This window comes from Flavobacterium algicola, from assembly GCF_022399565.1.
Classification (GTDB): domain Bacteria; phylum Bacteroidota; class Bacteroidia; order Flavobacteriales; family Flavobacteriaceae; genus Flavobacterium; species Flavobacterium algicola.
In genome coordinates this window covers 1,607,063-1,651,492 of record NZ_JAJTUT010000001.1, presented here as the reverse complement: position 1 = coordinate 1,651,492, position 44,430 = coordinate 1,607,063, and the positions used below count along the sequence as shown (strand labels likewise).

General features: G+C 34.8%; 34 protein-coding genes (1 of these 34 running past the window's edge). 10 read left to right on the top strand and 24 right to left on the bottom strand.

The features are described from left to right. The coding region (locus LXH21_RS07040; RefSeq protein ID WP_239863608.1) for a beta strand repeat-containing protein at positions 1-5,073 on the bottom strand (5,073 nt) is incomplete at its 3' end. A gap of 1,072 nt (positions 5,074-6,145) precedes the next feature. Between LXH21_RS07040 and LXH21_RS07035 the strand changes: the two genes are divergently transcribed. Beyond that, a complete protein-coding gene (locus LXH21_RS07035) occupies positions 6,146-7,219 on the top strand; it encodes a glycosyltransferase (protein ID WP_239863599.1) in 1,074 nt (357 codons plus the stop codon). Between the two features lie 96 nt (positions 7,220-7,315). Here LXH21_RS07035 and phoU read toward each other — a convergent pair whose 3' ends face one another. The 8 genes from phoU to LXH21_RS06995 form a co-directional block, all read right to left on the bottom strand. Beyond that, positions 7,316-7,984, bottom strand: a complete 669-nt coding sequence (phoU, locus tag LXH21_RS07030) for a phosphate signaling complex protein PhoU (protein ID WP_239863597.1) — start codon at positions 7,982-7,984, stop codon at positions 7,316-7,318. A gap of 43 nt (positions 7,985-8,027) precedes the next feature. Further along, positions 8,028-8,780, bottom strand: coding sequence for a phosphate ABC transporter ATP-binding protein PstB (pstB, locus tag LXH21_RS07025; protein ID WP_239863595.1), 753 nt, complete (start codon positions 8,778-8,780; stop codon positions 8,028-8,030). A 108-nt stretch (positions 8,781-8,888) separates the two neighbouring features. After that, entirely contained in the window at positions 8,889-9,767 is an 879-nt protein-coding gene (gene pstA / locus LXH21_RS07020) for a phosphate ABC transporter permease PstA (protein WP_239863593.1), read from the bottom strand. A gap of 1 nt (position 9,768) precedes the next feature. After that, a complete protein-coding gene (gene pstC, locus LXH21_RS07015; protein ID WP_239863591.1) occupies positions 9,769-10,977 on the bottom strand; it encodes a phosphate ABC transporter permease subunit PstC in 1,209 nt (402 codons plus the stop codon). Between the two features lie 298 nt (positions 10,978-11,275). Continuing rightward, entirely contained in the window at positions 11,276-12,139 is an 864-nt protein-coding gene (locus LXH21_RS07010) for a phosphate ABC transporter substrate-binding protein (RefSeq protein ID WP_239863588.1), read from the bottom strand. A 107-nt stretch (positions 12,140-12,246) separates the two neighbouring features. Beyond that, positions 12,247-13,455: a porin family protein gene (locus LXH21_RS07005; protein ID WP_239863586.1), complete on the bottom strand. Its 1,209-nt coding sequence runs from the start codon at positions 13,453-13,455 to the stop codon at positions 12,247-12,249. A 375-nt stretch (positions 13,456-13,830) separates the two neighbouring features. After that, a complete protein-coding gene (locus LXH21_RS07000) occupies positions 13,831-15,126 on the bottom strand; it encodes a porin (RefSeq protein WP_239863584.1) in 1,296 nt (431 codons plus the stop codon). A 214-nt stretch (positions 15,127-15,340) separates the two neighbouring features. Then, the gene (locus tag LXH21_RS06995) at positions 15,341-16,273 is read right to left on the bottom strand and encodes a LysR substrate-binding domain-containing protein (RefSeq protein WP_239863582.1); all 933 of its coding nucleotides are present in this window, start codon (positions 16,271-16,273) and stop codon (positions 15,341-15,343) included. 228 nt (positions 16,274-16,501) lie between these two features. Here LXH21_RS06995 and LXH21_RS06990 point away from each other — a divergent pair, with 228 nt between their 5' ends. Continuing rightward, a complete protein-coding gene (locus tag LXH21_RS06990; protein ID WP_239863569.1) occupies positions 16,502-17,464 on the top strand; it encodes a sodium-dependent bicarbonate transport family permease in 963 nt (320 codons plus the stop codon). Positions 17,465-17,475: 11 nt separating this feature from the next. On the opposite strand, the gene LXH21_RS06985 is transcribed toward LXH21_RS06990, so the two are convergent. Beyond that, entirely contained in the window at positions 17,476-18,543 is a 1,068-nt protein-coding gene (locus LXH21_RS06985) for a sensor histidine kinase (protein WP_239863567.1), read from the bottom strand. Between the two features lie 92 nt (positions 18,544-18,635). Beyond that, on the bottom strand, positions 18,636-19,319 hold the full coding sequence (locus LXH21_RS06980) for a response regulator transcription factor (protein WP_239863565.1): 684 nt from the start codon (positions 19,317-19,319) through the stop codon (positions 18,636-18,638). 226 nt (positions 19,320-19,545) lie between these two features. Here LXH21_RS06980 and LXH21_RS06975 point away from each other — a divergent pair, with 226 nt between their 5' ends. The 3 genes from LXH21_RS06975 (at position 19,546) to LXH21_RS06965 (ending at position 24,105) form a co-directional block, all read left to right on the top strand. Then, on the top strand, positions 19,546-22,308 hold the full coding sequence (locus LXH21_RS06975; protein WP_239863563.1) for a TonB-dependent receptor: 2,763 nt from the start codon (positions 19,546-19,548) through the stop codon (positions 22,306-22,308). Between the two features lie 211 nt (positions 22,309-22,519). Next, on the top strand, positions 22,520-23,650 hold the full coding sequence (locus LXH21_RS06970) for a hypothetical protein (RefSeq protein ID WP_239863548.1): 1,131 nt from the start codon (positions 22,520-22,522) through the stop codon (positions 23,648-23,650). Positions 23,651-23,766: 116 nt separating this feature from the next. Beyond that, positions 23,767-24,105, top strand: a complete 339-nt coding sequence (locus tag LXH21_RS06965) for a T9SS type A sorting domain-containing protein (protein WP_239863546.1) — start codon at positions 23,767-23,769, stop codon at positions 24,103-24,105. Between the two features lie 29 nt (positions 24,106-24,134). Here the strand turns inward: LXH21_RS06965 and LXH21_RS06960 are convergent, their stop codons facing one another. The 7 genes from LXH21_RS06960 to LXH21_RS06930 form a co-directional block, all read right to left on the bottom strand. Then, positions 24,135-24,491 carry a hypothetical protein gene (locus tag LXH21_RS06960; RefSeq protein ID WP_239863538.1) on the bottom strand — a complete coding sequence of 119 codons (357 nt, stop codon included), beginning with the start codon at positions 24,489-24,491 and terminating at the stop codon, positions 24,135-24,137. Positions 24,492-24,763: 272 nt separating this feature from the next. After that, positions 24,764-26,035, bottom strand: a complete 1,272-nt coding sequence (locus tag LXH21_RS06955; RefSeq protein ID WP_239863536.1) for an MFS transporter — start codon at positions 26,033-26,035, stop codon at positions 24,764-24,766. Continuing rightward, positions 26,032-27,723 (bottom strand): single-stranded-DNA-specific exonuclease RecJ, encoded by a 1,692-nt coding sequence (gene recJ, locus LXH21_RS06950; protein ID WP_239863534.1) that lies wholly within the window; start codon positions 27,721-27,723, stop codon positions 26,032-26,034. The genes LXH21_RS06955 and recJ overlap by 4 nt, the downstream gene beginning before the upstream one ends. A gap of 78 nt (positions 27,724-27,801) precedes the next feature. After that, entirely contained in the window at positions 27,802-28,146 is a 345-nt protein-coding gene (locus tag LXH21_RS06945; protein ID WP_239863533.1) for a HopJ type III effector protein, read from the bottom strand. 13 nt (positions 28,147-28,159) lie between these two features. Next, a complete protein-coding gene (locus LXH21_RS06940; RefSeq protein ID WP_239863530.1) occupies positions 28,160-29,215 on the bottom strand; it encodes a flavin monoamine oxidase family protein in 1,056 nt (351 codons plus the stop codon). Between the two features lie 2 nt (positions 29,216-29,217). Continuing rightward, the gene (gene rsmI, locus LXH21_RS06935) at positions 29,218-29,931 is read right to left on the bottom strand and encodes a 16S rRNA (cytidine(1402)-2'-O)-methyltransferase (protein WP_239863527.1); all 714 of its coding nucleotides are present in this window, start codon (positions 29,929-29,931) and stop codon (positions 29,218-29,220) included. Between the two features lie 95 nt (positions 29,932-30,026). Then, positions 30,027-31,181: a hypothetical protein gene (locus tag LXH21_RS06930; RefSeq protein ID WP_239863526.1), complete on the bottom strand. Its 1,155-nt coding sequence runs from the start codon at positions 31,179-31,181 to the stop codon at positions 30,027-30,029. A 200-nt stretch (positions 31,182-31,381) separates the two neighbouring features. Here LXH21_RS06930 and LXH21_RS06925 point away from each other — a divergent pair, with 200 nt between their 5' ends. Together LXH21_RS06925 and LXH21_RS06920 are read left to right on the top strand one after the other, a co-directional pair. Then, positions 31,382-31,972, top strand: a complete 591-nt coding sequence (locus tag LXH21_RS06925; protein WP_239863525.1) for a thymidine kinase — start codon at positions 31,382-31,384, stop codon at positions 31,970-31,972. Between the two features lie 121 nt (positions 31,973-32,093). Further along, positions 32,094-32,519 carry a glycine zipper family protein gene (locus LXH21_RS06920; protein ID WP_239863524.1) on the top strand — a complete coding sequence of 142 codons (426 nt, stop codon included), beginning with the start codon at positions 32,094-32,096 and terminating at the stop codon, positions 32,517-32,519. A gap of 74 nt (positions 32,520-32,593) precedes the next feature. Here the strand turns inward: LXH21_RS06920 and rpoN are convergent, their stop codons facing one another. After that, positions 32,594-34,063 (bottom strand): RNA polymerase factor sigma-54, encoded by a 1,470-nt coding sequence (rpoN, locus tag LXH21_RS06915; RefSeq protein ID WP_239863523.1) that lies wholly within the window; start codon positions 34,061-34,063, stop codon positions 32,594-32,596. A 116-nt stretch (positions 34,064-34,179) separates the two neighbouring features. Next, positions 34,180-35,625, bottom strand: a complete 1,446-nt coding sequence (gene asnS / locus LXH21_RS06910) for an asparagine--tRNA ligase (protein WP_239863522.1) — start codon at positions 35,623-35,625, stop codon at positions 34,180-34,182. A gap of 367 nt (positions 35,626-35,992) precedes the next feature. Between asnS and LXH21_RS06905 the strand changes: the two genes are divergently transcribed. The 3 genes from LXH21_RS06905 (at position 35,993) to LXH21_RS06895 (ending at position 37,823) form a co-directional block, all read left to right on the top strand. Continuing rightward, a complete protein-coding gene (locus LXH21_RS06905) occupies positions 35,993-36,571 on the top strand; it encodes a BON domain-containing protein (protein WP_239863521.1) in 579 nt (192 codons plus the stop codon). Between the two features lie 40 nt (positions 36,572-36,611). Next, a complete protein-coding gene (locus LXH21_RS06900; RefSeq protein ID WP_239863520.1) occupies positions 36,612-37,130 on the top strand; it encodes a hypothetical protein in 519 nt (172 codons plus the stop codon). Between the two features lie 192 nt (positions 37,131-37,322). Further along, the gene (locus tag LXH21_RS06895; RefSeq protein WP_239863519.1) at positions 37,323-37,823 is read left to right on the top strand and encodes a pyridoxamine 5'-phosphate oxidase family protein; all 501 of its coding nucleotides are present in this window, start codon (positions 37,323-37,325) and stop codon (positions 37,821-37,823) included. Positions 37,824-37,868: 45 nt separating this feature from the next. Here the strand turns inward: LXH21_RS06895 and LXH21_RS06890 are convergent, their stop codons facing one another. The 4 genes from LXH21_RS06890 to LXH21_RS06875 form a co-directional block, all read right to left on the bottom strand. Continuing rightward, entirely contained in the window at positions 37,869-38,576 is a 708-nt protein-coding gene (locus LXH21_RS06890; RefSeq protein WP_239863518.1) for a DUF72 domain-containing protein, read from the bottom strand. 94 nt (positions 38,577-38,670) lie between these two features. Then, on the bottom strand, positions 38,671-39,246 hold the full coding sequence (locus LXH21_RS06885; protein ID WP_239863517.1) for a YciE/YciF ferroxidase family protein: 576 nt from the start codon (positions 39,244-39,246) through the stop codon (positions 38,671-38,673). Between the two features lie 244 nt (positions 39,247-39,490). Beyond that, on the bottom strand, positions 39,491-42,115 hold the full coding sequence (locus LXH21_RS06880) for an MGH1-like glycoside hydrolase domain-containing protein (RefSeq protein WP_239863516.1): 2,625 nt from the start codon (positions 42,113-42,115) through the stop codon (positions 39,491-39,493). Between the two features lie 215 nt (positions 42,116-42,330). Continuing rightward, positions 42,331-44,430 carry the 3' portion of an efflux RND transporter permease subunit gene (locus tag LXH21_RS06875; RefSeq protein ID WP_239863515.1) on the bottom strand. 288 nt of this gene lie beyond the right edge of the window, so the window shows 2,100 of its 2,388 coding nt (coding positions 289-2,388); its start codon lies beyond the right edge, outside the window; its stop codon occupies positions 42,331-42,333.

The window sequence follows — 44,430 nt, the reverse complement described above, 5'->3', positions numbered from 1 at the left end:
ATCTACTAATCCTCCGTTGTCTTTGGCCGCAACTTTGAAACTTGTCGTTTCCCCTGTAAAGTCCGCTTTTGGTGCGAATGTTAATCCTGCTGCTTGCGCTACCGTCAACTCTTGGTTTAAAGTAACCGCTGTTGTTCCGTCAGCTAGATATAAAATACCCGATGATGCCGGTGGTAAGGTTGTAACAATATAAGCAACTACGGCACCATCGGTGTCCGCTCCTGTTAATGCAGGTAGATCTTGTGGCGTATCGTTTTTTACTAATGCTGTAAGTAGTGTTTTATTATCTGTCGTTGGTGGTGCATTGGTCACTGGAATTGTAACTTCTGATGGTGTGGCATCAACTGCTCCATCATTATCCGTAGCCGTGTATGAAAAGGTCGCGTTACCAGTAAAACCTTGTGCTGGGATGAATGTTAATCCCGCCGCCTGCGTTGGTGTTAATACAGTAGCTGTTGTAACCGGTGTTATACCGTCTGCTAAGTATAAAACTCCTTGAGTTGCTACTGGCAAAGTTGTTATTCTATAACTTGCGATTGTTCCATCTGCATCAGTAGCGGTTAATGCTGCTACTGCCTTGGCAGATCCGTCATTAACAATACTTGGTGAGCTATTTAATGTAGCAATTGGCGGTGTATTTGCCAATAATATACTAACTGTTCCCCCTACTGTATCTACTAATCCTCCATTGTCTTTAGCAGCAACTTTGAAACTTGTCGTTTCGCCTGTAAAGTCCGCTTTTGGTGCGAATTTTAATCCTGCTGCTTGCGCTACCGTCAACTCTTGGTTTAAAGTAACCACCGTTGTTCCGTCTGCTAGGTATAAAATACCCGATGCTGCTGGTGGTAAGGTTGTAACAACATAAGCAACTACGGCACCATCTGAATCTGCTCCTGTTAATGCAGGTAGATTTTGAGCGGTACCATTTTTTGTCAACGTATCAGAGCTTTTATTATCTGTCGTTGGTGGTGCGTTGGTCACCGGAATTGTAACTTCTGATGGTGTGGCATCAACTGCGCCATCATTATCCGTTGCCGTGTATGAAAAGGTAGCATTGCCCGTGAAGCCTGGTGCTGGAATGAATTTCAATCCCGCAGCTTGCGTTGGTGTTAATACAGTAGCTGTTGTAACCGGTGTTGTACCGTCTGCTAAGTATAAAACTCCTTGAGTTGCTACTGGCAAAGTTGTTATTCTATAACTTGCGATTGTACCATCTGCATCAGTAGCGGTTAATGCTGCTACTGCTTTGGCAGATCCGTCGTTAACAATACTTGGTGAGCTAGTCAATGTCGCAACTGGTGGTGTATTAATGGTTATTAAAATAGAAGATGAAACTTCACTTGGGCATACACCGTTTTGGACTACTGCTCTGAAATAAGTATTAGTAGTCAAAGTTCCAATAGTAGCACTTGTTAATGTCGTACTAGTAGATGTAATGTCTGCCGGACTCGTAAAAGCTGCATCAGATGACTTTTGCCATTTTACTACTATTCCCGTATTTCCTGTTAAACTAAGATCTGCCGGTGTAGATCCTGAATTAATGGTCTGATTTGAACTAACTGTTCCACCAACTGTTGTAGAATTTACTGTAATTAATACTGATCCTGAATTTGCCGCTGGACAACTACCACTTTGAACGACTGCTCTAAAATAAGTGTTTGCTGTCAAAGCTCCGATTGTAGCGCTCGCTAAGGTTGTACTTGTTGAAACAATATCTGTTGGAGTTGTAAAGGCTGCATCAGATGATTTTTGCCATTTTACTACGGTTCCTGTATTTCCTGTTAAGCTAATACTTGCCGGTGTTGAACCTGAACAAATCGTTTGCGCAGAAGCAACTGATCCTCCTACTGAGGTAGGATCTATCGTAATTAAGACTGATCCTGAATTTGCCGCTGGACAACTACCACTTTGAACGACTGCTCTAAAATAAGTGTTTGCTGTCAACGCTCCGATTGTAGCGCTCGCTAAGGTTGTGCTTGTTGAAGTAATATCGGTTGGAGTTGTAAAGGCTGCATCAGATGATTTTTGCCATTTTACTACGGTTCCTGTATTTCCTGTTAAGCTAATACTTGCCGGTGTTGAACCTGAACAAATCGTTTGCGCAGAAGCAACTGATCCACCTACTGAGGTAGGATCTATCGTAATTAAGACTGATCCTGAATTTGCCGCTGGACAACTACCACTTTGAACGACTGCTCTAAAGTAGGTAGTAGATGTCAACGCTCCGATTGTAGCGCTCGCTAAGGTTGTGCTAGTTGAAGTAATATCGGTTGGAGTTGTAAAGGCTGCATCAGATGATTTTTGCCATTTTACTACGGTTCCTGTATTTCCTGTTAAGCTAATACTTGCCGGTGTTGATCCTGAACAAATCGTTTGCGCAGAAGCAACTGATCCACCTACTGAGGTAGCATCTATAGTAATTAAGACTGATCCTGAATTTGCCGCTGGACAACTACCACTTTGAACGACTGCTCTAAAATAAGTGTTTGCTGTCAACGCTCCGATTGTAGCGCTCGCTAAGGTTGTGCTTGTTGAAGCAATATCGGTTGGAGTTGTAAAGGCTGCATCAGTTGATTTTTGCCATTTTACTACCGATCCTGTATTTCCTGTTAAACTAAGATCTGCCGGTGTTGATCCTGAACAAATCGTTTGCGAAGAAGCAACTGATCCTCCCACTGTTGTAGGACTTATTGTCACTGTCACAGCTGTTGTTGCTGCTGATTCACATGCAACACCATTTATGGTGGAAACGGTATACCTTCTATATTGTGTAGTTGCTGTTAATCCAGTAGGTGCATCATAAGTAGCTGCTGTAGCGCCACTAATAGTAGTCCAGGTGGCAAAAGTACCCGTTGCACTCTCCCATCTATAAGTTATTACACCTGGCGCTGTCCCAGAAGTTGTGTTGGTAAATGTAACTGGATCTCCACCATAACAAATGGTTTGATTACCCGCTATCGCACCTGCAGTTGGAGGGCAACATTCGTTAACAATAGCATTTCTGCTAGTTCCTATAGTTTGAGGAGAACCCGTAATTGTAGGAACACCGGTAGCATTTACTGTATTTCCTAAATTTACCGTAATAGGCGCAGAAGAAATACCGGTATAACTAGAACCAGAATTACCACCCGCCAATGACGAAGTAACTAAATTACTATTATCAAAAGAAGCACCTCCTTCAATAGCATCTGGACAACCGTCACCATCAGAATCTAAATCTAAATAATCTGGAATACCATCGCCATCTGTATCCAAATAAGGTCCCGAATTGCAAAATACAAAGGAAGTTAAACTTGCAGTAACATTACCGCTTCCACTATTTTTGTATGAACGAATCTCAATTTTTGTAACAGCGCTGTTTATTGTAGTCGTAAAATTGTTTGCAGTAACACTAGTGCCGCCACTACTTCCACTTCCTACAACTTTAACTGCATTTCCAACTGTAGATACAGTCCATGAATTTCCGCTATCAAAGTTAGATAAATTAGCAGAAGTTAATGGGATTGCTGTCGCACCATTATACGCATATATCTCAAAAGTATCATTATTATTTAACCCAGCTGAATTGAAACTAAAAGAACTAACCGAACTTAAAAGATCAACGGTATATAACGCGTAATGTGCAGTACCATTTGTAGTATTTGTAGGCTGGAAATAAATATAATCTCCAACAAGTGTAGTTGAATTGTTTTTTACTTGCACCCCACCATCATTATTTGGTGACGTCCCAATTGCTGCAGCCCATGTTGCATTTCCAACTAATGAGGCTGAAAAATTAAACAATCCATTAGAAAGGCCGTTGATATTAACAGGAGATGTTGTATTAGAATTTAAAATAGTATTATAACTAGCAACGGCTGGACTATTGATACTTTCGCTTACTGAACTTGTACAATAGTACCCTCCTTCATCACGATTTAGGATACCGTCATTGTCTGAATCTAAATCAACGTTCTCACCAACGCCATCACCATCAGTGTCTTCCTGTGCATAAACTAATGCAGTAGAACTATTATTTGTAATGTTCAAATCAGCTTGGTCGCCTGTAATACCTGCAACATTTTGGTAATTTCCAGATGAATTTACTTTAGCCGTAATTGTTATTGTTGCTGTCTCGTTTGAAGTAAGCGAGCCAATAGTCCAAATAGATCCATTAAAAGTACCTTTGGTAGGAGTTGTGTTAGTTACAGAGGTGTATCCAGTAGGTAAAGCATCTGCAACTGAAACATTTGTTGCAGAATCAGGTCCTAAATTTTTAGCCGTTAAAGTAAAGGTTACATTAGTTCCAATTAACGGCTTAATAGTGTTCACAGTTTTAAAAATCTGTAAATCAGTTGATAACACTGCATCGCCGTTCGTAGTAGTTTTGGGGTTTGTATAAACTTCAGTAGAAGGCTCTCCTAATCTCATCCCAAATTGCCTTGAAGGATTTGCCCCTGTAGATCCCATAATAAATTCAACAGATGTTTTTGGACCATCATAAAAAGCGATGAAGGAAGAAGTATTCTCAAATGTTATACCCGGTAGAGAATTTTCTCGTCCCAGAAATTGAGTATAAGCTCCTACTGGAGAATCCGTTATCATGGTTGGGTCATTTAATCTATAATTTTTATACCCCTGCAACCGATAATACTCTCTTTGTGTAGTACTAGTACCGTCGATGTCGGCGGCAATCATATAATAGTTATACAAATAAGCAGGAAGATTTGTAGTTACTTCATAAAAATTCAATTTAAAATTTACGTTACCTCCTGTATCTAGAGAACTGATTACAGGTTGAAATCCCGCAGCGTTGCTACTGTCAACATCAATACTGCTAAGTGAAGCACTATTTATACCTACTACTGTTAATATTGCATATATAGTGATCCCATTTTTAGTTATAACATTGTCATAACGAAATGTAGAACCAGCAGACAATCCATTTGATCCATTATTAGCAACTATAGTAGCTCCTGACAGGGATAAATCATTTCCACTTACGTCCAAAACAAAAGATTGTGCGTGAGATTTTGTAATGACGAGAAAAATTATAAGAAATAAAATCTTTTTAAATAAAGTAAAGTTCTTCATAAATTAAATTTAAATTTTAAATTTATTTCATTTGCACAAATGAAATAGGTAATTTTATTATAGTTGGTAAAGATCGTAATTGATAAAAAATCGGCTTCAAATCATGAAAATCTAATAAGAAGCTATAGCAGTCATATGTAGAAATGTTCTTTTCAAATATCCTTAATATAAGGTGAAAAGAAATTAGTTGACAGATAATAAGAAAATTTGAAATACCTCTGAGTAATGTTGAACATAAGCATTGTAGTTTAAATGAATTGTGACTATATTTTTTAAGCTTTATTAAAATGGAACTTTATTAAGCCACTCATTAGATGTGTAAGATTAATTTGTAGTACACTGCAGCCACAACATGGAGAATTAAATACATTTTGATTAACTGTCTAATTATCATTATCAATAATTAAAACGCTATTAATTTCGCAACAAAAGTAAGCCTTTACTTTACAATATTTATCTAAAAACTATATTATTTTAATTTTACACAAAACTTATTAACATCATCTTAAATAACCACCTCAATCGCAGTAAACTATTACGTGACACTAATCATCATGTAGACAAATTGATATCTTAATCCACATTATACGGAGAAATAATATCGAATATCATTCCCTTATGTAATTTAAACTACATCTGTAAAATGCTAAATACAAGGATTAATCACGTTAAAAAGCACATTTAAACGACAAATTGCTGTTTTATTCAAATAACATCTTAATTATAATGTTCTTGTATTTTTATTTTTTCACGATACGCCTCTATTTGCAAAACTGATTGAATCATAAGATGATGGCACCTAGCAATTAAAATTTCGCATACAGACTTAACAAACTAGTGTTAGTGATTTTTTAATTATATAATATATATATGTTAAAATATTAATAAATTCTAAAAATTTTACAAAATAAATCAGAGTGCATCATTCTCCTTTAGTTGAATGGTCACAAATGAAAAAAACTTCTATAAATATTTATAATTTTTAAACAATAGCAACTTTAATGATTATTTAATATCCGTTACTACAAACTGAAACACTACAATTACTATCTTTCAAAAAAGTAGTATTTATATGGAAAGTGACATTGAAAATGAAAATAAAACGATTCTTATCACAGTTCTTAACTGGGGTTTGGGTCATGCCACTCGTTGTATTCCCATCATAAAACTTTTGCATTATTATAATTTCACTCCTATTATTGCATCGGACGGACAAGCATTACAGCTATTACAAAAAGAATTTCCCTATGTACATTGTTTAGAGTTACCATCCACTACCATAAGATATCCTAAGAATCCTAATCACTTTAAACGAAACCTAATTAAAAACTTGCCTAAGATCGCATTAACAATTAGAGATGAGCAAAAACTCGTCGATAAATGGATTAATAAATATGAAATTATAGGAATTATATCAGACAACAGAATGGGCTGTTATTCGACCAAAGTACCTTCGGTTTATCTCACGCATCAGGTTAATGTCCTAACTGGTACTACCACATGGCTGAGTACAATAATGCATCAATACTTTATTAAGAAATTTACAAGTTGTTGGGTTCCTGATCACAATTCTAGCCCTAATCTAGGAGGAGTTTTAAGTCATCTTTCGAAAAAGAATAATTTAAATTTAGTTTACATCGGCACGCATAGTCGTCTTCATTTGCTCAAAACAGAAATTAAATATGATTTAATGGTACTCTTATCTGGACCCGAACCGCAAAGAGAATTACTTGAAAAACACTTAATTGATGAACTCCAAAAATATCATGGAAATGTAATCTTTGTTAAAGGGGTTGTAGAAAACTTGCAGAAAAAGGAGCAAATCGGACAGATAACTTTTTTCAACTTCATGAAAACTCGACAGCTCGAGCAACTTATGCAGGAGAGTGAGCTAATATTATGTAGATCTGGATACACAACCATAATGGACTTGGCAAAACTTAATAAAAAAGCCTTTTTTATACCAACGCCTGGACAATACGAACAAATCTACTTGGCAGAAAAATTTAATAAGGAAGGTTTGGCACCCTATTCTAGTCAAGAAAACTTCACGATTTCAAAATTAGATGAAGTTAAAAACTACAAAGGTCTCAGCCAATCAAACGAAAATGTAGATTGGGAAGCCGTTTTAAAAATTTTTAAATAACAGCGCTAATTAAGTTCAATAATTTACTTAAAAAAAATGGTTTCCAAACTCTTATTGAGTTCAAAAACCACTTTAATATAAATTGTTTCTCTTAGATTACTTCTTATCCGAAAATTTTTCGTGTTTAATAGTTTTAGCATTAATCATAAAGTAAACTGACTCTGCTACATTAGAATTATGATCAGCAATACGCTCTAAATGCTTCAATGCAATCACCAAATGAGTTCCAGACAAAACCTTTTTTGAATTGTTCTTCATTTCGACAATAATATTTTCAATCGCCTCTGTACTCCTTTGCTTTACCTCCGTATTTAATGTAAAAATATCATCAATCAGAGCTTCATCTAAAGCAAGAAAACATTGATTCATTTTTGATGTAATTAATTCAACATCCTTAGCGATTTCTGCAATATTAAATTGAGAAACTAGTTCATGCTTCTCCTTTATACTTTTTGATTGTTTAATGATACTCATAGCCAAATCACCAATTCGCTCGATCTCGTTTCCAATTTGCATGGATGAAATAATAAATCTTAAATCTGAAGCTACAGGTTGTTGTAATGCAAAAATACCTTGACAAATATCATCAATTTTTACATCTAATTTATCAATTTTATTTTCCGTTTTTTTTACTTCTTTAACCTCCGAAAAAGGCTCGTAAAGCAAGGCTTTAACTGCTTCATTTACCTGACCTTCTGCCAGTTCACCAATTTTAATGATTACACTTTTAAGTTTATCTATTTCTAATTCTAGATGTGATGCCATTGTTTGTTATTTAAAGATTGAAAGATAATAATTTAATCAAAGATTAACCAAATCTTCCTGTTATATAATCTTCTGTTTGTTTTTTTGTAGGTTTTGTAAAAATCGTCTTTGTCTTATCGTATTCAATCAATTCGCCCATATAGAAAAAAGCTGTATTATCACTGATACGTCCTGCTTGCTGCATATTATGCGTCACAATAACAATTGTATATTGCTTTTTTAATTCATAAATAAGTTCCTCTACTTTTGATGTCGAAATTGGATCTAGAGCCGATGTTGGCTCGTCCATCAATAAAACGGAAGGTTGTATTGCTAACGCTCTCGCTATACACAAACGTTGTTGCTGTCCTCCTGAGAGCTCAAAGGCGGATTTATGCAATTTATCCTTAACTTCCTCCCATAATGCGACTTGTTCGATAGAAGTAATAACACGCTCCTCTATAATCTTTTTATCTGTAATGCCATTAACTCTAAGTCCATAAGCCACATTTTCGAATATGGTTTTAGGAAAAGGATTGGGTTTTTGAAAAACCATCCCTACATTTTTTCTTAAATCATCAACGTTGGTATGTTTATCATAAATATCATTGCCATCAATAGTAATAGTGCCAGACATATGTGTATTATCGATCAAATCATTCATACGATTCAGCAAGCGCAGGTAGGTCGATTTACCGCAACCCGATGGTCCTATTAAAGCTGTAACTGTATTTTCTTTTACCGACAAAGAGATATCGTGTAAAGCTTGAAATTCTCCGTAATAAAAGTTTACGTTCTGTGATACTATTTTATGCATGTTATACTAATTACAAATTTAATTTAGTCTAATATTTTATTGGTCTAAAGTTAAGAATTAAATTTTCGAAAAAATAAAGTTGTTAACCTGTTTAGAACAATATTAGTTTTAATTCATTTTAACTTTTTTACCGAAGTGCTTGCGTAATTTATTTGCCAGTAAGTTTGAAATAAGAACAATCACAATTAAAACAAGTGCAGTTCCATAAGCCATTGCTCTAGAAGCTTCAATATTTGTACCACTTGTCGAAATAACATATAAATGATATGGTAAAGCCATTGCCTGATCAAATATAGAGGTAGGCAATTTAGGCAAAAAATAAGCTGCCACCGTAAATAAGATTGGAGCGGTCTCTCCCGACACTCTACCAATTGATAAAATCAGTCCGGTAATGATATTTGGAAAAGCAATAGGAAAAACTACATTACGAGTAGTTTGCCATTTGCTAGCACCTAATCCCAAACTTGCTTGCCTAAAAGTATTTTCTACGGCTTTTAATGACTCCTCAGTAGTTCTTATAACCACAGGTAAAACAAGTAAACCTAGAGTTAATCCTCCTGCAAGAATAGAATCACCAAAACCTAATTTATTTACAAATAAAGACATTCCGAAAAGTCCGAAAACGATAGATGGAACTCCTGCTAAATTATTGGTCATTTGCTTAATGATTTTTTTTACCCAGCCATCTTTTACATACTCATTCATGTAAATAGCAGCAAAAACTCCAACTGGAAAGGCAAAAACCATACTCACTAGAACCAAACAGAGCGTACCAACTATTGCTGGAAATATACCTCCAGCTGTCATTCCCTCTTTTGGCATTGCTGATATAAACTCCCAACTGATAACACCAATACCTTTAACAACTATAAAGGCTAGAATCACAAATAATAGCCCTACGACGCTATAGCTGATCCCTGTAAAAAGTCCAAAAGCAATATTTTGATTTCGTCTCTTTTTATTAGCTAATTTCTTTTCAGTACTCATACTAGTGTTTTTTATGGGATTTTCTATTGGTAACCATTTCTACCAACATGTTAATACCGAATGTGATGATGAACAAAATGCAACCTAAAGCAAATAAAGCTTCATAATGCAAACCACCGTTTGGTGCTTCTCCTAATTCTGCCGCAATAGTGGCAGGAATGGTTCGCACAGGTGCTAAGAAGGAATGCGGAATTACGGCAGCATTTCCTGTTACCATTAAAACGGCCATTGTTTCTCCAATAGCTCTTCCAATTCCTAAGATCGCACCAGCAGTTATTCCAGAAGCGGAATATGGGACAACCACTTTATATATCGTTTGCCATTGACTGGCTCCTAACGCCAAACTGGCTTCTTTCATTGCTCGTGGCGTATTGCGCATTGCATCTTCAGAGATTGTAATAATCGTTGGTAATGCCATAATCGCTAAGACCACAGAACCGGCCAAAGCAGTCTCACCAACAGGTAGATTGAAAGTAGACTGAATTAAAGGAACAATAATTACTAATCCGAAGAAACCATAAACCACAGACGGTATTCCTGCTAAAAGTTCAATTAATGGCTTCAGTAAATTCCTTGTTTTTTTCTTTGCAATTTCACTTAAGTAGATTGCAGCAGCGAGACCGATAGGTAAAGCAATTAATATGGCTCCAAAACTTACCCATAACGTTCCATAAATTAAAGGTTTCACTCCCATTTGAGCAATAGGCTGTGCTGTTGGAAACCACTCTTCACCAGATAGAAACTTTGATATCGTTATTTTATCAATATCTAATTCTTTACCCACAAATTGTTTCGCCTTGTATGTTTCTGAAAAAAAAGCGATTATACCAGGAGTTTTGGTGATGAGTTCGTTTATCTTTTGAGGGAAATTTTCGAAATTCTCTCCTAATTCTTCATCCGTATAATAATCTGAAATATCCGAAGTTCGGAATAAAACTATAGGCAGATCTGCACCACCTACCTCTTTCCAATTTTTAATTTTTTGATCGTATACATCTTTAACTTGGGCTGGAGAAAGTTTTTGCACTGAATTCGATGGGGCTACTGCTAGCAAAAAACCATCATCGATTGGTTTCCTACTAAATACTCCTGCTCCTTCAATAAACAAAAAAAAGACAATTAATATCACCGTAATACTTGTAGTTACACTACTTAGCATTAGAACAGATTCAATAACCTTTTCTCTAATTTTTTTTAAATTTGTTTTCAAATCAGTCTATTTATTTTTTGACAAAATTACACCAGACACACGCCTCTAATGTTCTTAGAGTATTATCCTTAGGTTAACTTAATGTTAAGTCGATACTTATGCATCACGGGAAAACGCAAAGCATAAACCCCACAACTAACACACTTGCAACTTATTACAATCGACTTAAAAATCTTTGCAGCATTATATAAAAAGTGGTAAAAACGCAGATATATTTAAATCCTAAAGTTGAAGTAATAAAAAAAAGCTACCTAATAAAAATAGGTAGCTTTAGATATTTATAATTAACCTTTTATATTTATTTCAATGGAACATATCCTATTTCAGAAACATTCTTTTGTCCTTCTGGTGACATAGCATAATCTACAACTGCTTTAACTTTTGCTTCATTTGTTTTATTAAACATATAAAACAATGGTCGTGAAATTGGGTACGTTTTGTCTTTTGCACTCGCTACTGAAGGAGCAACAAAGTTTTTACCTTGATCGTAAGAAACAGACAGCTGCTTCACTTCTTTAGTCTCGTAAGCCAAACCAACATATCCGATAGCTCCTTTTGTTTGTCCTACTGCTTGAACGATTGCTCCAGTCGCAGGTAAGCTCAAAATTGTAGTAGCATAATTTTTCTTATCCATCACCTCATCTTTAAAAAACTCATAAGTTCCAGATGAAGATTCTCTTGAGTATGCTACGATTTTCTCATCAGCTCCACCAACATCTTTCCAGTTTGTGATTTCTCCAATGTAAATTTTCTCCAACTGCTCACGAGTTAATTTAGAAACACTATTAGCTGGATTCACAATTACTGCCAGTGCATCATATGCAATGATTACCTTTTCTATTTCCGTTTTAGATTCAGAAAATTTTAATTTCTCTTCTGTTTTCAAATCTCTTGATGCCATTGCGATATCTGTAGTTCCATCGATCAACGCCGTTAATCCAACTCCCGAACCACCACCAACAACTGTAATACTTACATTTGCATTATTTTTCATTAATTCTTCTGCTTCTTTTTGTGCCAATGGCAAAACAGTATCACTACCTTTAATTGTTACAGAAACAGATGCGTCAGCATTACCTTCTCCTTTATCTTCGGTCTTAGCCTTACCACAACTCAACATACCAATTAATGGTAATATTAAAAATAATTTAAATTTATTCATTTTTTAATTCTTTGTTTAATTTTATACAAAAATACCCTCTCAATATTAACTCTGTGTTAAGGCAACATTATTCAATCTTTATACTTTGCCACATAAACCTAAAACTTTTACAATCCTATTTCTACTTGAAAACGTGCAAATAAATTATCAGAAACTGAAGCACCGTAATTGTAGATTTGATCATAAGATACCTCAGCTTGTACTTTTACTTTGTGACCAAAAATATACTTTGATACACCTACAGTATACTCATCTGAGTTTGGACTTATTGTTCTGATTTGGTCGTTTACTTTTTGTGTCGAATAACGTCCTATGATCTGGTATTCTGATGGAAAGAGATAACTCACTTGTCCATCAAAACCATGACCAACAAATACTGCTTGCGTAAGACTCGCATCTGCCGCATCTCTCGTAATAGCATCATCAGTAGTTCTTGACATATAAGCTGCAGATGCAGACCAACCATTATACTTAAAAACTAAATCTGCGAATACCGACTTTAAGGTTCTTGACTCGTATAGACTGCTCCCTAATTGTCCCTGAGATCGAAGTGCATTGTTATTTTGACTAAACGCTCCAGACAACATTAACTTTGGTGTTTTCTCACGCATTAAATCCGCTTCAAAATTAGAACCATTTTTGGTGAATGCGCCTAGGGGAAATAATTCAACCTTACCTGTTAATGCTATTCCATCATCTGAAGTTTTTACCCAATTACGGCCTTCTCCCTTTGATATCGCACCTTTCAGACCATAATAAAATTTATCTTTTTTTGTTTTTGCATATTCGACAAAAATTCCAAAATCACGATCAATATTAAATTTAGAGTTGTTAATACTTCGATCTGTAAGCTCTAATGAACCTGACGAAATAACACGTTGATTGTTTCCTGGCAACTTCGTTTGTCCAAAAGCAAATTTTAAATCCGATGATGGTTTATAAAAAAACACTCCATCCAGAATTACATTTCCGCTGTTACCAACAGCTACTGTCCCTATATCTCGAGCCGAAAATCCTAGCTCTACTTTATAACCAAACTTAGGACTCACCACAAAACCATCCAACTTTAACCTCATCCTTCTGATCTCTCCTTCAGCAACTCCAGACTGTCCTTCATCCTTTCCATATCCAATTCTACTTTGAACTCTAAAACCTATATTTACTTGAAACAAACTATCTACGGCTGTAAATCCTAATTTTTTGCCAGAGTTATAATAATTCTCAATTATAGACTTAGAATCTCCATTTTTTTTAATGTCTTGTGCTATTATAGTTAGTGAGAATAATAGCGAAATGCTCAATAAAAATTTTTTCATTTTAACAATTAGTTACCAATGTGTTATTACGATGCAAAACTAATGTTAATAAAAAAGGCTGGTATTAATTTAATGTTACGATAACCCTAACAAAAGGTAACTAAACTACAACTACGAATCAATAATAAAATACAATACGCTAATTAACAGTGTGTTATAAGTTTATTTAGGGATTAGTTGAAATTAAACTAACAACTTGATAATTAGTATTTTTAGAGGTTTTTTATAAATTAAACAACATTTTTTAAGCTTTTTTCTTTCGAAAAGAAATTTATAAAAATAATCTTGATCAAAATTTTTAAAAACAAATCATAAAAAAACCTCTTAAGTTAGTCCTTAAGAGGTTTAGAAATCTAATATGATTATTACTGGTCTTTAGAAATTAAACTGTGCTTGCAGTCGTAATAAATTTCCTTGCTGGCGGTTATCTTTTAGTGCGCTGTCTTCAAAAGTTCTGTCAGCAATCACCCAAGTTGCTGTTAATTCAAATGCTTTGTAAGGTTGCCATTCTATACCCAGCTCATAATCTCTTACCAAATAACTTCTAGCATCTTTTTCAAATTTCTTACCTCCATCGTAGTATTGAAACTTAGCAAAAGGATACATCAGTTGGTTTTTTGGTAAATCCCATTTGTAATTTAATGTAATATATCCTCCCTCTAAAGATGAGACATCCACTGAGTTAGTTATTTTATTATACCGTGGTCCTTTACCAATATTATATTCAGCTTGAACACCAAAAGGTTTTGGATAAAGTATGAATGAGGCGGCAACTCTTTGGTCCAAGGTATTTAATTTATCATTTACAGTTACACCAGTTGAAATTTCACTGCCAAAGGCCCACTTACCAGTATATGCCTGAATGCCTGGCTCGATAATTTGATCACCAATAACAAAAGGATAACTCACTCTTGTAACCACATGTAAATTTCTATTTCCTTCTGACTTATTTGATGTTTGACCATTGTATGCTCCAAATGCAAAAACACCATAATCTCCAGAACCTTTGTAACCATCTTTGACAAGCATCGCAAAACGCTCTCTTATTTTACTTGGCGCCCAATAGAAAAAGGCACCCAAGTCACGCTCATTTGCAACAGCACTATTCAAAGCATCATTACGGTCCAGTGTCAATCTATTTTGACTTGACTGCATATTTTCAAATCCGTATGGTACTTTACTCTGTCCTATCCTTATTCTAAATTCCTTTTTTGTATCGAATGACAAATCGAAATAAGCATCTCGCAACTGTAGAAAATTATTAACTCCCGTTGTTGGAGAACTAGCTAAGTCTGGCTGAATATAAAAATAAACATTAGGAAGTATTTGTCCCGAAAAAACAAGACGAGCACGTCTAATAAAGAAGCCGTTGTTTGATTTTGCATCATCGCCTGTAGCAGTCGTTCCCCAAGATTTATCACATTGGTCACAAGACACTTTATCATTGGTAGATAACAAACCGTTGTAACGCACCTGCGCATATCCGCGTAAACTTATTTTATCGTACCAAGCGGCATCTTTCTTCGGTTTTGCTTTATCTTCGGCTACTTTTACTTTGTTTATCGAGTCGAGGATACGAACTACTTCCTTGGAAATAGCGTCTCGGTTAAGCTCTTGCGCTTGCAATGTAACAACACTAAAAAGTAATACAGCTAATAGTAGTTTTTTCATGATCGAAATAGGTGCTTAATTTTTTTGGCAAAGATGCTATCGCGGTGTTAAGCTAATGTTAGCCAAACATTAAAAAATTAACTTTGTTTTTACGATTTTTTAATGCAAAAACACCAAAAATTAACCTACAAAAAACACATTTTCCTTATAAATTACAGTGCTTGATTGACCATTTATTTTATTAAAACAGGAACGAATTAACTCAATAGCCATTTTATTTAACAATCTTTTTTTCGATCCAGTAAAAACTTTCTGCTATAAGTCGTTCTTTTTCAGTTTTAATAAACTGCAAATAAGCATTCGCAACTGGTGAGAATTTCTTCCCCTTCAACCAAATTAGATTCCAATTGGATTTTATAGGTAGTCCTTTCACCGGTACGATTTGCAAACTACCATTATTCAATTCATTTTTCACTCCGATCAATGGCATGATCGAACATCCTAAACCCGCTAGAACAGCTTGCTTAACAGCCTCATTTCCGGTCAATTCTATTTTTTTTGGCACATTTAAATTATTGTTATCTATAAATTTCTCCATAATGTATCGTGTACCAGAACCTTCTTCACGATAAATCACTGCTAGATCTTCTAAAATAGAAACCTCATTATTCTTTTTATCGAAAGCTTGATTTGCATTTACCATCATATAAAGTGCATTTGGCAACAACTCTACTTTTTCAATCTGAATCCCATCAGGTAAAACGGACACTAGTGAAAAGTCAACTTCATTGTGCTCCAAACTCTCTAAAACTTGTTTTTTATTAGTTACGTCTAAGATCAAATCTACACCAGGGTTTTGCTTTAGAAAGTCAGACAAAAAATAAGGCATTATATATTTACCTGTAGAAACAATTGATATTTTTAAACGTCCGCTCAATTCTCCCTTATATGCAAGTGTCTTGTAATTGATTGCTTCTACTTCATTTAATACTCTTTCAGCAGCCGTAGCAATTTCTTGTCCAAAATCAGTGATATACAATTTTCGACCAATTACTTCCGTCAACGGAAATTCAAATTGATCCTGAAAATTGCGTAGCTGGATAGAAACGGCTGGTTGCGTAAGGTGCAACTCTACAGCTGCCTTAGTAATACTCATATTTTGAGCTACTTTTAAAAAAACATACAATTGATGCAAAGTATAGTTCATAAAAACATTTTATGGATTTCATTACAAATATAAATAAAAACAAATGGATTGACGGATTTACATTTGCAGGAACTTAAAATAGCAAAATTATGAAGTTAGAAAAATGGCTACCGCTCCATGTGAAGAAGAGAAAATTACGATACCGGATTTATATCAAAATTTAAAATCAGCTAAAACTAAACTATCAAATCGCGCTACAAAACAATAAATCTACTTAAAATAACAAAAATGAACTTCGACTTATTATTAGAAAACATTACCAACCCTGCTTTATTATTTTTCTTATTGGGAATTATAGCTGTTCGTCTAAAAAGTGATTTAGAAATACCGAAGAACTCATCAAAGTTCATTTCGCTCTACCTGCTTTTCTCTATTGGTTTTAAAGGAGGACAAGAATTAGCGCATAGTGATTTTACGATGGACATTATCTGGTCTGTCTTATTTGGAGTTTTCATCGCAGTTATTATCCCTTTCTACAGCTTTTTTATCCTTAAAAAACATTTTAGTATAGAAAATTCGGGCGCCATTGCAGCGGCATATGGATCTGTAAGTGCGGTAACATTTGTAACTGCCATCACGTTCTTAGAAATGCAAAACTACACATTTAGTGGTCACATGGTTGCTGTGATGGCTTTGATGGAAGCTCCAGCAATTATTGTAGGGGTAATTTTAATTCGATTGTACAATAAGAACGAATCGAGCACTACTAAAATTAGTTCGCTCATCAAGCATTCCTTTACTAACGGAAGTGTGTTATTAATTACAGGGAGTTTAATTATCGGTTTGCTGGCAAGCGACCAGCAGGCCCTAGGCATAAAACCTTTTACAACCGATATGTTTAAAGGATTCTTGGCTATATTTTTACTTGACATGGGAATTGTAAGTGGCCAAAAACTAAATGATTTCTTTAAAAGTGGATGGTTTAGCTTTGTTTTTGCAATTATAATTCCGCTTATAAATGGTATCATCGTGGCATATTTATCAAACCTCATCACAGATGACATTGGAAACCGATTCATATTTGCAGTATTAGCAGCAAGTGCCTCGTATATTGCTGTTCCTGCCGCCATGAAAATTGCCGTTCCAAAAGCCAATCCCGGTATCTTTATACCGATGGCATTAGCAATAACATTCCCCTTTAATATTACCTTTGGAATGCCAATATATCTGTCTGTAATATTGTGCTCATAATAAAGATGGAACTAATGCTTCTTAACCACTGGTCTTTCTAAGGTAAAAGAAAATTCAGAGCCAATTCCAAATTCACTTTCGACATAAATTTTTTCTTTGTGCGCTTCAACAATGTGCTTTACAATTGCCAATCCAAGACCAGAACCACCTTCCTCTCTAGATCCACTTTTATTTACACGATAAAAGCGCTCGAAAAGTCTTGGAAGGTGTTGTTTTTCAATTCCGCCACCATCATCACTTATTCGAACTAATATTTTTTTCTTGGTCAAGTTTACAACCGAAACTTCTGTCGTTCCGTTTTCTCGTCCGTATTTTATTGAATTTATAATTAAATTTTCAATTACTTGCTGAATACGATCACGATCACCTCTTACATAATTAGGCAAAGCAGTATTGTTATCAAACGACAAAGTGATATTCTTTTTTTCTGCTTTCATCTCTAAAAGATCAAAAACATTCTGAATTAATTCGAAAATATCAAACTCTGAATATTCTAAATTCAAGTCACCTGCTTCCAATTTAGTAATCATATCTAAATCTTCAACAATATAAATAAGGCGCTCTACTCCTTTTTCGGCACGTTTTAAATATTTTTTTCGAATCAATTTGTCTTCCATTGCTCCGTCAAGCAAAGTAGAAATATATCCTTGAACGGTAAATAGTGGTGTCTTTAACTCATGGGAAACATTACCCAAAAAGTCCCTACGGTATTCTTCACGCACTTGCAATAATTCAATTTCTAATTTTTTATCGGTGGCAAACTTTTTCACCTCTCGCGTCAATGTTTCCATATCTGTCGTGATGGGTTGATTAATCAAAGTGCTCGATTCAAGTAAGGAGACGTCATCATAAATTTTCTTGACACGCCTGTATATAAACCGCTCCACTCTATATTGAATGACCAAAAAAGAAAAACCAAACAGAATCACGCTAAAAACCAAACCAAACCATAATAACCCATTAAAGGTGGACGGAAACATAGCAGCTACCAATAAAATCACAAAACCTGTCGAGAAGAGACTGATATAGAAAGATGATTTTATTGCGAATTTGTAGGTTTTTTTAAAACTGATTTTCATTAACTTATTGCGTATATAGTAAAAATGGGCATAAAGCCCATTTTGATTTTTTCTTTTATGTAAATATAAAGAAGTGTGTTTAAAATTCGAACTTAGACTTCAAATTTGTATCCAACACCTTTAATAGTTTTAAATAATTCTTCGCCAATTTTTTCTCTTAATTTTCGAATATGAACATCGATAGTTCTTCCGCCAACAACCACTTCATTACCCCAAACTTTGTCTAGAATTTCATCGCGTTTAAAAACTTTTCCAGGTTTTGATGCTAATAGATAAAAGAGTTCAAATTCCTTTCTTGGTAAGGAAATCTCTCTTCCTTCCATGACAATTTTATATTCCTCACGGTTAATTTCGATTCCACCTACATTAAGAGTTTCACTATCTTGATCAGCTTCGACTAGTCTTCTTAATAATGCTTTTACTTTACTTACCAACAATTTTGGTTTGATTGGTTTTGTGATATAATCATCTGCACCAACATCAAAACCTGCCACTTGAGAATAATCCTCACTTCTAGCAGTTAAAAAGGTAATAATAACATTGCTTAATTCTGGAATTTTTCTAATATTTTCACAAGCTTCCATACCATCCATTTCGGGCATCATCACATCCATAATGATTAAATCTGGAATTTCTTTTTTGGCTTTTGTTATTGCTTCTTTACCATTAGCTGCAGTAAAGATTTGATAACCCTCTTGTGCAAGGTTGTACCCTACAATTTCTAAAATATCCGGCTCGTCGTCAACTAATAAAATCTTAGTGTTCTTGTTTTTCATAATTATGGCAAAATTAGACTTAAATCATAAGCTATACTCCTATTATTAAACTTAATGATTACAATTGCGATGGTAAATATAACAATAAAATAATCGACAAAAAGTAAGGTTTACATTAATTTAATCTCATAACATTTTGATAATATTAACCAAACATATTCGTAACAAGTGGTTAACTTGAACTTTACAGAGGTACCCTTACTTTGCAAAAAATTTAACCAAGAGTATGAAACTTAAATTATTGATTTTCGCATTTTTAATCTGTTCGCTGTCTTATTCACAGAGTAAAGGAACGATAACAGGAGTATTAACCGATAAAGAATCTAACAACGAAACATTACCTTTTGCTAACGTAATTGTCAAAGGAACAAGTGCTAATACCACAACTGATATTGCCGGTAAATATAGTATCAGTATCAATCCTGGAACTTACACAATACAATTTAGCTTTGTAGGTTACGAACCAATAGAAACAGCAGTAACCGTAGTTGCAGGACAAACAGTAACAATCAACAAAGCTTTGTCTTCTGGAGGTTACAAGCTAGAAGATGTAGTTATTAAGGCTGCAACCATAAACAGACAAAAAGAATCTGCCTTATTGCTAGACCAAAAGAAAGCGGTAGAAATCAAACAAAGCATTGGCGCTCAAGAATTAACCCGTAAAGGTGTTAGTGATGTAGCTGCAGCTGTTACCAAAATTAGTGGTGTTTCTAAGCAAGAAGGTAGCGGTAGCGTCTTTGTAAGAGGTCTAGGAGATCGTTACAATGTAACTACTCTAAATGGATTACCATTGCCTTCTAATAATCCAGCGAATAAAAATATAATTTTAGATATTTTTTCAACAGATATAGTTGAATCAATAGGTATTAGTAAAACTTTCGAGTCGCAAAACTACGCTGACTTTGGAGGTGCAAATGTAGACATTGTATCAAAGAAAATGAGTGGCTCTCCTTACGTACAAGTGGGTGTAAGTCTAGAAGGAAATAGTAATGTGATGAAATTAGATCATTTTTATTTACAAGACGGTCCATCTTATTCAGGTTTCAAAAATGTGAGCGCTCCTAGCAATCCGCTATTACCTTACAATTATTCATCTAGTTGGGATAGACAGGAAAGGAAAAATACTTTAAATAATAATTTTTCACTTTCAGGAGGGAAAAAATTTAATATCGGAGAAAGCGGTTCTATAGGAGCTTTTGTAACAGCATCGTTTGATGCAGACAACAGATATCTTGAAGGTGTTTACAGAGCTAACATTACTGCTCAAGGATCTGCAAATGTTGATTATTTAAGAAAATCATATCAGTTTAATACCAATACAACTGTTATGGGTACTGCTGATTATAAAATAAATAGTAAAAATTCCCTTCTTTACACTACCTTATTTTTAAATTCAACTGCGCAAGATTACAGTGAATACAACGGTTTTAATATTGAGTTCTCTGGTTTAGATCAAATTGGATTTATCAAACGTGGTACGTTTGACAGAACAGAATTATTATTAAATCAGTTAATGGGTAAACATGAATTTAATGAAAGATGGAATGGTAACTGGAATGTTGGTTATAGTGTACTAGACAACACTATACCTGACCGTATGCAAAACACTTTTGTTCCTACTGAGGATGGATCAACAAACTATACTTTTTTCAAAAACTCTAGTATCAACAACCACCGTTACTACCAAAACTTAGAAGAAAAAGAAATTTCTGCCAATCTTTCAGCATCGTACAATTTTAATAAATCAGCAGATGATGAATGGAAAGGTAAAGCAACTCTTGGTTATTCAGGTAAGTTGAAAAATGTGAACTTCGATTCGCAACAGTATTCGTTTTTTCCAGAAACAAATAAAACTTCTTTTCCAGTAGAAGGATTTCATAACACTGATTTGTACTTGAATGCAACAAATTTTGATCTTTCTAATGGAGATAGCTCAAGTCCACTTTCTCAGTTTTACGAAGGACATTTGAACATTCATGCTGTTTATGGAAACGTATTATACAATTTTACCGATAAATTGTCTGTCATCTTAGGTGGTCGATTTGAACAGATAGAACAATATGTTTATTACGAAAGTTTGGATGCTCCAAATGGTACTAGTAGAACATATGCTCCAGTAAAGTTCTTACCAAGTGTGATTGCAAAGTACAAATTGAATGATAAACAAAATTTAAAATTTGCAGCAAGTAACACATACACTTTACCACAATTTAAAGAAAAGGTGAAAATCCTTTTCCAAGAAGTGGGACAAAGTTTTGAAGGAAATGACAAGCTTTATGCGTCAACAAATTATAATGTAGATTTAAGCTGGGAATTATACCCTAGCTCTGATGAAATTTTATCTTTTACAACCTTTGGAAAGATTATTCAAAATCCAATCAACGAGATGTACACTAACTCTTCATCTGGAAATATTACCTACGCAAATACAGGAGAAAAAGCAGTTGTTGCCGGTATAGAATTAGAATTCAGAAAAAATATATTCGAAATCAGTAATGATAATGGTTTAAAAGACAAGTTATCATTCGGATTTAATGGTTCTTATATGTACCAAAATCAGGATTTAAGTAACAATAAAGTCTTAACCGAAAATGGATTTGGTGCCAATTTCACTTTTACAGATTCTAAATTATCTGGCGCATCTGATTTTCTAGCTAACGCTGACATATCCTTTTTAAAAGAATTAAAAAACGATAGAGATATCTCTGCAACAATGACCTATGCTTACGTATCTGATAAACTGGCTGTATTAGGAACTTCTGCTAGAGGAAATTTAGTAGACAAAGCTGTTAACAGATTGGATCTAATCATCAAAACGAATTTAACTAAAAAGCTAAATTTAGGATTATCTTATAAAAACATTTTAAACCCTGCTTATAGAAGGGTAACAGAACAAAGTAAAGCACCAGTAATCAAGACGGATGATGTACTAGCTAGCTCGTACAAAATAGGATCAAACGTAAGTTTGTCTTTAAAATATAAGTTTTAAAAATAAAGAAGCAGCATCTAAATCGGCTAGTTATCAACAAGATGACTAGCCGATTTTTTAGTTAGTAGTAGTGCATGTAAATTTAATGTTATTCACAATTGTCTTAAACTAAAATTATTTAACAACATGGTAATAATGAGTTAACGTAGTAAAAAGGTTAAAAATGTTCCTTTGTAATGTTAAAAAATATAAACAAAATAATAACAAGAAAATGAAAAAATCAATTACAGCAATATTATCGGTAGTAATTATTGCATTTACAAGTTGTACTAATGATGATACAACAGATTCAAATGCTTTTGTTTTAAAAGTAGATGATTTACAAGGAGACATAAATAGTACAGATGGAGCAAATGGAACAATTACTTTGGATGCTACAAAAACTTACACGTTAACAGGAGGACTTATAGTAAGATCTGGTGCCACTTTGACGATACCTGCAGGAACTAAAATTCAATCTGACCCAGATGCAACTGCAGAAGAGGCTAAAACAATTTTTATTGCTGTAGAAAGAGGTGCAAAAATAAACATAAATGGTACTGCAACTAGTCCAGTAGTAATGACATCTGGAAAAGCAACTCCTACTGAAGGAAACTGGGGAGGTTTAATTATCTGTGGTGATGCAAAAGTAAACACTGGTGATAATGGTACATCTGAAGTTGGTGGTTTGTTATACGGAGGAAACAACAATGCAGACAATTCAGGATCAATCACTTATTTGAAAATCTCATACACTGGATCAAAATTTAGTGATTCTAAGGAATATAACGGAGTTTCTTTCTTTGGAGTAGGTAGCGGAACTGTAGTTAATAATATCTACACTTTTGAAAGTGGTGATGATGCAGTTGAATTCTTTGGTGGAGCAGTAAATGCTAATAACCTAGTATTGATCAACTCTTATGATGATTCATTAGATTTTGCAGATGGTTATGTTGGAACAATTACAAATGTTTACATTTCTGGAGTATCTTTTGCAGGTGTAGAAGGTTCTAACAACGGAGCAAATGATATCGCTACGCCGATGACAAATGCTAAAATTACTAATATTTCTATTGTAAAAGGAACAGAAGCTAAATTTACAGCATCTGAAAAAGCAATCAACTTCAAAGAAGGTGGTGGAATTGAAACATACACAAACTTATTTGTAAGCGGAATTGATGTCCTTGCAAAACTTGATACTAATACAGGAGCAACTGCAAGAATTGCTGCAGGAGAATTTAAAGTAAACGGAATGAACTTTGCAACTGCAAACAATACTTCTGCTTTCTACAATACTAGTACTCAAACTGGTGCTGGTTTAGGTGCAACATTACCTGTTTGGGCTGCTTGGACAAAATTGTAATATAATATTCAAGTCTACCGGACTTTTAATTATAAAAAATGCTCTCTTTAAAAGAGAGCATTTTTTTTTGGTATAATATTTGTTTTTACTTATATTTACTTAACAAAAAATATGCGATGGCACAAAAATACTTTTATACTATTCTCTTAATGGTTTTTATTTGCTCCTATAGCGTTACTGCTCAGGAAAATAAACAATTACCAAAAACGCAAGATAGCGCTACTATTGAAGGCCTAAATTTGTATCCAAATCCCGCAAGTAACGGTAGAGTTTCTATCGCAACCAAAAATGATTTGAATAAAGAGATCGTGATTTTTGACCTATTAGGTAAGAGAATTTTGCAAACTCAATTGAGCGGTAGAGAGCTAAATATTTCTAGTTTATCTCCGGGAGTTTACATTATTAAGATTAATGAAGATAACGCTACAGCTACCCGTAAATTAATTGTAAGATAAAATCTAACAAGGAAAAGTTAAAATAAATGCTAGTTTCTACCATTACCATATAGGTAATCGTCAAGCTCTATTTTGAAGAGTGTGGTCGAAACTAAATTATTCATTTGAACCATTTCATTAATTGACATAGCCAAATCCAACTCGTTGAAAGGAGTTTTAAGCAGATATTTGGTGCAGCTATTTTTTAGATCACAATCATCGCAGCAATGATTTTTTGAAATACTATCTTCTATTAAACATTTAAATGCAACTAACTCTTTAGGTTCAAGTTGCAAACCCGTTTCTTTAAAGACCAACTGTACTTTACTAGTGTTCGTCTGCTCTTCCTCTATCCAATAAAAGGAAACCCCAAATTCGTTCTGATATATTTCTTGTATTTCTTTCATGATAAATATATTGTTATCACAAATATATTATTTTTATTTGTTCTAAATAAGAATAATTAGTAAAATATATATTTAAATATAATAATTTCTATAGGTGAACTATTAAGTATCGAAATTGCTTTATAGCTACAAACAGGTCAATAGCTCTAAGTGAAATGGCATCCTTTATGTTTCTTTTTTACACAAAGAAATAGTCTAAAGCCGGTGAACTTTTCTGTTATAAGAAAATCAGCCTGCTCAGTCTTAAAAAATATAGCTGTATTACTCAGTAGTTACTCCTTATCGTCGATGTCATCATTTAGATCTAATTTTCTAAAAGTTGGGGAAAATGTACCTGTCAATATTACTACCAACACAGTCATACAACCTCCAAATACAACTGCAGTAACCGTACCCATCAATCGAGCAGTTAGACCGCTTTCGAATGCTCCTAGTTCGTTTGAAGATCCAACAAACATAGAATTAACAGAAGACACTCTACCACGCATATGATCTGGCGTTTTTAAGAAGAGAATAGTTTGACGAATTACCACAGAAATACCGTCAAATACACCGCTCAAAAATAATGCTACTAATGAAATCCAGAAAACAGAAGAAAGTCCAAATACGATAATACTGATTCCGAAACCAAAAATGGCAATAAGCAGCTTCATACCGGCATTACTATTTAGCGGAACGTAAGCTGTTACTATCATAGTCAAAAATGCCCCGACTGCTGGAGCTGCCCTTAAAAATCCGAAACCCTCCGGGCCTACTTTTAAAATGTCCTGTGCGAACACTGGCAATAAAGCTACGGCACCACCAAACAGAACAGCAACCATGTCTAATGTAATAGCTCCTAAAACTGTTTTATTATTGAAAACAAACTTCAGTCCTTCACCTAAGCTTTGCATAATTGGCTCTCCTATTTTCGGGTTCATAATAGGCTTGGCCGCAATTTGTGTCAAAGCCAATAAAGCCATAATAGAACAAATAAAAACAGAGCACATAGACCAATGTACCCCTATTAAATGTATAGAAAATCCAGCAACTGCAGGACCAACAACAGATCCCACTTGCCAAACTGAACTACTCCAAGTCGCTGCATTTGGATATACTTTTTTGGGCACAATTAAAGATAAGAATGAAAAAATAGTTGGACCGATAAAAGCACGAACTAGACCACCTAAAAAAACCATAAAATAAATCGCATACAAAACGGTTTCAATATTGTAGTCTGCTATTATTGTTGGCCATGTTAATAAAAAAAGTCCAAAGCTAACAACTGAGAACGCAAGAATACATTTGAGTAACATTCCTTTTTTTTCTTTCTGGTCTACTATATGACCAGCAAACAAGGCCATTGAAACAGCTGGAATTACCTCCATCAATCCAATTAAACCTAGAGATAATGGGTCTTTTGTAATGCTGTAAACTTGCCATTCTATGACAATAAATTGCATAGACCAGGCAAATACCATGGCAAAACGCACAAGCAAAAAGGTGTTGAATTCCTTATAACGCAAGGCTTCGTAAGGATCTTTTTTTATTTTTTCGGGACTCATGATCTAGTGTCTTTTAATCGTAATTGTATGGATGTTTTTCCGTTCCATTCGTTTTCGTCAATGCAATAAGCCGCTTCAAATGGTTTTTGATGGGTTACAATTCCCAATTTATTTCCCATTCCGAAGCCTATTGCGGCCAGTCCCTCAGATTGGTTTTGCTTGACAAAAAGACGAAGGTGTTCATTGTCTTTTCCCATTGGTTTTCCGTAACCTGTTTCGATTACGTTTTTACTCATAAAAACGGGAGTCATGTTGAGTGGTCCAAAGGGTTCAAACTGTTTCAAGATTCGAATGAATTTTGGTGTGATATTACAGAAATCAATTTCGGCATCAATTTCAATTTCTTGAACGCGTTGCTCGGGTAAAATGGTTTCTTGTACTTGTTTTTCAAATGCAGTTTTAAAAGCAGCATAATTTTCGGGTTGTAAAGTCATACCCGCTGCATACATATGACCTCCAAACTGTTCTAGGTGTTCCGCACAAGCTTCTAGAGCATTATAAACATCAAACCCTTTGACAGATCGAGCAGATGCAGCATATTTTTCGCCACTTTTTGTAAATACTAGCGTAGGGCGATAGTGCGTCTCAATCAGGCGTGAGGCTACTATGCCGATAACACCTTTGTGCCAATCTTCTTGAAAAACAACGGTTGAAAAACGGTTTTCTTCCTTATTATTGGTGATTTGTCGCAGTGCTTCTTGGGTGATTTGTTGGTCTAATTCTTTTCGGTCGGCATTGTTTTGTTCGATTTCAAGAGCAAAGGCTTGCGCTTGGTCAAAATCAAATTCGGTTAATAATTGGACAGCATAATTGCCATGCCTAATGCGACCTGCAGCATTGATTCGGGGTGCTACAATAAAAACAACGTCGGTAATATCAAGTGTTTTTTTCTTGACTTGATGTACCAAAGCTTTGATGCCTGGTCTAGGATCATCGTTGATAACTTGCAGTCCAAAATGTGCCAAAACACGATTTTCACCCGTCATGGGTACAATGTCTGCGGCAATTGCGGTGGCTACCAAATCAAGATATGGTAGCAAGTCTTCTATCGTTTCATTTCTGTTCGAACCCAAGGCTTGGATCAGTTTAAAACCAACACCGCAACCGCATAATTCATCATACGGGTAGAAGCAATCGTTGCGCTTTGGATCCAAAACGGCCACAGCATCTGGCAATTGATCGCCGGGTCTGTGATGGTCACAAATGATGAAGTCTATGTTTTTTGCATTGGCATACGCTACATGGTCGATGGATTTAATGCCACAATCCAAGGCAATAATTAACGAAAATTCATTGTCTTCGGCATAATCAATTCCTTTGAACGAAACACCGTAGCCTTCAAGATAACGGTCTGGAATATAGGTATCAACGTTGGGGTAGTACGTTTTTAAATACGAAGCTACCAAGGATACAGCCGTAGTGCCATCTACATCATAATCGCCAAAAACAAGGATGCGTTCTTGGTTCTCAATGGCTTGTTCTATTCGAATGACAGCTTTGTCCATGTCTTTCATTAAGAACGGATCGTGCAAGTGCGTGAGTGAAGGACGAAAGAAAGCCTTGGCATCCTCAAACGTTTCAATGCCTCGCTGTACCAATAAAGTAGCTACAAAATCTTCCACATTCAGTGCTTGAGCCAAATGTTGAATTTTTTCTGCAGACGGTTTGGGTTTTAGTGTCCAGCGCATGTTGTGGGTGATTAGGTGATACTAATTAATGCAGAACTTTTATTTTTCGAAAATAAAAAGAGTCAATGCATGGCTGAATTATTTTCTAGCCAAAGCATCACCTTCAAACTGGATACCGCTCCAACCGGTCACCATAAAATTTCGGATGTTTTGATGGCTAGTCCCTTCTGGATCGCCTAGCACTTCATCAAAATAATAGCTTCCAAAACAAGCCAAAGTTTGTTCTTGTGATAAGTTTTGCGCTTTCGCGAAAGCAAATAATTTACAAGATCCAGAATTTGTTCCAGCGCCATTGTGTGTGCTTCCGTTTTGAAAAGCGGTTGGCGTAAAATCATAATTGGCTTCGATAGTGGTGATGGTATCTCCAAAAGCAATTGATGTTGGGTTTTGGTTTAACTGTTCTAAAAAAGAGCTTATTTTCATAAATACTATATGTTTATTTTAATTTTGAACTTATTGTTTGTGCCGCTACAATGGCACCATCCATATAACCTGGATTCTCTGTGGCCGTTTCCGAACCTGCAAAGTGTAACTTGCTATTGATAAAAGAATTTTGATAAAGAGCATCACCATTATTTTGATGGGCCATAACTAAATCATTATATGGACAAAAAGTAAGTATATCTTCTCTCCATACTTTCTCATGATAAGTAACAAAATTCTCTGCTTCCGCACCATAACACTGTACAAGTTGCTTTATCACTTTATCTTGTCGCGCTTGTTTCGTGAGAACATTTGTGCTTCCGTTGAGAAAACCCATTAAAGCAAAACTAGAATTATCATAGGCGCTGTGATCGTACATCTCGGTAATGATACCCACATGACTAAACAAGGCACCAGAATACTGTTTCTGCTTCCAGAATGGACTTGCATATTCTACAGCAAATTTTATAGACTCACCCATCCAAGTATGTGTACTAAGGGCCAATTCTGTCAAAGCTTTTGGTAGTGCTGGTACATACGCAATAGTATTGATAGCCAAGTTAGGAGGTACTGTTATAACTACTTGCGATGCTAAATAAAGATAACCTTTATCGTCTTTCAATGCTACCTCGGAACCCTTATCTGTAATTTCAACTATCCTCGTATCTAATTTTATATATTCTAAACCTATGTAATTAGCTAGTTTTTCGATCAATTTTGATGTACCACCTGCCAAACGGTAAGAAGGTTCGTCTGAATCTGGAATTTCAAATTTTTGAGGAGGTACAAACGACATTGTTTCAAATAAAGAAATGCCTTGCGTATGCTGCCTAAAATAATCTAATTCTATTTCTTTTAGGAACGCCAACAAATTTGGATGTTGCCTCCCAAACCAGGTAGCTCCCATTTCCATCGTGGCAGAATTATTCCCTATAATGGTTTGAATTCGACCTCCAATTTTAGTATTCGCTTCTAAAACGAGTACATTCATTCTCTTTTTCTTCAAAAAATAGGCGGTTGCTAGTCCTGATAAGCCAGCACCTATTACAATTATAGACGACCTACTCATGACTAATCTTCTGCTGAAAATTTCTTTTTCTTAGGCTCTTTGACAATTGTCTTCCCTGCTACAACTACTACAATCTCGCCACGGGGTGCTGTTTTTTCAAAATGTGTTAACACTTCGCGAGCCGTCCCTCTTACATTTTCTTCATGTAACTTAGATAATTCTCTAGAAACACAAATCTGACGGTCTTCACCAAAGTACGTAATGAATTCGGCTAAGGTTTTAAGTAATTTGTGAGGCGAAACATAAAGGATCATCGTTCTTGTTTCTTCAGCCAGTTCCAAATAACGAGTTTGTCTACCCTTCTTTTCAGGAAGAAAGCCTTCAAACACAAATTTGTCATTAGGCAATCCGCTATTTACCAAAGCTGGCACAAATGCAGTTGCTCCAGGCAAACATTCAACAGGAACTCCATTTTCTACACAAGCACGAGTCAACAAGAAACCCGGGTCAGAAATGGCAGGCGTTCCTGCATCAGAAATTAATGCAATTGTTTCTCCCGCTTTTAAACGAGCAATTAAATTCTCAACTGTTTTATGCTCATTATGCATGTGATGACTATGCATATGTGTACCAATCTCAAAATGCTTTAAAAGTTTGCCACTCGTTCTAGTATCTTCGGCAAGTATCAAATCGGCTTCTTTAAGTACTCGAATAGCTCGAAAAGTCATGTCTTCGAGGTTGCCTATTGGAGTGGGAACTATAAATAATTTTGACATGTAGCTTTGATTTGTTTTAAATGATTATTAGCCAGAAATTCTTGTACAGACAAGAGATTCTGGCTAATATATTTTTAATGTTTACTATTTATCTTTTATAGAAATTTCTTTTCGATAATATCCATAAAACGTTCCTCATAATCCTCTTTACCTTTCCACTCATTGTAGTCTGGTTTTACCATTTGATCAATGAAGGCCTTTGTTTCATAGAAGTTATCAAAAGTAATTAATTGGTTAAGCACTCTATTATAATCTTCTCTGCTATTACCAAAAAGGTGCTTGACAAATGCAATTTGATCGTTTAGGTCAATCTCAATTCCTTTTGAGAGTTTATCATTAAGTGAAAAAGATTTAGGTGCTACTTTTTCAGGAACCTCTTCTTTTACTACAGCTACTTCGACAATTTCTTCAACTGCTTTTACAGGTTCAAAGATGGGTGCAGGTGGTATAACTGGAACTTCATCTACTTTAACAAACTGTGGTTCGTTATAATTGGCTCCTAATAAATCTTCAAATGATATTTGAATAGCATCTGCTTTTTTAGGAGGCGTAACTACTGCTACCGGACTAATCTCAACTTCTTCTTCTTCCTTTTCACTAAGTGCAAAATTAGGAACGAATGCTGGTGGCAATACCGGCTCTTCTTCTATTTCTATTTCTTCTTCTACTTCCTCTTCTATGTTTTGCTCTTCAAATAACTCCTCTTCTACATCATCTTCAGTAATATCTTCTTCTTCAGCTGTTTCTAGTTGGACTAACTCCTCGTTTTCTTCTATAGTAGCAATTTCATCCACTAAAGGCTCTTCCTCCAAAAGTGCTTCTTCAAGCTCAATTGCTTCATTTATTTCTTCTTCTAATGTAGTTTCGGTTGCGCTAACTGACTCAAGATTCTCTTCAACTTTATTCTCTTCAGAAGTTAAAGCCTCGACAGCAGGCTCTTCAACAACTGCGATTAAAGTTTCAGATACTTCCACCTCCGTTGCAGTTGCTGCTTCAAGAACATTATCTTGAACCAAAACTGGTATAATTGGATCTTCATTGTCATAGAAGGACGCTACATCATTTACCATGGCAGCATGACCAATCGTTGGTTTTACTTCGCCGTATTGCTCTTCAACAAATCGCAGCACAGATAGTTTTTCATATAATTTTTGAGTTTCCAAAAACAATTGGTTCACATCAGATTTGTTTTTAAGTTGTAAAATTCGGTGTGCAATGCTGATCAAGTCAGCTTCCAATCTTTTTTTCATAACGGTAGAATTATAATAAGTAGCGAATATTTTATAAAGTTTATCTCTTTAAAGTATCAAGGGTTTTAATGACTGCAAAGCTCATTAATTGATAAAAATTTTCTACTTTTGAGATGATACAAAAGTATAAAATCTTAAGTGCATTTATCAAGTTACAAAGTAATAAAAACTATTCATTTTTTAAGTAAGAAAAAAACAAAATGTTTCTCGAAAATACAGTAAATCATAAAGAACAGTTTGGGTGGATTGAAGTGATCAGTGGTTCAATGTTTTCAGGTAAAACAGAAGAATTAATTCGACGTCTGAAAAGAGCTCAATTTGCCAAACAAAAAGTCGAAATTTTTAAACCTTCTATCGACACAAGATACCATGACGAACTGGTAATTTCACATGACGCTAACGAAATACGTTCTACACCCGTACCTGCAGCAGCCAATATTGCGATTTTGGCCCAAGGTTGCGACGTAGTTGGTATTGATGAAGCTCAATTTTTTGATGACGAAATCGTAACCGTTTGCAACAATCTAGCCAACCAAGGGATTCGAGTTATTGTTGCTGGTCTAGACATGGATTTTAAAGGTAACCCTTTTGGTCCTATGCCCGCATTAATGGCTACAGCCGAGTATGTAACAAAGGTTCATGCTGTTTGTACTCGAACCGGAAATTTAGCGCATTTTAGTTTTAGAAAAAATGATAGCGATAAATTGGTAATGTTAGGTGAGACAGAAGAATACGAGCCGTTGAGCCGCGGTGCGTATTACCGAGCGATTCAAAAAAATCAAGAAGAATAAATTATTAATCTACATTTTTAAAAAGACTAAGTAATTGGAGTTGTATAACAATTTAATGTAATTGTATAATTTATGATTGTATTATCTACGCTACCTTTGACTGATATTAAATTCAAAAATTATGAGATATATTTATGTAGTACTAGTTTCTTTAATGATTATTTCTTGTAAAAAAGCAGATCAACAAGGCGTTACAGACAGTCAAATGAGTATCGATTCGATCAAGCAAGTAAGTGTTGATTCTATGAAAATGGAAATGGTGAAACAACAAACTATTGATTCAATGAGAGTCGAAATGGCCAATCAAAAAGCGGCAACACCTACACAGACTGTAGTCGTTGAGAAAAGTACTCAAACAACTACTCCTGCTCCTGTAGCAAAAAAGAAATGGAGCGGAACAGCAAAAGGCGCAGTAATTGGAGCCGGAGTTGGAGCTGTAACTGGTGCTGTAGTTAGTAAGAAAAAAGGAACCGGTGCAATAATTGGTGGTTTGGCAGGCGCAGGAATTGGCGCAGGTACGGGAGCTATTATTGATGGTAAAAAATAGGATTCAAAATTGTAAATAAAGAAGGCTGTTTCATTCATTTGAAACAGCCTTCATACTTTTATAACAGATTGGTATTAGATTTTCTTTCTCATCCTTGCCACTGGTATATCAAGTTGCTCTCTATATTTCGCAACAGTCCTTCTTGCAATAGGATACCCTTTATCTTTTAACAATTCAGCCAACTGGTCGTCTGGATGTGGTTTTTTCTTGTCTTCTTCCTCAATAATATTTTGCAATATCTTCTTGATCTCAAGTGTCGATACATCTTCTCCCTGATCATTTTTCATAGCTTCAGAGAAGAATTCTTTTATGAGTTTGGTTCCATAAGGTGTCTCTACATATTTACTATTTGCAACACGAGATATGGTCGAAATATCAAGACCTACCAAATCGGCAATATCCTTTAATATCATCGGTTTCATCATTGTTTCATCTCCATCCAAGAAAAATTCTTCTTGATAGTGCATAATAGCATTCATCGTCACAAATAATGTCTCTTGGCGCTGTCTAATAGCATCAATAAACCATTTGGCAGAATCTAATTTTTGTTTAATAAATTGAACTGCATCCTTTTGATCATTTGACTTGTCACGAGAGTCTTTATAAGTACGCAACATATCTTGGTAATCTTTGGACACATGTAAAGACGGAGCATTACGACCATTTAGCGTCAATTCTAGTTCTCCTTCTACTATTCGAATAGCAAAATCGGGAACTACATTCTCTGTTACTTTATTATTACCGGTAAATGAGCCACCAGGTTTTGGATTTAAACGTTCTATCTCGTGAATCGCTTTTTTAAGCTGCTCATTAGAAACGTTATATTTCTGAATTAATTTATCATAATGTTTTTTAGTGAAGGCATCAAATTGATTTTCGATTATATCAATAGCCAAATCAACATATTCGGTCGGTGTACGATGCTTTAACTGCAATAACAAACATTCTTGTAAATCACGAGCTCCGACTCCAGATGGTTCTAACTCATGAATAACATATAACATTTTTTCTACCATCGCCTCATCTGTGTAAAGTGCTTGAGTAAAAGCCATGTCATCTACTAGGTCAGAAATACTCCTGCGAATGTACCCCATGTCATCAATACTCCCTACTAAAAATTCGGCAATTTGTCGCTCTTCATCATTTAAAATAAAAGTATTCAGCTGATTGATCAAGTCTTGATGAAAACTGATGTTTGCCGCAATTGGCGAATCACGACTCTCGTCATCATCACTGTAATTGTTGGCCTGCGTTTTATAATCTGGTGTGTCATCATCACTTAGATAATCATCGATATTGATGTCATCTGCTTCTATTCTGTCCGAATCGTCGCTTTCATCATAATCCTCGTATTCATCGTTCTCGAACTCATCCTTTTCGTAATCATCTTCATCATTACCAGTCTCCAAGGCCGGATTCTCATTCATTTCTTCCAACAAACGCTGTTCAAAAGCTTGCGTAGGCAATTGAATTAACTTCATCAGCTGTATTTGCTGAGGAGATAATTTCTGAGATAATTTTAAATTTAAAAATTGCTTTAGCATAAAAAAGGGAACTGAAATACTGAGACGCTTAAGTACTGAGTATTATTATGTTATCGAATTAAATATTTTTTATTTCTAGTTTTTTTTTTGGAATCCTAGTAACGAATTACTTTTTATTAGAATTCTGCACTTCCAGGTGTTCTAGGAAACGGTATCACATCTCTAATATTAGACATTCCTGTTACAAATAGAACCAATCTTTCGAAACCAAGACCAAAACCAGAATGCACGGCACTACCAAATCTGCGAGTATCCAAATACCATGATAACTCTTCTTCGTTGATATTTAATGCTTTCATCTTTTCGACCAAGACATCAAATCGTTCTTCACGTTGCGATCCTCCAACAATTTCTCCAATTCCAGGAAAAAGAATATCCATGGCACGCACGGTTTCTTTTCCAGGTTCTGTATCATCATTTAGACGCATATAAAATGCCTTTATATTTGCCGGATAATCAAATAAAATTACCGGACATTTAAAGTGTTTTTCTACCAAATAACGTTCGTGTTCTGACTGTAGATCAGCACCCCATTCGTTTATAATATAATTGAACTTCTTTTTCTTATTGGGAGTGCAATTTCTTAAAATATCAATTGCCTCTGTGTAAGATACGCGTTTAAAATTATTTTTTAATACAAAATCTAATTTCTCTAGCAATGCCATTTCACTTCTTTCCGCCTGAGGTTTTGATTTCTCTTCCTCCAACAAACGACCTTCTAAGAATTTTAAATCCTCAGGACATTTTTCTAAAACGTACTTGATAACGTACTGAATGAAATCTTCCGCCAGATCCATATTGTCATTCAAATCATTAAAAGCAACTTCTGGCTCAATCATCCAGAATTCTGCCAAATGCCTAGAAGTATTTGAATTCTCTGCTCTAAAAGTAGGACCAAAAGTATAAATTTGACCTAAAGCCATAGCGAAAGTTTCTCCTTCTAATTGTCCCGAAACCGTCAAATTGGTTTCTTTACCAAAAAAATCTTCTTTATAATTTACACTTCCGTCTTCTGTTCTCGGCGTATTATCAAATGGCAAAGCGGTTACTTTAAACATTTCTCCTGCTCCCTCCGCATCAGATCCTGTGATGATAGGTGTATTCACATATACAAAGCCTTTTTCTTGAAAGTAACTGTGTACAGCAAATGAGAGTACTGAACGAATTCTCATAATCGCTCCAAATGCATTTGTTCGTACGCGCAAATGTGCATTTTCGCGCAAAAACTCCAAAGAATGTTTTTTAGGCTGCATCGGGAATTTCTCAGGATCAGAATCTCCAAGAATCTCCAAACTACTAACTTGAATTTCGTATTTCTGTCCCGCTCCTTTGCTTTCGACCAAAGCTCCTACAACCGAAACTGCAGCGCCAGTAGTAATTCTTTTTAAAATTTCGTCTGATGTATTTTCAAAATCCACCACACATTGTATATTGTTGATAGTCGAACCATCATTCAAAGCAATAAACTGATTGTTTCTAAAGGTTCTTACCCATCCTTTTGCATTTACTTCTGGCAGTGTCGAGGCACTGTTAAGCAATTCTTTAACCTTTGTATGTTTCATTTTATGGACGTAATTAATTTAAAATGACTGTTTTTTCAACTACAAATATAAATCTTTTGAAGTTATTTTTAAGATGGTATTTGGGTTAGGTGTTATATCTTTTTATTTTCGAAATAAAATCTAATATACAATTTGTAAAAATTTACTACTGTATAATTTTCCAAATCAACCTTTTTAATAGGCAGAATCAAGTTTACAGCGCTCCTATCTATAGAGCTATTAATTAGTTAAGGAGATATTGCATAAATTTCGATCTAATTCCATATTCAAATAATATAATTTTTCAACATAACTATATAAGAACCAGCTTCTACTATCACGCTACCTTTATTTCATATTAATTACCAACCGCCTTAACGAGCTAGCGATGAAAAATAATGGACAATTAAACCTGAATGGTAGCCAAAATATAACCTGGAAAAACCTACCCTTTACTACAGAGGTTGCTCAAAAAACAATAGTACAAAACAGCGGTAAAATTGTTGATAGTTTTTCAGCTGCTATAACGAAGTCAGATGACATTCTTGCAAATGAAGTTCTAAGAGCATTGAAATTAAATCACTGGATTCCTGATGCTCTTTTAAATCTAGAAGTAAAAAATGGGTGGATCACATTAAAAGGAGAGCTTTCTTGCAATTGTCAAGTAGAAGCAACTCAAAAAGTTCTTGAAGGTATTTCTGGGATTGCGGACGTGACCAATTGCATTACAATTAAATTAAAATCAAATGACGAGATACAACGCTCCTATATAGAGAAAGCTATCGCTACCGCTTTCTCACAACTTCATAATGCAATAAAAGTCAAAGTCACCGAAACGGCAGCTACACTTACAGGAACTGTATCGTCATGGAATCAAAAAGAAGAAATCGGCAGGATTGCTTGGAATACTGAAGGAATTTGGATCGTTAAAAATGAAATACAAATTAGTACTAATCAAATTTTTTAGTAGAATATTAAATCGATAATTAATCACAAAATACTACAATATGAAAACTACATCTGAATTAAGTCAAAATATAGCCGAAATAACAGCAAGAATAGAAGCAAATTTTCCTGAATTGGCAAAGTACATACCCGAAATGTCAAAAAATGCACCCAAAGGTGTAGATGATGCTGTTCAAGGATTAGACGATTATTACAAATCGCTGCAAGAATTATTAGCCGAATACTCTGCAACGCACAGCAGCGAATTGGTTCAAAAAACAGAAGACAATACCAACTTTGCAGATCTTCAAGACTATCCAGCATCTGAAGATATTTACCAACAAGGAGTAAAGGAAGCTGGTATTGACCCTGAAGATATTTCTAAAAAGAAAGCGACGGATGATATTCCATATATGAAAAATGAAATCGACTTTACAGAGGATAAAACTGGAGCAGATTTAGATGTTCCAGGTGCGGAGCTGGATGATCAACAAGAAAACATTGGTAGCGAAGATGAAGAAAATAATTATTACAGTTTGGGAGGAGACAATCATAACGATTTAGAAGAGGACAGATCGTAGTAAAATTTCTTTAAAATTTTTTACATAAAAAGCACAGCAAAGCTGTACTTTTCCTTTTTATAACAAATGATATTATTAGGTAAAATTGAAATCTCATAAATTAAATAAAAAATTGTATAACCAAAATGAGCTTTAAAAATAGAACTTTACATACCTATTAATCAACGAATTATTAATAAAATACATAAAATCATGGGAGATCATAAAGACTTAACAAACGCATCAGCAGCAGAGAAAATAAAAGATTTAGCAGAAGACATCAAAACATGTATGTTTTGTACTTACAATGGTGACAAATTAAATTCTAGACCAATGTCTGCTCAAAAAATTGACGACGAAGGAAACTTGTGGTTTCTATCTGATAAAACTAGCGAGAAAAACGAAGAGATTTTGCAAAACCCTAAAGTGGAGCTTTTCTTCTCTGAACCACAAAATCAGTTTTTAACAATACATGGTCACGCCACTATAAGTTATGATCGCGATTTAATCAAAGAATTATTCACTCCAATTGTTAAGGTCTGGATGCCCGAAGGTTCAGACGATCCAAATTTGAGTGTTATTAAGGTGGTTCCAAAAGAAGGTTATTATTGGAACAATAAGCACAATAGAATCGTTGCAATGGCCAAAATGACAACCGCATTTGTTACAGGACAGACAATGGATGATGGAATTGAAGGAAATTTAAAACTTTAAAATACAAGGAGAGTTGGTACTAAACATACTGACTCTCCTTTTTCTTTATAACACTTTGAAATCTAAGGCATTTAGAATTCCTGAAATACTTGCTGTATTATTAAAATATACGTATGCTTCTTTACCTTGCAATTGTATTTTAATTTCTTGCAATTCTTTACTAGAATAGCTGGAGTAAAACGGTTTGGGATTTCCATGAAAACGAACATAAATAAAAGCACCGTTGCTGATAATTGTATTTGGAACATTTGGGTGACTCACACTACAGAACGTGATTTTCATTTTGGCCAGAGCTGCATATACTTCTTCTTTCCACCAACTTTCATGGCGAAACTCAACTACATTTTTAAAATCAGTATTGAGACTAGTCAAAATAAGTTGCAGTCGTTCTGGATTATAAGTAAAACTAGGAGGAAATTGGAACAATATGGGTCCCAATTTTTCTTTTAAATTATTCTGGAGAATTTCATAAAATGATGCAATTATATCTTCGCACATAACCATTTTCCGAACATGTGTGATTTCTTTTGGAGCTTTGATCGAAAATATAAAATTATCAGGTGTTTTTTCATACCAATTTCCAAGTACTCGAGCAGTTGGAAACTTATAAAAACTACCGTTAAACTCATAGCTGTTAAATTGTTTACAGTAATAACTAAACCAGTCTTTTGATGGCAGCTCTTCAGGATAGAAAATACCTTTCCATAACCGATTGTAAAAACTGGAGCAACCTATTATTAGTTGATTTTCCATTGGTTGGTTTTTTAAATGCTATTTCTTTTTCAAAAATCGAACAAAAAAAAGTGCAATTTAAAAAATCGCACTTCTTATACTTTTTACAAGCTGTTTATTCTGCTTCAGCAGCTTCAATATTTACAGCACTTACAGCTACTTCGGTCAATTTTAAATCGGCACCTTTTTCCTCATCTAAGGTTTGTTCTAATAATGTTGCCGCTTCTGCAAAGCCTAATGTTTCTGCAAATTGTCTTAACGTTCCGTAAGTTGCAATTTCATAGTGTTCTATTTTTTGACTCGCAGCTATGATACCAGCGTCACGCACTACGCCTAATTCCGTTTCTTCCATAATGCTTTTACCTTCTTCAATTAGGCCGGCCATAGCATCACATTTTTTTGCAGTTGCTTTTTTACCGATGATTTCAAACACTTTTTCTAGGCGTTTTACTTGCTCTTCTGTTTCTGTCAAGTGGCTATTCAAAGAGTCAATTAGTTCTTCACTAGTTGCATTTTTAACCATTTTAGGAATTGCTTTTGTCAATGCTTTTTCAGCCCAATAGATATCTTTTAAAGAATCTTCAAATAAATCATTTAAACCTGAAGCGGCACTTGATTTAGCTTTGATAGTTCCTTTCTTAGCAGCAGCTTTCTTGCTTGTGTCTTTTTCTTTTTTTTCTGTAGTCTTCATAACGAATAAATTTAGTTGATTAACATATTCAAAATTAAGAAGTTGTATCAAAAATAATCTTACAGAATTCTGTTGTAAATTTACATTTTAAACATTTATCAATTTACTAATAACTGTTAAGCAACAAGTAAGAATGCAATAGTGATTACAGAATAGAGCAGTAGCCCAATTATACTATCATTTGTATGCAAAAAAAATTCCCGCCAAAAGACGGGAATTTTTTTAATTGTTATTTGATAATTATTTAGTCTTCATCCAATTCGAGAATTAAATTGGCTATAAGTGCTGTCCAACCTGTTTGGTGTGATGCGCCTAATCCTTTACCACTGTCTCCATCAAAGAACTCATAAAAGAAATGCTCATCTCTAAAATGTTCATCTCTCGTAAAAAGATTATTTGCATCATCAGAATGATACTGAAACTTTCCTTTTTGATTTGGTTCGAATAATTTGATCAATCGCTTACTCAACTCGTTTGCAATTTGTTTTAAATTCATTTTTACACCAGAACCTGTTGGGAACTCGTACACATATGTAGGACCATAAAAAGTGTAGTACTTACGCAATGACTGAATTATCATATAATTTAATGGCATCCATATTGGACCACGCCAGTTAGAATTTCCTCCAAACATATTAGAACGACTTTCGCCAGGCTCATACTGGATATGGTGATCTCCGTGATGCTTAAATACGAATGGATGCTCTTCATGGTATTTAGACAAAGAACGAATTCCGTAATCTGATAAAAATTCTTTTTCGTCAAGTAAACGAGCCAAAAGATGTTCTAGCCTGAATCCTCTCATAACCGAAAATAGATAATTACCATCCTCATTGGTCTTATCTATATTTGAAATTAAAGAAGCTAAGTCAGGACGTGTTTTAACAATCTCTGCAGCTCGAACTCTAAATTTATTTAACTCCTCAAACAAATCTTTATGAATAATTTCAACAGCAAACAAAGGAATAATACCTACTAATGAGCGAACTCTTAACAAGTCAGTTGTACCACTTGACATTTCGACAACATCATAATAAAAATTATCTTGATCATCCCAAAGAGAAATGTCCTTTTTACCAATATGATGCATTGCCCACGCAATATTCAAAAAGTGTCTAAAGAACTTAATAACCGAGTCCTCATAAACCTTATTTGTCTTAGCTAACTCCAAAGACATACGCAACATGTTTAAGGAGAACATCGCCATCCAACTTGTTGCATCTGCTTGCTGCATTCGAGTAATGCCTTCGGGCATGTGATTACGATCAAAAACCCCAATATTATCGAGACCTAAAAATCCACCTTCAAAAAGGTCTGTACCACTTTTATCTTTTTGATTTACCCACCAAGTAAAGTTCAGTAATAACTTTTGAAAAGCTCTTTCAAGAAATTGTGTATCACCTGTTCCTGTCTTGGTCTTATCCTTATCATATATATTCCAAACTGCCCATGAGTGCACTGGTGGATTTACATCGCTAAAGTTCCACTCGTATGCGGGAATTTGACCATTTGGATGCATATAACCATCTTGCAACACAAGAAGTAATTGTTCTTTGGCAAAATAGGGATCTATTTCTACAAAGGCTGCCATGTGAAAAGCCAAATCCCAAGCTGCATACCATGGATATTCCCACTTATCAGGCATAGATATTACATGTCGGTTATTTAAATGTTGCCAGCTAAAATTTCGTGTAGGGGGTCTATTCGAAGCTTCTTCGCTCGCTCCTCCAAAAAACCACTTGTGTACATCATAGTAATAGAACTGTTTTGTCCATAGCAAACCCGAAAAAGCTTTCTTGGCCAATTCTTGACGATGCTTAGGAATATCCTTTTTTATTACACCATCATAAAATGCCTCACATTCCTCAATTCTTTTAGTAAAAATTGAATCAAAATTTGTCCAAGGATCTTCCACTACCTTTTTACTAAGGCGTACTCTTATCGTTCTTTCTTCTCCTGCTTTCAGCTTCATCTTATGCCATACAGCAACTTTAGAACCGTTTTTTTCAGGATTTACAGTAGGCATTCCGTCTACAACGTGATTATTTATACCGTCTTTTACATAATCAACCTCATTTGGTGAGTTGTATATACGTTCATTGTTCGTCTCATTTTCGCAAAATAGCTGCTCACCCTTTTCATGATAAAAGTAATAGTTTCCATTTCGACTGCTTCGAGAATGAATACTGTTATCTGTCAAAGTTTTCATACTAGGACGCGTAAATTTCTGATTGTGCTTCCAAAAATTACGAAACCAAAGATGTGGCAATACATGAATATCAGCTGCCTTTTTACCTCTGTTAATGACAGTGACTTTCATCAAAATATCATCTACATCGGCTTTGGCATATTCGATAAAACAGTCAAAATAGGCATTGTTTTTAAAACTATCTGTATCGATAATTTCGTATTCTGACTCTTCTCTACTACGTCGGTTTTTCTCGATTAACTCCGAATACGGAAATTCTCTTTGCGGATATTTGTATAAATATTTGCTATACGAATGTGTTGGAGACGAAACTTGATGAAAATAAAGTTCTTTGACATCTTCTCCATGATTCCCTTGATTATTTGTTAGTCCAAACAACCTTTCTTTTAAAATTGGATCTTTACCATTCCAAAATGCAGGAGCCAAGCATAAGATTTCACGAGAATCACAATAACCTCCAATGCCCTCTTCACCCCATCTATAGGCATTACTGCGGGCTTTATCATGATTGATAAATTCCCATGCATTTTCATCTTCACTATAATCTTCACGAACAGTACCCCATTGTCTTTCGGCTAAATAAGGCCCCCATTTTTTCCAATTTTTGTAGGTATCGTCAATGGCTAATCTTTCTACTTCAGAAGTGGTATTATTGGTCATATTCTGTCATTCAAGTATTTAAAATCTATTTATAAAACTACAGTCTAACTGCTAGTCTTAGGTCTAAAGTAACTATTTTTTAAACAAGTTACTCGATATGCGTTTAGTATTCCTTAATTCGAAAAAAAAGTTATACCCTTTTTTATAGTTCTAAAAAAAAAGTACTATTAATTATATTTAAACTAATAGTACTACTTTATTTTGAAGTTTTATTATTAATCTGGTTTTGCAATTACATCTACTGTAGGTTCTTTGAACTCCTGCTTATTGGCCAAAGATTTGTTTAAAGTCAGCACCAGACATGGCAACAATAATAAATTGGACAACATACCAAATAAAAGTGTCATTGCAATCAATCCTCCAAGTGCGACTGTACCTCCAAAATCGGAAAGCAGAAACACTGAAAATCCTGCAAATAAAACTACAGATGTATAAAACATGCTAAGTCCAGCTTCTTTTAAAGTTGCGAAAACTGATTTTTTTATCTTCCAATTATTATTGGTAAGTTCTTGACGATATTGTGCTAAGAAGTGAATCGTATCATCTACAGAGAGTCCAAATGCGATACTAAATACCAATATAGTTGATGGCTTAAGAGGAATACCGAAGTACCCCATTAATCCTGCGGTAATCATTAATGGCAGTAAATTTGGAATCAATGATACAACCACCATTTTGAAGGATCGGAACATAAAAACCATAAGCATACAAATCAAAAACACTGCAAAGAGCAATGAAGAAACCAAATTGTCTAGTAAGTATTTAGTCCCCTTTTCAAAGACCAAAGCTTTACCAGTCATTATCACATTGTAGCGTTCCTTTGGGAATATTTTATTAGTTTTCGCCAATAATTCGTCTTCAATTTTGGCCATGTTTCCTGTGCCAATATCTTTCATAAAAGTAGTGATGCGTGCCGTTTGTCCATCGGCATCAACATAACTTTTCATTATATTTTCTTTTGTGTTTTTTGTCGCATTTTTGGCATAACTCAGAATAAAACTTTGTTCTTGCGAACTTGGTAGTTCGTAATAATCGGGATTACCATTGTAGTATGCTTGTTTCGAATACTTCACCAAATTGACAATGGAGATAGGTTTAGATAATTCTGGAATAGAATCGATAACCTTTTGCAACTCGTCCATTTTCTTTAAAGTAGACGACTTCATCACTCCTTTTTTCCTCTTAGTATCAACCATAATTTCTAGCGGCATAACTCCATTGAATTCTTTTTCAAAAAAAACAATATCCTTAAAAAAGTCAGTATCATGAGGCATGTCCTCAATCATACTCCCAGAGGTTTGAATTTTGACCGCACCAAAACTACTTACTATAAACAGAACAATAGCTACCGCATAAACGTAACGTCGATTGTACTTGACCATTTTCTCAATCCATTCCATGAAAAATTTGGTATAGTTTCGGTTTAAATGCTTTAAATGCTTGGCCTTAGGTACAGGTTGATAGCTGTAATAAATAGGAATTGTAATCAAGCACAAAAAGAATAATGCCATGATACTTAATGACGAAATTATTCCGAACTCTTTTAGCAGTTGACTACTTGTAATAACAAAGGTTGCAAAACCAGCAGCGGTGGTCAAATTGGTCATCAAGGTAGCGGTACCTACTTTTGTTATAACTCTTTGCAGTGCTTTGGCTTTATTACCATGTAAAACATATTCTTGCTGGTATTTGTTGGTCAAGAAAATACAGTTTGGGATTCCGATAACAATCACCAAAGTTGGTACCAAGGCCGTAAGCACCGTGATATGGTAATTGAACAATCCTAGCAGTCCAAAGGTCCACATTACCCCAACAACAACAATCAAAATCGCAATCGTTGTGGCCCTAAAGGATCGAAAGAAGAAAAAGAAAATGATAGATGTTATTAATAAAGAGACACCAATAAATAAACTAATTTCGTTAAGAATGTTTAGTGCATTTAATGTTCGAATATACGGCATACCCGACACGCGCAAATCAACACCCGTTTCTTTCTCAAATGCCTTGATTTTTGGAAGAAAATCATTGACTATGTAATCCTTACGACCTGCTGTATTGACGACATCCTTATTCATGTAAATAGCAGAACGCAAACTACCATTCTTTTTACTATAGAGTAATCCTTCGTAAAATGGCATATTCTGAAGTAAATCCTTTTTTATCGAATTTAGATACTCTTGTGAATTTGTTTTGGAAGGGTCAACAAATGAAACCATCTCAAAAGTTTGAAGCGAATCATTTTTCTTGAGTTGTTTTAAGTCATTTACAGACACAACCAAATCAATTTGCTTTTGTGCTTTAATTTCAGTCATCAA

Coding starts and splice junctions, on each gene's coding strand:
- rpoN (WP_239863523.1), bottom strand. CDS start 34,063: ATGCTAAAGCAATTTTTAAATTTAAAATTATCTCAGAAATTATCTCCT.
- LXH21_RS06965 (WP_239863546.1), top strand. CDS start 23,767: ATGGCACAAAAATACTTTTATACTATTCTCTTAATGGTTTTTATTTGC.
- LXH21_RS06955 (WP_239863536.1), bottom strand. CDS start 26,035: ATGAGTCCCGAAAAAATAAAAAAAGATCCTTACGAAGCCTTGCGTTAT.
- LXH21_RS06905 (WP_239863521.1), top strand. CDS start 35,993: ATGAAAAATAATGGACAATTAAACCTGAATGGTAGCCAAAATATAACC.
- rsmI (WP_239863527.1), bottom strand. CDS start 29,931: ATGTCAAAATTATTTATAGTTCCCACTCCAATAGGCAACCTCGAAGAC.
- LXH21_RS07035 (WP_239863599.1), top strand. CDS start 6,146: ATGGAAAGTGACATTGAAAATGAAAATAAAACGATTCTTATCACAGTT.
- LXH21_RS06890 (WP_239863518.1), bottom strand. CDS start 38,576: ATGGAAAATCAACTAATAATAGGTTGCTCCAGTTTTTACAATCGGTTA.
- LXH21_RS06885 (WP_239863517.1), bottom strand. CDS start 39,246: ATGAAGACTACAGAAAAAAAAGAAAAAGACACAAGCAAGAAAGCTGCT.
- LXH21_RS06970 (WP_239863548.1), top strand. CDS start 22,520: ATGAAAAAATCAATTACAGCAATATTATCGGTAGTAATTATTGCATTT.
- LXH21_RS06930 (WP_239863526.1), bottom strand. CDS start 31,181: ATGAAAAAAAGATTGGAAGCTGACTTGATCAGCATTGCACACCGAATT.
- LXH21_RS06895 (WP_239863519.1), top strand. CDS start 37,323: ATGGGAGATCATAAAGACTTAACAAACGCATCAGCAGCAGAGAAAATA.
- LXH21_RS06990 (WP_239863569.1), top strand. CDS start 16,502: ATGAACTTCGACTTATTATTAGAAAACATTACCAACCCTGCTTTATTA.
- LXH21_RS06960 (WP_239863538.1), bottom strand. CDS start 24,491: ATGAAAGAAATACAAGAAATATATCAGAACGAATTTGGGGTTTCCTTT.
- LXH21_RS06900 (WP_239863520.1), top strand. CDS start 36,612: ATGAAAACTACATCTGAATTAAGTCAAAATATAGCCGAAATAACAGCA.
- asnS (WP_239863522.1), bottom strand. CDS start 35,625: ATGAAACATACAAAGGTTAAAGAATTGCTTAACAGTGCCTCGACACTG.
- LXH21_RS07005 (WP_239863586.1), bottom strand. CDS start 13,455: ATGAAAAAATTTTTATTGAGCATTTCGCTATTATTCTCACTAACTATA.
- LXH21_RS06985 (WP_239863567.1), bottom strand. CDS start 18,543: ATGAAAATCAGTTTTAAAAAAACCTACAAATTCGCAATAAAATCATCT.
- recJ (WP_239863534.1), bottom strand. CDS start 27,723: ATGCGCTGGACACTAAAACCCAAACCGTCTGCAGAAAAAATTCAACAT.
- LXH21_RS06880 (WP_239863516.1), bottom strand. CDS start 42,115: ATGACCAATAATACCACTTCTGAAGTAGAAAGATTAGCCATTGACGAT.
- LXH21_RS06945 (WP_239863533.1), bottom strand. CDS start 28,146: ATGAAAATAAGCTCTTTTTTAGAACAGTTAAACCAAAACCCAACATCA.
- LXH21_RS06920 (WP_239863524.1), top strand. CDS start 32,094: ATGAGATATATTTATGTAGTACTAGTTTCTTTAATGATTATTTCTTGT.
- LXH21_RS06925 (WP_239863525.1), top strand. CDS start 31,382: ATGTTTCTCGAAAATACAGTAAATCATAAAGAACAGTTTGGGTGGATT.
- phoU (WP_239863597.1), bottom strand. CDS start 7,984: ATGGCATCACATCTAGAATTAGAAATAGATAAACTTAAAAGTGTAATC.
- LXH21_RS06940 (WP_239863530.1), bottom strand. CDS start 29,215: ATGAGTAGGTCGTCTATAATTGTAATAGGTGCTGGCTTATCAGGACTA.
- LXH21_RS06980 (WP_239863565.1), bottom strand. CDS start 19,319: ATGAAAAACAAGAACACTAAGATTTTATTAGTTGACGACGAGCCGGAT.
- pstA (WP_239863593.1), bottom strand. CDS start 9,767: ATGAGTACTGAAAAGAAATTAGCTAATAAAAAGAGACGAAATCAAAAT.
- pstB (WP_239863595.1), bottom strand. CDS start 8,780: ATGCATAAAATAGTATCACAGAACGTAAACTTTTATTACGGAGAATTT.
- LXH21_RS06995 (WP_239863582.1), bottom strand. CDS start 16,273: ATGAACTATACTTTGCATCAATTGTATGTTTTTTTAAAAGTAGCTCAA.
- LXH21_RS06975 (WP_239863563.1), top strand. CDS start 19,546: ATGAAACTTAAATTATTGATTTTCGCATTTTTAATCTGTTCGCTGTCT.
- LXH21_RS07010 (WP_239863588.1), bottom strand. CDS start 12,139: ATGAATAAATTTAAATTATTTTTAATATTACCATTAATTGGTATGTTG.
- LXH21_RS07000 (WP_239863584.1), bottom strand. CDS start 15,126: ATGAAAAAACTACTATTAGCTGTATTACTTTTTAGTGTTGTTACATTG.